Source organism: Thiocapsa sp. C2-2m (genome assembly GCF_041903745.1).
Classification (GTDB): Bacteria; Pseudomonadota; Gammaproteobacteria; order Chromatiales; family Chromatiaceae; genus Thiocapsa; species Thiocapsa roseilacustris.
In genome coordinates this window covers 114474-169014 of the sequence record NZ_JBBWVD010000011.1, presented here as the reverse complement: position 1 = coordinate 169014, position 54541 = coordinate 114474, and the positions used below count along the sequence as shown (strand labels likewise).

At 63.5% G+C, this 54541-nt stretch carries 57 protein-coding genes, 1 tRNA gene and 3 pseudogenes; 22 read left to right on the top strand and 39 right to left on the bottom strand.

The window, feature by feature from the left end:
* Positions 1 to 191: 191 nt before the first annotated feature.
* The 5 genes and pseudogenes from AADX97_RS10805 to AADX97_RS10785 form a co-directional block, all read right to left on the bottom strand.
* Positions 192 to 492 (bottom strand): annotated as a pseudogene (locus tag AADX97_RS10805) (transposase); the annotation flags it as partial.
* Positions 489 to 764: pseudogene (locus AADX97_RS10800) on the bottom strand (hypothetical protein); the annotation flags it as partial. The pseudogenes AADX97_RS10800 and AADX97_RS10805, both read right to left, overlap by 4 nt.
* An 88-nt stretch (positions 765 to 852) precedes the next feature.
* A complete protein-coding gene (locus AADX97_RS10795) occupies positions 853 to 1530 on the bottom strand; it encodes a uracil-DNA glycosylase family protein (protein ID WP_374236751.1) in 678 nt (225 codons plus the stop codon).
* Positions 1527 to 2111 carry a DinB family protein gene (locus AADX97_RS10790; protein ID WP_374236750.1) on the bottom strand — a complete coding sequence of 195 codons (585 nt, stop codon included), beginning with the start codon at positions 2109 to 2111 and terminating at the stop codon, positions 1527 to 1529. Before AADX97_RS10790 ends, AADX97_RS10795 begins: the two co-directional genes overlap by 4 nt.
* On the bottom strand, positions 2108 to 3781 hold the full coding sequence (locus AADX97_RS10785; protein ID WP_374236749.1) for a glutamine--tRNA ligase/YqeY domain fusion protein: 1674 nt from the start codon (positions 3779 to 3781) through the stop codon (positions 2108 to 2110). The genes AADX97_RS10790 and AADX97_RS10785 overlap by 4 nt, the downstream gene beginning before the upstream one ends.
* A gap of 534 nt (positions 3782 to 4315) precedes the next feature.
* Here AADX97_RS10785 and AADX97_RS10780 point away from each other — a divergent pair.
* Complete coding sequence (locus AADX97_RS10780) at positions 4316 to 4639, top strand: DUF1840 domain-containing protein (RefSeq protein ID WP_374236748.1); 324 nt, start codon at positions 4316 to 4318, stop codon at positions 4637 to 4639.
* Between the two features lie 23 nt (positions 4640 to 4662).
* Here AADX97_RS10780 and AADX97_RS10775 read toward each other — a convergent pair whose 3' ends face one another.
* From AADX97_RS10775 to AADX97_RS10745, 7 genes are all read right to left on the bottom strand, one after another.
* Positions 4663 to 5337: a heme-binding protein gene (locus tag AADX97_RS10775; RefSeq protein ID WP_374236747.1), complete on the bottom strand. Its 675-nt coding sequence runs from the start codon at positions 5335 to 5337 to the stop codon at positions 4663 to 4665.
* A gap of 277 nt (positions 5338 to 5614) precedes the next feature.
* Positions 5615 to 6700, bottom strand: a complete 1086-nt coding sequence (locus AADX97_RS10770; protein ID WP_374236746.1) for a hypothetical protein — start codon at positions 6698 to 6700, stop codon at positions 5615 to 5617.
* A 50-nt stretch (positions 6701 to 6750) separates the two neighbouring features.
* Positions 6751 to 7980: a glycoside hydrolase family 57 gene (locus AADX97_RS10765; RefSeq protein WP_374236745.1), complete on the bottom strand. Its 1230-nt coding sequence runs from the start codon at positions 7978 to 7980 to the stop codon at positions 6751 to 6753.
* Between the two features lie 103 nt (positions 7981 to 8083).
* Positions 8084 to 10174, bottom strand: coding sequence for a glycogen debranching protein GlgX (gene glgX, locus AADX97_RS10760; protein ID WP_374236744.1), 2091 nt, complete (start codon positions 10172 to 10174; stop codon positions 8084 to 8086).
* A 299-nt stretch (positions 10175 to 10473) separates the two neighbouring features.
* Positions 10474 to 11625 carry an MFS transporter gene (locus tag AADX97_RS10755; RefSeq protein WP_374236754.1) on the bottom strand — a complete coding sequence of 384 codons (1152 nt, stop codon included), beginning with the start codon at positions 11623 to 11625 and terminating at the stop codon, positions 10474 to 10476.
* 200 nt (positions 11626 to 11825) lie between these two features.
* Positions 11826 to 12917, bottom strand: a complete 1092-nt coding sequence (gene aroC / locus AADX97_RS10750; protein WP_374236743.1) for a chorismate synthase — start codon at positions 12915 to 12917, stop codon at positions 11826 to 11828.
* A 2-nt stretch (positions 12918 to 12919) separates the two neighbouring features.
* Positions 12920 to 14272 (bottom strand): TolC family outer membrane protein, encoded by a 1353-nt coding sequence (locus tag AADX97_RS10745; protein WP_374236742.1) that lies wholly within the window; start codon positions 14270 to 14272, stop codon positions 12920 to 12922.
* A gap of 169 nt (positions 14273 to 14441) precedes the next feature.
* On the opposite strand from AADX97_RS10745, the gene AADX97_RS10740 reads away from it, so the two are divergent.
* The gene (locus tag AADX97_RS10740; protein WP_374236741.1) at positions 14442 to 15419 is read left to right on the top strand and encodes a hydrolase; all 978 of its coding nucleotides are present in this window, start codon (positions 14442 to 14444) and stop codon (positions 15417 to 15419) included.
* A gap of 166 nt (positions 15420 to 15585) precedes the next feature.
* On the opposite strand, the gene AADX97_RS10735 is transcribed toward AADX97_RS10740, so the two are convergent.
* Positions 15586 to 16428, bottom strand: a complete 843-nt coding sequence (locus AADX97_RS10735; protein WP_374236740.1) for a hypothetical protein — start codon at positions 16426 to 16428, stop codon at positions 15586 to 15588.
* A 213-nt stretch (positions 16429 to 16641) separates the two neighbouring features.
* Positions 16642 to 18720: a molybdopterin-dependent oxidoreductase gene (locus tag AADX97_RS10730; RefSeq protein ID WP_374236739.1), complete on the bottom strand. Its 2079-nt coding sequence runs from the start codon at positions 18718 to 18720 to the stop codon at positions 16642 to 16644.
* A gap of 98 nt (positions 18721 to 18818) precedes the next feature.
* Between AADX97_RS10730 and AADX97_RS10725 the strand changes: the two genes are divergently transcribed.
* The 4 genes from AADX97_RS10725 to AADX97_RS10710 all read left to right on the top strand — a co-directional run bounded on the left by AADX97_RS10725 (position 18819) and on the right by AADX97_RS10710 (position 22350).
* A complete protein-coding gene (locus tag AADX97_RS10725; protein ID WP_374236738.1) occupies positions 18819 to 19571 on the top strand; it encodes an ATP-binding cassette domain-containing protein in 753 nt (250 codons plus the stop codon).
* An 11-nt stretch (positions 19572 to 19582) separates the two neighbouring features.
* Entirely contained in the window at positions 19583 to 21184 is a 1602-nt protein-coding gene (locus AADX97_RS10720) for a glycine betaine ABC transporter substrate-binding protein (protein WP_374236737.1), read from the top strand.
* A gap of 99 nt (positions 21185 to 21283) precedes the next feature.
* Positions 21284 to 21919 (top strand): Uma2 family endonuclease, encoded by a 636-nt coding sequence (locus tag AADX97_RS10715; protein ID WP_374236736.1) that lies wholly within the window; start codon positions 21284 to 21286, stop codon positions 21917 to 21919.
* Entirely contained in the window at positions 21916 to 22350 is a 435-nt protein-coding gene (locus AADX97_RS10710) for a nuclear transport factor 2 family protein (RefSeq protein ID WP_374236735.1), read from the top strand. The genes AADX97_RS10715 and AADX97_RS10710 overlap by 4 nt, the downstream gene beginning before the upstream one ends.
* 210 nt (positions 22351 to 22560) lie before the next feature.
* Here AADX97_RS10710 and AADX97_RS10705 read toward each other — a convergent pair whose 3' ends face one another.
* Positions 22561 to 23238 carry a DUF6064 family protein gene (locus AADX97_RS10705; RefSeq protein ID WP_374236734.1) on the bottom strand — a complete coding sequence of 226 codons (678 nt, stop codon included), beginning with the start codon at positions 23236 to 23238 and terminating at the stop codon, positions 22561 to 22563.
* Between the two features lie 8 nt (positions 23239 to 23246).
* A complete protein-coding gene (locus AADX97_RS10700; RefSeq protein ID WP_374236733.1) occupies positions 23247 to 24179 on the bottom strand; it encodes an aldo/keto reductase in 933 nt (310 codons plus the stop codon).
* A 228-nt stretch (positions 24180 to 24407) separates the two neighbouring features.
* Here AADX97_RS10700 and AADX97_RS10695 point away from each other — a divergent pair, with 228 nt between their 5' ends.
* Positions 24408 to 25685 (top strand): RNA-binding domain-containing protein, encoded by a 1278-nt coding sequence (locus AADX97_RS10695; RefSeq protein ID WP_374236732.1) that lies wholly within the window; start codon positions 24408 to 24410, stop codon positions 25683 to 25685.
* 47 nt (positions 25686 to 25732) lie between these two features.
* On the opposite strand, the gene AADX97_RS10690 is transcribed toward AADX97_RS10695, so the two are convergent.
* On the bottom strand, positions 25733 to 26878 hold the full coding sequence (locus AADX97_RS10690) for a Fic family protein (RefSeq protein ID WP_374236731.1): 1146 nt from the start codon (positions 26876 to 26878) through the stop codon (positions 25733 to 25735).
* A gap of 638 nt (positions 26879 to 27516) precedes the next feature.
* Positions 27517 to 27591 (bottom strand) — tRNA-Gly (locus tag AADX97_RS10685).
* Between the two features lie 133 nt (positions 27592 to 27724).
* Here AADX97_RS10685 and AADX97_RS10680 point away from each other — a divergent pair.
* Both AADX97_RS10680 and AADX97_RS10675 read left to right on the top strand, forming a co-directional pair.
* Positions 27725 to 27973: an AbrB/MazE/SpoVT family DNA-binding domain-containing protein gene (locus AADX97_RS10680; protein WP_374236729.1), complete on the top strand. Its 249-nt coding sequence runs from the start codon at positions 27725 to 27727 to the stop codon at positions 27971 to 27973.
* Positions 27973 to 28377: a putative toxin-antitoxin system toxin component, PIN family gene (locus AADX97_RS10675; RefSeq protein WP_374236727.1), complete on the top strand. Its 405-nt coding sequence runs from the start codon at positions 27973 to 27975 to the stop codon at positions 28375 to 28377. Before AADX97_RS10680 ends, AADX97_RS10675 begins: the two co-directional genes overlap by 1 nt.
* Before the next feature lie 172 nt (positions 28378 to 28549).
* Here AADX97_RS10675 and pgsA read toward each other — a convergent pair whose 3' ends face one another.
* The 3 genes from pgsA to AADX97_RS10660 all read right to left on the bottom strand — a co-directional run bounded on the left by pgsA (position 28550) and on the right by AADX97_RS10660 (position 31628).
* Entirely contained in the window at positions 28550 to 29125 is a 576-nt protein-coding gene (gene pgsA / locus AADX97_RS10670) for a CDP-diacylglycerol--glycerol-3-phosphate 3-phosphatidyltransferase (protein WP_374236726.1), read from the bottom strand.
* Between the two features lie 3 nt (positions 29126 to 29128).
* Entirely contained in the window at positions 29129 to 30943 is a 1815-nt protein-coding gene (gene uvrC, locus AADX97_RS10665) for an excinuclease ABC subunit UvrC (RefSeq protein WP_374236753.1), read from the bottom strand.
* A 550-nt stretch (positions 30944 to 31493) separates the two neighbouring features.
* On the bottom strand, positions 31494 to 31628 hold the full coding sequence (locus AADX97_RS10660) for a hypothetical protein (RefSeq protein ID WP_374236755.1): 135 nt from the start codon (positions 31626 to 31628) through the stop codon (positions 31494 to 31496).
* On the opposite strand from AADX97_RS10660, the gene AADX97_RS10655 reads away from it, so the two are divergent.
* A complete protein-coding gene (locus AADX97_RS10655; protein ID WP_374236752.1) occupies positions 31602 to 32132 on the top strand; it encodes an NnrS family protein in 531 nt (176 codons plus the stop codon). The genes AADX97_RS10660 and AADX97_RS10655 overlap by 27 nt on opposite strands.
* A 143-nt stretch (positions 32133 to 32275) precedes the next feature.
* Here AADX97_RS10655 and AADX97_RS10650 read toward each other — a convergent pair whose 3' ends face one another.
* Positions 32276 to 32440 (bottom strand): cytochrome c, encoded by a 165-nt coding sequence (locus AADX97_RS10650; RefSeq protein WP_374236724.1) that lies wholly within the window; start codon positions 32438 to 32440, stop codon positions 32276 to 32278.
* A gap of 175 nt (positions 32441 to 32615) precedes the next feature.
* Here AADX97_RS10650 and AADX97_RS10645 point away from each other — a divergent pair, with 175 nt between their 5' ends.
* Positions 32616 to 33137 carry a hypothetical protein gene (locus AADX97_RS10645; RefSeq protein WP_374236723.1) on the top strand — a complete coding sequence of 174 codons (522 nt, stop codon included), beginning with the start codon at positions 32616 to 32618 and terminating at the stop codon, positions 33135 to 33137.
* An 868-nt stretch (positions 33138 to 34005) separates the two neighbouring features.
* Here the strand turns inward: AADX97_RS10645 and AADX97_RS10640 are convergent.
* Together AADX97_RS10640 and AADX97_RS10635 are read right to left on the bottom strand one after the other, a co-directional pair.
* Positions 34006 to 34581, bottom strand: coding sequence for a hypothetical protein (locus AADX97_RS10640; protein ID WP_374236722.1), 576 nt, complete (start codon positions 34579 to 34581; stop codon positions 34006 to 34008).
* 382 nt (positions 34582 to 34963) lie between these two features.
* Entirely contained in the window at positions 34964 to 35131 is a 168-nt protein-coding gene (locus AADX97_RS10635; RefSeq protein WP_374236721.1) for a hypothetical protein, read from the bottom strand.
* Between the two features lie 56 nt (positions 35132 to 35187).
* On the opposite strand from AADX97_RS10635, the gene AADX97_RS10630 reads away from it, so the two are divergent.
* From AADX97_RS10630 to AADX97_RS10605, 6 genes are all read left to right on the top strand, one after another.
* Positions 35188 to 36180, top strand: coding sequence for an ImmA/IrrE family metallo-endopeptidase (locus tag AADX97_RS10630; RefSeq protein ID WP_374236720.1), 993 nt, complete (start codon positions 35188 to 35190; stop codon positions 36178 to 36180).
* On the top strand, positions 36173 to 37792 hold the full coding sequence (locus AADX97_RS10625; RefSeq protein WP_374236719.1) for a site-specific DNA-methyltransferase: 1620 nt from the start codon (positions 36173 to 36175) through the stop codon (positions 37790 to 37792). Before AADX97_RS10630 ends, AADX97_RS10625 begins: the two co-directional genes overlap by 8 nt.
* Complete coding sequence (locus tag AADX97_RS10620; protein ID WP_374236718.1) at positions 37789 to 38160, top strand: DUF1016 N-terminal domain-containing protein; 372 nt, start codon at positions 37789 to 37791, stop codon at positions 38158 to 38160. The genes AADX97_RS10625 and AADX97_RS10620 overlap by 4 nt, the downstream gene beginning before the upstream one ends.
* Before the next feature lie 192 nt (positions 38161 to 38352).
* Positions 38353 to 38646: a nucleotidyltransferase family protein gene (locus AADX97_RS10615; RefSeq protein WP_374236717.1), complete on the top strand. Its 294-nt coding sequence runs from the start codon at positions 38353 to 38355 to the stop codon at positions 38644 to 38646.
* Positions 38636 to 38989 (top strand): DUF86 domain-containing protein, encoded by a 354-nt coding sequence (locus AADX97_RS10610; RefSeq protein WP_374236716.1) that lies wholly within the window; start codon positions 38636 to 38638, stop codon positions 38987 to 38989. Before AADX97_RS10615 ends, AADX97_RS10610 begins: the two co-directional genes overlap by 11 nt.
* Before the next feature lie 25 nt (positions 38990 to 39014).
* Positions 39015 to 41702, top strand: coding sequence for a DEAD/DEAH box helicase (locus AADX97_RS10605; protein WP_374236714.1), 2688 nt, complete (start codon positions 39015 to 39017; stop codon positions 41700 to 41702).
* A gap of 265 nt (positions 41703 to 41967) precedes the next feature.
* Here the strand turns inward: AADX97_RS10605 and AADX97_RS10600 are convergent, their stop codons facing one another.
* From AADX97_RS10600 to AADX97_RS10545, 12 genes and pseudogenes are all read right to left on the bottom strand, one after another.
* Positions 41968 to 42315, bottom strand: a complete 348-nt coding sequence (locus AADX97_RS10600) for a hypothetical protein (protein ID WP_374236713.1) — start codon at positions 42313 to 42315, stop codon at positions 41968 to 41970.
* 41 nt (positions 42316 to 42356) lie between these two features.
* Entirely contained in the window at positions 42357 to 42806 is a 450-nt protein-coding gene (locus tag AADX97_RS10595) for a hypothetical protein (protein WP_374236712.1), read from the bottom strand.
* Positions 42787 to 43200 carry an SNF2-related protein gene (locus AADX97_RS10590; protein WP_374236711.1) on the bottom strand — a complete coding sequence of 138 codons (414 nt, stop codon included), beginning with the start codon at positions 43198 to 43200 and terminating at the stop codon, positions 42787 to 42789. Before AADX97_RS10590 ends, AADX97_RS10595 begins: the two co-directional genes overlap by 20 nt.
* Positions 43140 to 43466: a hypothetical protein gene (locus AADX97_RS10585; protein ID WP_374236710.1), complete on the bottom strand. Its 327-nt coding sequence runs from the start codon at positions 43464 to 43466 to the stop codon at positions 43140 to 43142. Before AADX97_RS10585 ends, AADX97_RS10590 begins: the two co-directional genes overlap by 61 nt.
* Before the next feature lie 21 nt (positions 43467 to 43487).
* Positions 43488 to 43910 (bottom strand): type II toxin-antitoxin system VapC family toxin, encoded by a 423-nt coding sequence (locus AADX97_RS10580; protein WP_374236709.1) that lies wholly within the window; start codon positions 43908 to 43910, stop codon positions 43488 to 43490.
* Positions 43907 to 44122 carry a type II toxin-antitoxin system Phd/YefM family antitoxin gene (locus AADX97_RS10575; RefSeq protein WP_374236708.1) on the bottom strand — a complete coding sequence of 72 codons (216 nt, stop codon included), beginning with the start codon at positions 44120 to 44122 and terminating at the stop codon, positions 43907 to 43909. Before AADX97_RS10575 ends, AADX97_RS10580 begins: the two co-directional genes overlap by 4 nt.
* Before the next feature lie 91 nt (positions 44123 to 44213).
* Positions 44214 to 44645 carry an IS200/IS605 family transposase gene (gene tnpA, locus AADX97_RS10570; RefSeq protein ID WP_374234571.1) on the bottom strand — a complete coding sequence of 144 codons (432 nt, stop codon included), beginning with the start codon at positions 44643 to 44645 and terminating at the stop codon, positions 44214 to 44216.
* A gap of 245 nt (positions 44646 to 44890) precedes the next feature.
* Entirely contained in the window at positions 44891 to 45115 is a 225-nt protein-coding gene (locus AADX97_RS10565) for an IS3 family transposase (protein ID WP_374238622.1), read from the bottom strand.
* A 185-nt stretch (positions 45116 to 45300) separates the two neighbouring features.
* A complete protein-coding gene (locus AADX97_RS10560) occupies positions 45301 to 45735 on the bottom strand; it encodes a PIN domain-containing protein (protein WP_374234678.1) in 435 nt (144 codons plus the stop codon).
* Positions 45716 to 45964: a type II toxin-antitoxin system VapB family antitoxin gene (locus AADX97_RS10555; RefSeq protein ID WP_374234572.1), complete on the bottom strand. Its 249-nt coding sequence runs from the start codon at positions 45962 to 45964 to the stop codon at positions 45716 to 45718. Before AADX97_RS10555 ends, AADX97_RS10560 begins: the two co-directional genes overlap by 20 nt.
* Positions 45965 to 46285: 321 nt before the next feature.
* Positions 46286 to 47185 carry a formylglycine-generating enzyme family protein gene (locus tag AADX97_RS10550; protein WP_374234573.1) on the bottom strand — a complete coding sequence of 300 codons (900 nt, stop codon included), beginning with the start codon at positions 47183 to 47185 and terminating at the stop codon, positions 46286 to 46288.
* Between the two features lie 171 nt (positions 47186 to 47356).
* Positions 47357 to 47458: pseudogene (locus AADX97_RS10545) on the bottom strand (formylglycine-generating enzyme family protein); the annotation flags it as partial.
* A 30-nt stretch (positions 47459 to 47488) separates the two neighbouring features.
* Between AADX97_RS10545 and AADX97_RS10540 the strand changes: the two are divergent.
* Complete coding sequence (locus tag AADX97_RS10540) at positions 47489 to 48124, top strand: hypothetical protein (RefSeq protein ID WP_374234574.1); 636 nt, start codon at positions 47489 to 47491, stop codon at positions 48122 to 48124.
* A gap of 7 nt (positions 48125 to 48131) precedes the next feature.
* On the opposite strand, the gene AADX97_RS10535 is transcribed toward AADX97_RS10540, so the two are convergent.
* Positions 48132 to 49112 carry a GNAT family N-acetyltransferase gene (locus AADX97_RS10535; protein WP_374234575.1) on the bottom strand — a complete coding sequence of 327 codons (981 nt, stop codon included), beginning with the start codon at positions 49110 to 49112 and terminating at the stop codon, positions 48132 to 48134.
* A 14-nt stretch (positions 49113 to 49126) separates the two neighbouring features.
* Positions 49127 to 49321: a hypothetical protein gene (locus AADX97_RS10530; RefSeq protein WP_374234576.1), complete on the bottom strand. Its 195-nt coding sequence runs from the start codon at positions 49319 to 49321 to the stop codon at positions 49127 to 49129.
* An 830-nt stretch (positions 49322 to 50151) separates the two neighbouring features.
* On the opposite strand from AADX97_RS10530, the gene moaB reads away from it, so the two are divergent.
* From moaB to AADX97_RS10510, 4 genes are all read left to right on the top strand, one after another.
* On the top strand, positions 50152 to 50682 hold the full coding sequence (gene moaB / locus AADX97_RS10525; protein WP_374234577.1) for a molybdenum cofactor biosynthesis protein B: 531 nt from the start codon (positions 50152 to 50154) through the stop codon (positions 50680 to 50682).
* Between the two features lie 2 nt (positions 50683 to 50684).
* On the top strand, positions 50685 to 51935 hold the full coding sequence (gene glp, locus AADX97_RS10520; RefSeq protein ID WP_374234578.1) for a gephyrin-like molybdotransferase Glp: 1251 nt from the start codon (positions 50685 to 50687) through the stop codon (positions 51933 to 51935).
* 201 nt (positions 51936 to 52136) lie between these two features.
* Complete coding sequence (gene moaD, locus AADX97_RS10515; protein ID WP_374234579.1) at positions 52137 to 52391, top strand: molybdopterin converting factor subunit 1; 255 nt, start codon at positions 52137 to 52139, stop codon at positions 52389 to 52391.
* Between the two features lie 407 nt (positions 52392 to 52798).
* The gene (locus tag AADX97_RS10510) at positions 52799 to 52990 is read left to right on the top strand and encodes a hypothetical protein (protein ID WP_374234580.1); all 192 of its coding nucleotides are present in this window, start codon (positions 52799 to 52801) and stop codon (positions 52988 to 52990) included.
* A gap of 379 nt (positions 52991 to 53369) precedes the next feature.
* On the opposite strand, the gene ilvC is transcribed toward AADX97_RS10510, so the two are convergent.
* Complete coding sequence (gene ilvC, locus AADX97_RS10505; RefSeq protein WP_374234679.1) at positions 53370 to 54386, bottom strand: ketol-acid reductoisomerase; 1017 nt, start codon at positions 54384 to 54386, stop codon at positions 53370 to 53372.
* Positions 54387 to 54541 lie beyond the last annotated feature (155 nt).

The window sequence follows — 54541 nt, the reverse complement described above, 5'->3', positions numbered from 1 at the left end:
CCCACCCGCCCCCGCAAGAGAAGAAGGAAAACGCTAAACCAACCGCTCCGCTGTTCCCCCCTCCCCTTGCCCGGTCGTTGTCAAGGAAGATGTCGCGTCAGCTAGGCCGTTTTTGGTGTGGGTTGTGGCTCCTGTTTAAGGGGTTTTCCTGGATTCAAAAGCACGACGGTGACGGGCTCCCAGTTGCGGAGCACCACGCCGAGGCGTTGCAGGGTCGCGAGCATGGTGACGCCCTTCATCGGCGTGCCGTTGTCCGAATGCAGCACCAGGGTATGGCAGGGTACGCCTTCGCCTTGATGCGCCGCGGTGAAGACCGCGGCGGCATGCTCGGCGCTTTCCTGTTCGAAGACCTCCCAACCGACGATCTTGCGACTGAAGACGTCCATGATCAGGTACAGATAAAAGAAGCTGCCCTTGAGCGTGTTGGCCAGATCGGTGGTCCCAGCTCCACACCTGGTTAGGTGCCGTCGCCTGCAGCGGCGCGGGACGCTGCCCTTCCAGGTGCGGCCCGTGACCAGTTGAAAGGGGCGGGTGCGGATCTCCTGTCCGGCCGGCAACACCGATGATGGTCGAGACACCCCAGCCCATGCGGCAGCACTCGAGCGCCTGTCGCATCACGTCGACGTTGCCGATGCACTCGGCGGTGCGGCGGGATAGATCTTGGCCAGGGCGATTTCGGGCACGACCGTATAGTCGGAGAAGGTCGAGCAGCCCATGTAATGGAAGACCGGCTTGCCCTTGTGCGAGAAGCGACCTGTCCCGTCCGATCGGCGGAAGGGGGCGCTGCGGGCGCGACGCACAATCGAGTGTTCCCACAGAAGACCGATCGCGATGACACGACCGAATTCTGCATCAGGCTACGCCGATCCGACCGACAGGTAATGTATGCCCCACGGGAGACGCGGCCCGAATGTCCTGCCACGCCGGGTGCGCGTCGATCAGTGACAGCGCTTTTTCCAGCAGGGTCTTACCCGGCTCCATCTTGAACCAGGTCGAGGCGCCCGATGGATGCGGGAGCGGGATGAGGTCGGCCTCCAAACCGCTCGGGGAGCGATAGGGCCATTGGGCTCCGACGACGTCGTTCAGACGCTTGGACGCCATGAACTGGACGATGGCGAGCTTGCCGACCGGGATGATCAATCGGGGCCGTGCCAGCTCGACCTCCGTTCGCCACCAGCCCGTGCAGCGCTCGACCTCGGCGGCATCGGGAACCCGGTCACCGCCTTTCGGGGCTTTGCCGGGGAAGCAGCGGCAGACCGCGCTCATGAGGGCACGGCTGCGAAAGCTCGGCTCGTCGATCCCGATGGACTCGAACCAACGAAAGAGTGTCTTGCCGGCGGTCCAACAAAACGGGATGCCTTGCAGGATCTCGCGGGTGCCCGGGGCCTGACCGACCATCATGACCGGCGAGACGACCGCCTGACCATGTACGGGCGGCCCCTGCATCCCGGGGCAGCGCCGGCAGTCGACGAGATCGAGATACAGTCGCGCGAGCGCATCGACGCCTTCTAGTCCCTCGCCCGAGCTCATGCCCGGAGACGCCGCAGGATCTTTTCGATCTGAGCGCGATGCGTGCGATTGTGGATCGCGGCCACGGCGTGCCACTGACGAGCATTGAGCGGACCGAACCAAGGATGCGGGTGACGCTCGCGCGAGCGCAGCGAGCCCAGCCGCTGGACCACGTCCGTGTAGCGTTCGACCGCCGCCCCCAACGCGTTGATCCGGTCCGGTCCGGCATCATCATGCGGCCGGACGTCCTCCAAAACGATCTCGGCACCGTGATTGTGATCGGTGCAGATCGCGTGGATCAGCACCATGACGGCGGTATTGACCATCACCAAGTGGTCAAGCGTCATGTAGACGGACCAGTCGCGGCTACTCTCCTCGATCCCCGGAAAGCGCGCGATCCGGATCCGAGCCCTCCCCTGCTCTTCCGAGAGACCTTGCGCGAGCGTTCTGGCCTGCAGGGCATCGCGTCGGAACGCCCGCAGGATCACTGCCGGGGACACGAACGAGGCGTAGAGACGCAGACCGAGATCCGCAGCGCGACGCTCGTGCCACGGGATCAGGGCGCGCAGCGGGTCGAGGTCGTCCGGTGCGCCGCCACTCATGATCGGCCCTTGCCCCAGGTGTCGCGCAGCCCGACGGTTAGATTGAAGACCGGCCGCTCGAGCGTCGCATCGGCATCGACGACAAAATAACCCTCGCGCTCGAACTGGAAGCGCTCGCCGGGCGCCGCGCCCTGCAAGGCGGGTTCGAGGACCGCGTCGGTCAGGATGCGCAAGGACTCGGGATTGATGTCGCCGCGGAAATCCGCTCCACCGCCACCCGGTATCGGAGTTCGGAACAGACGGTCGTACAACCTGATCTCGGCACGAACCCCGTGCTTGGCCGAGACCCAATGAATGACGCCTTTGACCTTGCGGCCCTGCGGATCGCGGCCGAGCGTGTCGAGATCCGCGCTTGCATGCAAGGCGACGACCGTACCGTCGTCATCCCTCACGACCTCGTCGCAGCGAATCACATAACCGTTGCGCAAGCGGACCTCGCCGCCGGGGACCAAACGCTTGAACCCCTTCGGCGGGATTTCCTCGAAGTCGGTCCGGTCGATATAGATCTCGCGACCGAACGGGACCGCGCGTTCGCCCATCGCGGCATCCTTAGGATGATTGCGCGCCGCGATCGACTCGGTGCGGCCCTCGGGATAGTTGACGATAACCACCTTCAAAGGTCGCAACACGGCCATCCGGCGCGGCGCCGTCGCATCCAGGTCTTCGCGGATCGTGCTTTCGAGCAGTGCCATCTCGACCAGGTTGTCGGATTTGGTGATCCCGACCCGCTCGCAGAAGTCGCGGATCGCACCCGGCGTATAGCCGCGGCGTCGCAGGCCGGCCACGGTCGGCATCCGCGGGTCGTCCCAGCCGTCGACATGACGCTCGCCGACCAGTTCGGTTAAGCGCCGCTTGCTCATGACCGTGTATTCGAGATTCAGCCGGCTGAACTCGATCTGACGCGGCTTGCAGGGTACCGAGACGTTGTTCACGCACCAGTCATAGAGCGGGCGATGGTCCTCGAACTCGAGCGTGCAGAGCGAGTGCGTGATGCCTTCCAGCGCGTCGGAGATGGGATGGGTATAGTCGTAGGTGGGATAGAGACACCAGGCGGAACCGGTCTGATGATGGACGACCCCGTGCTTGATGCGATAAAGCACCGGGTCTCGCAGGTTGATGTTCGGGGAGGCCATGTCGATGCGCGCGCGCAGGGTGCGGGCGCCGTCCGGGAACTCGCCGGCACGCATCCGCTTGAAGAGGTCGAGACTCTCCTCGACCGTGCGATCGCGGTAGGGACTGTCGCGGCCCGGCTCGGTGAGGGTCCCGCGGTAGTTGCGGGTCTCCTCGGCATTCAGGTCGCAGACGTAGGCCAGACCCTTTTCGATCAACTCGATGGCGAATCCGTAGAGTTGCTCGAAATAATCCGATGCGAAATAGACCCGATCGCCCCAGTCGAACCCGAGCCAACGCACATCCGCCTTGATGGAGTCGACGAACTCGACGTTCTCCTTGTGCGGGTTGGTATCGTCGAAGCGCAGATTGCAGGTGCCCCCGAACGCCTGCGCAAGTCCGAAGTTCAGGACGATGGACTTGGCGTGCCCGATATGCAGATAACCGTTCGGCTCCGGCGGGAAGCGCGTGACGATCCGCGCGTGCTTGCCGGCGGCAAGGTCGGCCTCGATGATCTGGCGGATAAAATTGGTGCGTGGCGTCTCGACGGTGTCGCTCATGATGCTCTTAAACCGCGCCCAGCGCGGTATGCGATGTTTTTGGATGGGATCGGCCCCGGCAGACTTGACGACCGCCGGAGCCGGCGCGGTTTAAGGCGAACTCCGGAAACCTTCATACCAGGGGCGTAGGTTGTGCCGAGCCGTGCGAGGCACAACCAAACGTAGGAGCAAGTTGTGCTTCCTATCGTCAGCACAACCTACGGGTATGGAAGTTTACAGAAATCGCCTAAGATATTAAAAGCTATATTATTTCCGCGCCCCCGCTAAGGGCAGTGGATGGACCGAACGTCGAGCTCACCCGAAAGTCAGCATCTCACACTGGACGCAGTTTAACCGAGATCGGCGGGTGGGCCGTGCGATCGCGGAATCGGCCCCGGGCACCGCATTCTAGCGCTTGGCGCCCGGATTGAAAGGGTCGCGGGAGGTTCGTAATCACGCCCGATGCCAACGAGTGAACGACGCACTCGCCGCAGCAAGTTGCGCTATCCTGAACGACCATCCGTCCAAGACAGGCTCAACCCGATCGAGGTTCTCATGCTGGTTACATTTCGAACCACGGCGTATGCCGACATCACCATGTTCGGGGACGTGGCCGTCACCCTCCTCAAACTGATGGGACACAGCGGTGCGGTCCCCGGGGCGCTCATGCCGGAGGACATCCCGGCGGCCCTGGCGAAACTCAAGGCCGCAGTGGATGAGCATGCGGAGGAGCCGCTCGACTCGACTTCGAGCGTTACTCAAGCTGCTCCGCAGGACGGCAAAGAGGGCCAGTACGTGAGTCTCGCCCATCGGGCGCTACCCTTGATCGAGCTGCTCACCGCAGCCGCTGCAGACGGTGCGTATGTGATGTGGAACTGATGCACGCCCGACGCGGTTGTGGATCAGGGTGTCACCCCGCTCTCCGCGACCTCGACCATGACCTCGTTGCGCCGCATGAACCACAGCGAGAAGGGTGAGTTGTAGCGCGCATAGACGGGCGCGGCGACTTGGTTCAGGCCGGCCTCCTTGACCGCGCGCAGGAGTTGGGTCTCGTTCTCGCGATAATTTTTCTCGCTCCAACCTCCCGAGTAGCGCCGCACGGCCATCAGCTTGCCGGGCTCTTCACGCAACCGCACCCGCGGGTCGACGGGCTCGGGCAGCTGATCCACCGTAAAGCGATCGGGCATGACGAAGCTGACCACGAAGCTGTCGCCATCGGTCCCGCTCGCCGGGCGCTGAACCACGGGTGCGGTCATCTCGATGCGCTCACCCTCCTGCACCGCCGGCCGCTGGCTGACCGGCGCCGTCATCTCGATCTTCGTGTTCGCCCGGTTGTCGCCGAAGATATAGCCGGCGAGGATGCGAAATGCCTGATTGCCGGCCTCGTCGAAGGGGCCCGCGACCTCGGTTTCAGCAACCGCATACGACGGATAACGACGAAGCTCGAAATCGGCAAAAGTCCGAACGATCGTGTAATCGGGTTCCTCGACGGCCATCGCTTCGGTCCCTCCGAACGACAAGAGAAAGGCGCAGACCAGGGTCGGCGTGTGCAGAGTGTTGGATCTTGATCCGATCATCAGAGGCGCCCATTGTTTCCGGTATCGACAGCGGCTTGGAACGAGAAGATGGAGGTGGGGACGTGAAGGTGAAAGGTGGAAGGTGGAAGGTGGAAGGGAAAATGACGAGCTCAACTCGGCACTCCCACCTCGACAAGCCGCTCGGCCTGTCTCAAGCGAATCCGGCGCCGCTTAAACCTAAAGGCTGGAGGCTGACAGCTGACAACTGAAACCGATCCCGGACCGCCAACGACACCGACAACACCATTCCGCACGGCCGCGCCCACCTCGCCTGCGCTCAGGCATCGCCCGGGCGATCGGGCAGGTCGGGCGGATTCAACTCGAATGCCCGTTGGATCAATTCCGGATCATCGACCCGAATGACGAGCTGAAACCGGCCTCCCGGTCCGACCCGGTAGGGCTTTCCGAAGAGGTCGATCATCGCGCCGGGTGCAGCACAGCCGTTGACGCGCAGCTCCGCCTCGATCAGCTCGGCGCCGCCGGGCGACGGCTGGCCGTAGCGCATCGGCGCAGTCGGCGATCGAGTGCCGTTAGGTTCGGCGCGCGGGGCCGGCTCGGGAGATACGCGTTCCTCCTCCCCTCCCCAGCCCCCTCCCGCAACCGGGGAGGGAGTGCGCTCGCACAAGGCTTTCGCGCCCCTCTCTTCCCTTGCGGGAGGGGGCCGGGGAGAGGTGATCGGAACGGGTGCCTCGGGAGCCGTCATACCTTCCCTGGGTATCGCCGAGACGGCGTCTGTCCACCTGGGTGCACCTGAATCGGACGCGAAAGACGGGCTCTCGTATTGCCGCATGGCATCGGCATCCGCGACAACGCGGGGCGCCTTGAGCACGGACATGGCGCGATTCTTGGCTAAAATATCGACGGCGCGGATTCCCGGCGCGGTCTCCACCGCGTCGACCGCGGGCAGCGGTGCAGAAGCAAGACGCGGTGGATGGGCTGCCGGCAGAGTCTGAACAGCGGTTGCGGTTCCTGCAAACGGAGGCGTCTCGGGCTGGACCTGCGGGCTTGCTGCCGGATGCGCGCGCTGCTCCAAGCGCACGTCGACCCGCGCGCCATGATCGATTGCGTTGGCCCGTGCCAGCATCACCCAACCGCCCGAGGCATCGCTCAGGCCCAACTCGGCGTCGTAACGCGCCGGCCCTGGATCAACCGAAAAGACCTGCTCCCCGTGGCCGCCCGGACCGCGCAGTTGCAGGGTCATTTCCTTCACCGGCGTTGCAACGTCGGCGTGCAGACGCCGCAGACGCAGGACGGGCACGGGCTTGGGGCCGTCGCGCCGGAATCCGGCCGCGGCCGGGATGACGTCGTCGCCCGAGAGGTGCCAGAAGGCGCAGAGTCCGCTGTCTCCTGCACTCGCCAGCACGAGAGACGTTCCGCGTTCGCGTAACGGGAACCGTCGAACGAGCGGATGCTTCACTCCGCGAGGCCGCCTAAACCAGGCTCGGTCGCGTCCGCCGGGGACGTCGATGTGAGCGCGATCTCCGCCTCGTCCAGTGCGAGCGATGCGTCATGGGTCCGTGCGCGCAGGTGGGGGATCCAGGAATCGCCCCAAAAGAGAAAGCAGCTGGTCTCGGCCTCGAGGATCAAACGACGGGCACGCGACAGGGATTCGCCGCACTGATCGGTCGCGTCGGCAGAGCCACGCAAAAGCTGCCAATAACGGGCACTGAGCCGTGCCACCTCCGCGACGGCTTCGCGTTGGTGCTCGCTGCCGGCCCACTGGGAGAGATCCTCCCCGGAGGTGGATCCGACATTCCAGGCACCGGTTTGGATCTGCGCATGGGCGGTCGGTGTCACCCGTCGAAGATAGTCCCCGAGGCGGACCGGGATGATCGGGCAGGTTCCGTCGCGAACCTGCTCCATGTAAGGCGCGAAGAAGTGGCCGAAGAATCCGGATGGCTCATGGGTCTGGCGAAACCAGCCGCCGTTCTCGCCGTCCGACCAGGTCGTCACCAGCCGTTTCTCGTCCGGCCGCGGCGAGCCTGCGGTCCGCCATAGGACCTCGTCGCGAAACCAACGTGGATTCAACCCACTCTCCTGGGCGTTGGAGACATCGCGATCGCGCGGGACAACGCTGATACAGACGCCCTCGTGGCACGCAATATAAGGGCGAAAGATGTCGCTGATGCCGTCCTCCGGGCGGACATGCACCCCGTCGACGACCACGTAGTCGTAACCGGCCTGCACCAGCGCGGGGATCATCGCCATCGTGAAGGCCATCTCCGGGGGCCAAAAGCCGCGCGGCGCGCGGCCGAAGACCTGCTCCATCTGCGCGCGCCCCAAGGCAAGCTGCTCAGACCAATCGGCATGCGGGATTAAGGGGAAGATGGGGTGGGAGTAGCCCATGCCGATCAGCTCGATGTTGTCGGCTTCGCGGTAGCGCTCGAGCATCTCCGGGATGTCGACGATGTGACGATACCGGTCGACGATCTCGGGATCGAGGAGCTGCTTGAGCAAAACACCTGAAAAACCGACATGTAGCCTTGCGACGTCGCGATACTGCAGGGCATAACGCGGCACGCGCTCGTAGCAGCGGATGATCTCCTCGGCCTCCCAAGGATTGGCATCGATCAGGAGGCGCAGGTTGCCGGGCGGCTGGTGCATGTGCAACCCGAGGGCGTGATAAATGTCGGTCCGAGTCATGAATCACCACAGTCAGGGGTGCCTGGATGGATCGCCGGCGCCGGGGAGTGATGGGTTTCGCTGCGCTCTACCCATCCTACGCCCTTGTGGGGCGCGTTCTCGCTCAGCGTCCCTCGAAGATCTGAATACTGCGAGGGCGTACCAGGACGGAGGCTGTTTCGAGCGCGATCTGATCATCGGGCAGGATCAGATCGGTCGGGCTGGCCCGTCCGGTGTCGAGCGCGGTGTGCCAACGACACTGCTCGATCGCCGGAATCTCGAAGCGCTTCGCCTCGGCATCCATGTTGATGAGCACGCAAAGCAAGTCATCGTCTTGCCGCGCGCGCGCCATGGTAAAGGCGAGAACCCGCGCATCCGGGTCGTCCCAGGGCGGATTGCCCGGCGCGGTCCCGTGCCAGACCACATCCGGAAGTTCGCTGCCGTTACGCGGCTGACCGGATAGGAAGTGGCGTCGACGCAGACTCGCATGACGCTTGCGCAAGGCGATCAATCCGCGCACGAACCGCAGCATGTCGCGATTGTGCTCGACCAACGACCAGTCGAACCAGCCCAGCGGGTTGTCTTGGCACCAGGTGTTGTTGTTGCCCTGCTGGGTGCGCAGCACCTCGTCGCCGGCCAAGAGCATCGGGATACCCTGGCTTATGAACATCAGGGTCAGGAGGTTTTTGGCCTGACGCCGGCGCAGCGCGAGGATCTCGGGACTCTCGGTCTCGCCCTCGACCCCGCAGTTCCAGCTTAGGTGATTGTCGGTGCCGTCGCGATTATCTTCGCGGTTGGCGCGATTGTATTTTCGCTCGTAGGAGACGAGGTCCCAGAGGGTGAATCCGTCGTGACAGGTCACGAAATTCACGCTGTTGATGGGCTGACGCAGGTTGGCCTGATAGAGGTCGCTGCTGCCCGCAATCCGGGTTGCGATCTCCGGAACCAGCCCCGGGTCGCCGCGCACGAAACGCCGTACGCTGTCGCGAAAGCAGCCGTTCCATTCCATCCAGCGATAGCCGGGAAAGCTGCCGACCTGATACAGGCCGGCGGCGTCCCATGCCTCGGCGATGATCTTGGAGGCGTTGAGCGTATCGGAGAGCTCGATCGCCCAAAGTACGGGCGGGTTGGCCATCGGCCGACCATCCGAGTCACGCGCCATGGCGCTGGCGAGATCGAAACGGAACCCGTCGACGCGCATCTCGCGGACCCAATACTCAAGGGCGTCGATGATGAAACGGGACACGACGGGGTGATTGGCGTTGACCGTATTGCCGCAGCCGGTGAAGTCCAGATAGATGCGCTTGTCCAGGCTGTCCAGGCAGTAGAAGGTCTCGTTGCTGAGTCCCTTGAAGCTCATGGTCGGGCCGCCGCTGCCGCCCTCGCTGGTGTGGTTGAAGACCACATCCAGGATGACGCCGATGCCGGCCTTGTGCAGGGCCTTGACCATGTCGCGGAACTCGCGCCGATGCGTGCCCTGCTCGGGGGTGACGCAGTAGCCGGGATGGGGCGAGAAGAAACCGAAGCTGCTGTAGCCCCAGAAATTGCGCAGCCCCGCCTCCCAGACGCCCGGCGGGACGTCCTGCTCGTCGAACGCCATGATCGGCATCAGCTCGACATGGGTAATGCCGAGATCCTGCAGATAGGGGATCTTCTCGATCAAACCGAGGAAGGTCCCGGGATGCTGCACGCCCGAGCTGGCATGGCGGGTAAAGCCGCCGACATGCAGCTCGTAGATGATCGTCTGCTCGGTCGGGCGGCGAATCGGCGTGTCGCCTTCCCAGTCGTACTCTTCGGCGAGAACCAGGGCGCGGGGCGAGTCATGCGGCCTGACCCCGTTGTTCAGGCGATTCCAGCGATCCCAATGCGACAGATTGACCGCGCGCGCCCAGGGGTCCAACAACTCGGTCCCGGCATCGAAACGCCAACCGTGCGCACGGGGCTCGAACGGACCTTCCATGCGCCAGGTGTAGTGCGTTCCCGGCGGCAGGTCCACGACCAGAACGTGCCAGTAGAAGAAGGTGTGGTTGACCTCCGGATCCAGCCGGATGATCTGGAAGGGCTCCGCGCTGTCCGCGCTGCGATAGAGCAGCAGCTCGGCCCCGCAGGCATGGCGGCTGAACACGGAAAAGTTGACCCCGTCGTCTTCGACGCTCGCCCCGTTGGGGTAGCGTCGACCCGGGAGGATCTGAAAAGGACCTTGATCGACTGACATGGCTGTGATGGCTGAGATCAAACCGAGCGAGCTCGGTAGGGTTGGCGGCGTCGGCGGACCCGCGAAAGGGCATAGAATAACACGCGACCCGTTAACCCGGATCCGTGATGAGTCCCGGAATGCACGCTGATTGGACCTCGGGATGGGTAAGACCGAGCCAGCATCGTGACCAGTACAGCGCGGCAGATCTGTCGAAACCGTTCGTTGTCGTTGTCGTTGTCGTCATCGACTATCGATACGACTACGACTACGACAACGACAATGATCTCGGACGGTCTCGGAATCTCTGCGCCACTCCACTAACGGCCGGCAACCTTCATCGGGGGACGATCCACCCAGCGCCAGGCGGCGAGCAGCCCAAGCGCCGCGGCACCGGATGCGAACCCGAAGGTGACCCCAGCGCCCTCGGCGCTCCAGAGCAAACCTCCGATCAGACTGCCGAGCGCCCCGCCCGCGCCGAAGCTCAGGCTGTTGTAGAGCGCCTGTCCGCGCCCCTGGGTGCGTCCGCGGAAATACTGGTGGACGAGATGGATCGCGGCGGCATGGAAGGTCCCGAAGGTGGCGGCGTGCATAAGTTGGGCAAAGATCGCAACCGGCGGGATCGCAACGAAGGTCCCGATGAGAAGCCACCGTACGACCGCGATCGCCAGGCTCCAGATCAGGACATGACGCGCACCGAAACGCTCCAGCAAGTTGCGCATCGCGAGAAACACCAGCACCTCGGCCACGACGCCGAGCGCCCAAAGTGCTCCGATCGCGGAGGTCGAGTACCCCACCGCCGCGAGATGAATCGAGTAGAAGGCGTAATAAATCCCGTGACTCGCCTGCATGAGAAAGCAGGCGGCGAGGAACGCCATCACGTCCGGACGCGCCAGGATCACGCGCAACGACGGGGTGGCCTGATCCCCGGTGACGGGCGCGCTGTCCGGGACGGTCAGGGTCGAGAGCCAGATGCCGACGAAGAGGATCAGCACCCAGATCGGCACCACGCTCATCGGTGCGGACTCCAACTGCACGCCTAGGATCGCCACGACCAGGATGAATCCGACCGAGCCCCATAGGCGGATCAGGGCATAGCCGGCGGGCCGATGCCGCAGATGATTGAAGGTGACCGCCTCCATCTGCGGAAGCGATGCGTTCCAGAAGAAGCTGAACAGGACCATGGCTGCGGCGATGGTCCAGAAGCCGTCGGCCGGGAAGACACCGAGAAAGGTCACCGCCGAGACCAGCGAGGCGAGACGCACGATCGGCATGCGCCGGCCGGTGATGTCGACGATATGACCCCAAAGCATCGGTGCCACGATCTTGGTGCCCACCAGGATCGCCATGAGCTGGCCGATCGCCAAGGCGTCGAACCCCTTCGATTGCAGATAGGGCCCCCAAAAGGGCACCAGTGCGCCGAGCGCGGCGAAATAGAGGAAGTAGTAGCCGGAGAGTCGCCAGTAAGGCATCGCATCTGGCCAAGCGCTGAACCGCGTCCGGTGTGACATGCTTTCTCTGCGCCTTGGATCGACCTTGCGCTGCCCCATCAAGGTCATCGTCGACGCGGTTCAGTTCATTGGATTCTTGACCGCACCACGTCACGCAGAGGTCGTGGCCGGGAATGACGCGAGACAGGTACCGAACCGCCTCCTGTCGCCGCGGAACCGGCTCAGGCGGCGATAGGCGGGGTGGGCGGCACCACGCCGGCGTTTTGGCCGCGGTGCCTCAGCAGGTGATCCATCAGGACCAATGCGAGCATGGCCTCGGCGATGGGTGTGGCCCGAATGCCGACGCAAGGGTCGTGTCGGCCTTTGGTGACCACCTCCGTCGCGTCACCGGCGGTGTCGATGGTACGACCCGGCAGCCGAATGCTGGAGGTCGGCTTCAACGCGATGCGCACCAGCACATCCTGACCCGAGGAGATCCCGCCGAGAATGCCGCCGGCGTGGTTGGAGAGAAACCCCTCCGGGGTCATCTCGTCGCGGTGCTCGGTGCCCTTCTGCTCGACGCAGGCGAAGCCGGCGCCGATCTCGACACCCTTCACGGCGTTGATGCTCATCATGGCGTGGGCGATGTCCGCATCGAGCCGATCGAACACCGGCTCGCCGAGACCCGTCGGCATGCCGCTCGCCACCACTGTGATGGCCGCGCCGATGGAGTTGCCTTCTTTGCGCAGGTCGTCCATGTACTCCTCGAGACGAGGCACAGTCTCGGCACAGGGGCAGAAGAAGGGATTGCGCTCGACCTGATCCCAGTCGAGGCTCGCGGGACGGATCGGGCCGAGTTGCGACAGATAGCCGCGTACCGAGATGCCGGCGTGCTCGGCTAGATACTTCTTGGCGATCGCCCCGGCCGCCACCCGCACGGCCGTCTCGCGCGCCGAGGAGCGCCCGCCGCCGCGATAGTCGCGTAGACCGTATTTCTGATCGTAGGTATAGTCGGCGTGCCCGGGGCGATAGCGCGCGGCGATCTCGGAGTAATCCTTGGAGCGCTGGTCCTCGTTGCGAATCAGCAGACCGATCGGCGCGCCCGTGGTGCGGCCCTCGAACACACCCGAGAGGATCTCCACCGTATCGGACTCGCGCCGCTGGGTGGTGTGACGCGACTGCCCGGGCTTGCGCCGATCCAGATCACGCTGCAGATCCGCCGCTGCAAGTGCGAGCCCCGGCGGACAGCCGTCGACGACACCGCCGATGGCCGGACCGTGACTCTCGCCGAAGCTGGTAAAAACGAAGACGCGCCCGAAGCTGTTGCCGGACATAATCAGTAGGCCGGGGGCTGAACGGTTTCCGTGGGGTCGAGCCAGGCATTGCCCCTGGAGAGGATGTCGCGCGTCAGGGTACTGGTCGCCTGGTGCAGACGCACGCCGTTGAGGATGTAGTCGTAGCGCGAGCTCAGATAATCAAATTCGGCTTGAAACAACTGACGCTGGGCATTTAGAACGTCGACCTGTGTGCGGGTTCCGACCTCTTGGCCGGCCTCCGTGGATTCAAGCGATGAGCGCGCCGAAACGACCGCCGCCTGCCGTGCCTGGACGTCGGCAATGCTCGACATGACGCCGCGAAAGGCATCCTTCACCTGTTGGTCGACACGTCGCCGCGTGGCATCGAGCTGGTCCTGCGTCGCACGGAAGGTGAAACCGGCCTGACGCGTCCGTGACGCGACCGCGCCGCCTTGGTAGATGGGCACGTTGACGGTCAATCCGACGAAGCCTGTATCCGAGTCGGTGTTGAACTCCGCCCCCGATCGCGCGATGTCGTAGCCGGCCTGCAGATTCAGCGAGGGATAAAAACCCGAACGCTCGATCTCGATGGATTTCTTAGCGGCACCGACCGCCTCGCTCGCAGCGATGATGCCGTAGTTCCCGCGCATGGCCGATTCAGCCCAGACATCGATGTTGTTCGGGTCCGGCGGAGCAAGCGGCAGCTTATCGCCCAGACGCGCGAGCGGTACGCGGATCGGGCCGACGATCCTGCGCAGCGCCTCCCAAGCATTGTCGAGTAGGTTCTGCGCCGAGATCAGGTTGGCACGCGATTGATCGTAGGCGGCCTGACTATCGTTGACATCCGTAATGGCGACCAGTCCGACCTCGAAGCGCTGCCGCGATTGCTCGAGCTGGCGCTCGTTTGCCCGTACCAGCGCGGCCTGCACAGTCACGGCGTCGGCCGCACGCAAGACCTGGAAATAGGCATCCGTCGTATCGACCATCAAGGCAATCTGGGCGTCGCGATACTGCGCCTCGGCCTGCGCGATGATGTTGTCCGTCTGACTCAAGGTCATCCAGTTGGCCCGGTTGTAGACCGATTGGCTCACCACGGCTTGGACACCCTGGGTGCTGAAGGTATCGTTCCTGCTGAAACTTGTTCCGAAACTGCTGGTTCCGCTCGACTTGACGTTTTGATAGTCCGCCGTGCCGACGACGCTCAAATTCGGCAAGAGTAGGGCTTGAGCTTGAGGTTTCACCTCGCGGGTCGCGAAGAGGTTTTGTTCGGCCTCGCGAATCGTCGGGTCGCTCTGGACCGCCAGGTCGTAGATCTGCAGGAGATCTTCGGCTTGGCTCGCCGATGCCAGACCGTAGAGCAATGCGGCGATCAGGGTCGAAAGGCGTGTTCGCATATTGGATTCCTTGGTCGGGCTCGCGGGGTCAGGTGATACCCTGAAGGACGCCAGTATAGGGGACAACAGGGCCGGCTCTCAATCTACGGACCCTCCAGCAACCCAGCCTACGATTGTCGCTCCATCGAATTCGAGTGGATGTTCTGGATCAGCGGAGATAACTCGGGAAATGGGTACGATGACACGCAGCACCTTCCGACCGGCTTGGTGGCTACCCGGCGCTCATCTGCAAACGCTTTGGCCAAGTCTGTCGCGGCCGCGTCCGCGGCCCGATCTCGCGAGACGACGCATCGAGCTGGCCGACGGCGATTTCATCGATCTGGCGATCGGCCGTGGCGCAGGGCCGCGAGTCCTGGTGATCCACGGGCTGGAAGGCGGACTCGAATCGCACTATGCCGCGACCCTGGTTGCCCGCCTGGAGCGTGAGGGCTACCAACCCATCTTCATGTTCCTGCGCGGCTGCTCCGAGGAGCCGAATCGGCTCGACCGTGCCTACCATTCGGGTGCCACTGAAGACCTGTCGGAGGTCCTCGGCATCCTCGGTGCAGACCCCGAGGGTGCACCGGCCGCGGCGATCGGGTTTTCGCTCGGCGCGAACCTGCTGCTGAAGTACCTCGGCGAGACCGAGCAGCCCGCCGTCGGATCGGCTATCGCGGTGTCGGTCCCCTTTGTCTTGCGCGATGCCATGCTCAGACTGGATATCGGTTTATCCAAGATTTATCGGGGCTATCTGCTTGGAAAGCTCAGGATCAGTCTGCGGCGGAAGTTCGCGGGGAGGCGCTTCCCGCTCGATGTCGACCTTGACGCCATCCGAGACTTCAACGCCTTCGACGACCGTATCACCGCACCCCTGAACGGGTTCAAGGGCGTCTTCGATTACTACAGCCGGGCGAGCTGCCGGCAGTATCTGCCGTCCATCCGCACCCCGACACTCATCATCCAAGCCGCCGACGATCCCTTCATGTTCCCGACCACCATCCCTTGGGAGCATGAGCTCGGCCCCGGTCTCACCCTGGAGCTCGCCGATCACGGTGGCCATGTCGGGTTTATCGACGGCCCCTGGCCGTGGCGTGCGCATTACTGGCTCGAGGACCGGATCGTCCGGGGTCTGAGTGAGACAGGGCCGCGCGAGGTCGGCCGTTATTAGAGGCTATAGATTCCCCGAGGTGGGGCAACTTAGGTGATTTCCGCGAAGCATCATCCCCGGAAGAACTGAAAGGGCAGAAGGTTTCCGGAGTTCGCCTTAGCTCGCCCACACGCCCCGACGGCCCCGACGTGCATGCGCCGTCGGGATCTTCACTCCCGAAACTCGCCTAAGCCGGGGTACGTCCGGTCAGCCTCTGCAAGACTTCCAGCCCGGCATCCTTGTCCGAGCAGCGCAGGATCGCCGACCGATCGGCCGTGCGGGTGTCGAGATCGATCCGGACGCCCTGCCCCGCCGCGGCCACGCGCTGCGCATCGTCGATTCGAACCTCGCCGAAGACCGAGATCACGAAACCGCCCGGAATCGGCGGCGGCGGTGCGAAATCGGCCTCATCGACCAGCGCGACCCAGGCCGGGATGAAATCGGGACCATAGAAGTCAAAGAACCCGTTCGAGCCCCGCAAATGCACCTCGATCGGTCGCCCGCCGATCATCTCGAGGTTGCACAGACCGCTGTAACCCTTCAGATGGCCGGCAACCCAATCCGCAATCACCGGCTCCAGGTCCGGGAGAGTGGCACCGACATCCCAGTAGATCGGTCGCTCCCGGTTCTTCTCGTCCGAGCCGCGCGTATGGGCAAACCAGACCGCACGCCCGTCCTGCGCCAGACAATCACTGCTGGTGTGCGGACCCTCAAGGCGCTCGCACCAGAAGCTGCCCGGCTCGCTCGGCACGGCGTCGGCCGGAACCGCACGCGCCCGCACCGCCATACCGGCAAGGTTGACGATGGGCTTGACGAAGACAAGCGCATCGGGCGCGATCCCGCAGTCGCGCGGGTCGACACCGCAAGGTGCGGCACGCAGACCCGCGTCGAGCGCGAGCGAGAGTTTGTCGTAGACCTGTCGATGCGCCGGATTGAGCCGCCAAGCGGCGGCATCGTTCACCCCGACATCGCGCCTGGGCGAAGGTCTAAACAGGTGCTCGCGTTCAGGTAGGACGCCGATGAAGGGCACGGTTCGGGGACCTCGGGTTCGGGGTTCGGGGTTCGGGGTTCGGGTTAGCCTCCTGCCTCCTGCCTCCTGCCTCCTGCCTCCTGCGACCAGCTATCAGCTATCAGCTATCAGCTATCAGCTATCAGCCATTCGAGATCAAAAAACCCTTCAACGCACAAAGGCTAACGCCTCCAGCCCATCATGCTCCCGGCTGGAGGCTGGAGGCTGGGGGCTCTACCTCACCCGCTCCACCTGACACAACAGCGACTTGAACGGCGGAAACCCGCTGATGGGATCCAGGTGGCGGTCGTCGGTTAGCTCGTTGATGTTGGCGTCGTTTCGGCCATGGGTGCAGTGCACCACACCCGGCTTGATCCGGTCGGTCACCTTGGCGAGGAAGCGCACCGCCCCGCGCGGGGAGCTGATCGTGACTGGATCACCGTTCTCGATGCCGCGCGGTGCGGCGTCGTCCGGATGGATCTCGGCCAAGGGATGGGGAATCGCGCGACGCATCCGCTCGATGTAGTTGTGCTGGGAATGGGTGTCGAACTTGGTGCGTGCCCCGCTGGTCAGGACCAGCGGATAATCGACCGCAAGCGCGGGTGTGGAGATCGGGCTCTCGGGCGGCTCGCGATAGATCGGCAGTCCGTCGTGACCGGCCTCGCGCAGCTCGACCGAGTCGAACTCGACCTTGCCTGACCGCGTGCGAAAACCGCGCAGCCGATAGAGTCGATCGGCGTCCATGAACCCGTTCTCCACCAGATCCTCGATCGCCTCGGCGTAGACGACGACGCCGTCCGGGTTGTCGTAGACCTCCCGGCGGATCTCCTCCGGGATGCCCTCGGCCGCCTCGGCCCAGGAGGCCGCCAGATCGCCGTTCCAGAACTGCTCGGCCATGCCGAGTCGCACGCCGAGCTGCAGGAAGATCTCGCCGTCCGGCCGTGCCTCGCCCTTGGGCGCGACGATCGGCCGGCGATAGCGCAGCTCGCCTTGATAGGCGCAGCCGGGATAGGCGATCAGCGCGGGACGCTCCAGACTGGTCGCCGCCGGGAGCACGAAGTCGGCCATGCGCGTCGCCGGGTTGTGGAAGAAGTCGGTCGCGACGAAAAAGTCGAGCGCACCGAGCGCGCGCTCCATCCGCTTGGAATTGGGCCACATGGAGGTGTTGATGCCCATCGCCAGCAGGGCGCGGATGGGTTGCGGGCGCCCGTCCAGGATGCAGTCGGGCAGCAGCATGCTCTGGGCCGCCGGCCAATACCGCGTCCAGACCGGATAGACCTCGTCGCCGACGCGCGGCGGGAGATGGGTGCGGCAGTAGTCGAACAGCTCGATCGGTTTGGGCGCGGCCTTGTCGTTGAAGAAACGGTTGCCGCCTTCGCGGTCCAGGTTGCCGGTCACCGCCGAGAGCAGGATGACCGCCCGGTGGTTCTGGAAGCCGTTGCTGTGCTGTACCGTCGCGGTGGGGGAGAGTGTGATCTGGGCCGGCGGGGTGGTCGCGAAGAGCTCGACGGCGGTGCGCAGATCCTGCTCCGCGATGCCGCAGATCTCGGCGACACGCGCGGGCGTGAAGTCGCGGACATAGTCTCGAAAGCCCTCGACACCGTTGGCCCACTCGTCCAGAAAGGCTTGGTCCTGCCAGCCGTTTTCAAAGATCAGATGATGGAAGCCGAGCGCCAAGGCCCCGTCGGTCCCCGGACGGATCGCCAGATGGACGTCAGCCTCCTCGGCGAGCGGCGTGCGTCGCGGATCGACCACGATGAGGGTCTTGCCCGGCCGGCGCAGCACCAGCGGATGGGTGTCGAAGGGCGGGATCGAGCCGCGCGGGTTGGTCGACCAGATCAGATGACAGCGCGTCTTCGGTGAGACCACCGTGGACGTGGTTTTGATCTTGTAGCCGAAGGTCACCTTCTCGGCCACCATGGTGGCGGAGAAGCAGCAACCGCTCTCGGTCAGGTAGTTCGGCGAGCCGAAGGCATGTGCCAGACGCTGCAACTGGGGCCGCGCCTCCTTGGTGTAGCCGGCGAAGAAGCCCACGGCGGGCGCGCCGTGCTCGGCCTTCGCGGCGCTCAGACGCTCGGCGATGGTGTCGAGTGCTTCGTCCCAGGAGACGCGCTCGAACGCGCCGCTCCCGCGCGGCCCGACGCGTTTGAGCGGATAGAGGATGCGCTCGGGATGATTGCGCCGGTCCAACTGCACATAGCAGCGCGGACAATCAGGGCCTTGGACGCGGATCGGCTCGCCGTCGTCGTCGAGCTCGACCTGAATCCCGCAGTTGGCATCACACTCGTAACAGGTACTGGTTTTCCACGACATGCGGCGAGAATCCTGAAGCTCCTTGTAGCGATGCACTGGAATTCGAGCCGATAGGCACGAATTCAAGCCGTTCATGCACAGTCGACGGGAATCAACCGATGCTGCGATTCGACGGGGTCTTCAAGGAATACGGCGGCACGCTCGCGCTTGCGGGTGTCGACCTGGATGTGTCGGAGGCGCAGACGACGGTTCTGATCGGCCCGAGCGGTTGCGGCAAATCCACACTGCTGCGCCTCGCCGCCGGCCTGATCCGGCCCGACCGCGGCCAGGTTTGGTTCGAGGGCGCTCGGCTGGACACCGGGAACCTGCGCCCCGCCCGGCTGCGCATGGGCTACATGATCCAGGACGGCGGACTGTTTCCGCATCTGAGTGTCCGCGACAACGTCACCCTGATGGCGCGCCGGCTGGACTGGCCGCGCCAGCGTCGCGAGCAGCGTCTCGCCGAACTTGCGGACCTGGTGCAACTCCCGACGGCGATGCTGGCACGCTATCCGATTGAGCTCTCCGGCGGCCAGCGACAGCGCGTCGCCCTAATGCGCGCACTCATGCTCGACCCCGATCTGTTGCTGCTCGACGAGCCGCTCGGGGCGCTTGACCCCATGATCCGCTTCGAGCTGCAACGCGAGCTCAAGGCAATCTTCGCCCGACTCGGCAAGACGGTGCTGATGGTGACGCATGACCTGGCCGAGGCGGTCTTCTTCGGGCATCGGATCGTCCTGCTGCGCGCCGGTCGCATCGTCCAGCAGGCCGAGCCGCGGGTGCTTCTCGACAGTCCCGCCGAGCCCTTCGTCGCGCAGTTCGTGGCGGCGCAACGCGAGCCGCAGCGGGTTTTGCTGGGAGCGGGAGGATGAGGCGCGGCATCTTGAGAAGAGCCTCCAGCCGCCGGCTTCCGGCCGCCGGCTTTGCGCTTGCGACGCTCGTCGCATTGCTGCTCGCGGTCGGACTCGCCGCTTGGTCAGCCGAGCCGTCCGCGGAGGAATCGACGCCCCGCCCGGTCGTCATCGGCTCGAAGAAATTCACCGAGTCGGTCATCCTGGGCGAGACGCTTCGCTTGCTTGCACTTGACGCCGGTCATCCGGCGCGCCATCGCGCCGAGCTGGGCGGGACGCGCATCCTCTGGGGCGCGCTGCTGAGCGGCGAGATCGACATCTATCCGGACTACAGCGGCACGCTGGTCCGCGAGATCCTGGCCGGCGAGGACGTGTCCTCGCCCGAATTGCTGGAGGCGGCGCTCGCGGCCCGCGGGGTCCGATCATCGGCCTCGCTCGGCTTCGAGAACACCTACGCCATCGCGGTTCCCGAATCCCTGGCGGAGCAGCTCGGCCTGGAACGCATCTCCGACCTGCGCGAGCATCCGGATCTGCGCCTCGGCTTCAGCAGCGAGTTTCTGGATCGCGCGGACGGCTGGCCGGGCTTGAGACAGCGCTACCGACTCCCGCAGGCCCGCGTGCAGGGTCTCGATCATGACCTGGTCTACCGGGGCATCGCCGCCGGGCATCTGGACGTAACGGTGGTCTACACCACCGATGCCGAGATCGCCCGCTACGGGCTGCGCATGCTCGAGGACGATCTTGGCTATTTCGAGGACTACCAAGCGATCCTGCTCTACCGCGCGGAGCTGGCCGAGGCGGCGCCGGGCGTCGTCGCCGCCTTTCGTCGTCTCGAAGGCGCGATCGACGCGCCCACCATGGCGGGCATGAACGGGGCGGTGAAGCTGGAGGGCGACTCCGAGCAGACGGTCGCCGCACGCCTCTTGTCCGCGGGCCTCGGGCTCGAGGTCACGGTCTCGGGCCAAGGCTTCTGGAGCCAACTGGGCCAGCGCACCCTCGAGCATCTGGGTCTGGTCGGGGTCTCGCTCGCTGCCGCCATCCTGTTCGCCGTGCCGCTCGGGGTGCTGGCTGCACAGCAGGCGCGCCTCGGTCATCTGATCCTCGGCATCACCGGGATGATCCAAACCATCCCCTCGCTCGCACTCTTCGTCTTTCTCATCCCGTGGCTCGGGATCGGTTGGCTGCCGACGGTGGTCGCGCTCTTTCTCTACAGCCTGCTCCCGATCGTGCGCAATACCCACGCCGGCCTGATGGACATCCCGGTGCCGATCCGCGAATCGGCCGATGTCCTCGGGTTGACCCGCTGGGCACGCCTGCGCCTGATCGAGCTGCCGCTGGCCGCTAATACCATCCTGGCCGGGATCAAGACCTCGGCCGTGCTCAATGTCGGCACCGCCACCGTCGCGGCACTCATCGGCGCCGGCGGTTACGGACAACCGATCCTCACCGGGATTCGCCTGGACGACACAGCACTCATCATGCAGGGCGCCGTCCCGGCCGCACTCCTCGCGCTCGGGCTCCAAGGGCTTTTCGAGTTCGCGGAGCGTTGGGTGGTGCCGCGCGGGTTGCGCCTGAAACCGACTGATGGGGTCAGGGCGGACGCGGATCCCGCCCAAGAGAGACCCCGGGCCTGAGCGTGCGAGTCTCCTTGCCGCGGCACAGGCAGGCAGCTAATCTTCAAATCGATAGCGGCTTAAGCACAGCATGCAATCTCACCGAGAGCGACCACAGCCATGATGCCAGCCAATCACCCGTCGGCCGTCTGCGACACCGACCATGTCGACCAGCGTGTCTTCCTGCGCGACGTCACCTGGGACGACTTCGAGGCGGTCCTCTCCGCCCGGGGCGACGACGGCGGCGTCCGCATCACCTATTGCAACGGCGAGCTGGAGCTGATGACACCTTCCGTCGATCACGAATCACTCAAGAAGCGACTCGCCCGTCTGCTCGAGACCTATGCAGAGGTCAGGAACATCGAGCTTGAAGGCTACGGCTCCTGGACCTTGAAGGAAAAGGCCAAGCGGCTCGGCGCCGAGGCCGACGAGTGTTATCTGGTGGGTCCGATCCGCCCTGCACCGAAGGTCCCGGATATCGCGATCGAGGTGATCTGGACCAGCGGCGGCGTCGACAAGCTCGCGGTCTATCGCGGACTCGGCGTGCCCGAGGTCTGGTTTTGGGAGGACGGCACACTGCGCTTTTTCGTCCTGCAGGACGAGACCTTTCTCGCCGCGACGCGCAGCCGCGCGCTGCCCGAGCTGGATCCCGCGCTGATCGTGCGCTGCATGGGCGAGCCGAACCAAACACGCGCGATCCGGGCGTTGCGCACCGCGCTGCTCGGCACCCCGGCGGCGCCGGATTCCGGCCGATGAGCCGATTCCGGACTCCGAACGAGGTCGAGGCCGCCTTCTACACCGCCTTCCAGACCCTCGACATCGCCCTGATGGGAGCGGTCTGGGCGGAGCGGCCAAACCCCGTTTGCGTCCACCCCGGCGGCGATCTCCTGCAGGGTCGCAGCGAAGTCCTGAACAGTTGGCGCGAGGTGATGACCGGGGCCGAGCGCCCCGAGCTGCACTACCGCGTGATCCAACGCACGGCAACCGACGGGCTTGCCGTGCATCTGGTCGAGGAGTTGATCCGCCCGAGCCGTTCGCGCGAGGAGCCCAACCGGATCCTGGCGACGAACGTCTATCGTCAAACGGGCGAGGGCTGGCGGATGACGGCGCATCACGCCTCCTTGCCGCTCATGCGCAAGCGACCCGAGACGGCGACGTCCGAGACTCCGAAGCCGCGGATGCATTGAACCGTCGGGCCGGGATCCGCAGGTCGCGCCCCGTCCGTGCGAGTCCAAATAAGCGGTTAGGCGATTTCCGCAAAATTCCATACCCGTGGTTGTGCTGACGATAGGAAGCACAACGTCCGCCGCGGTTGGTTGTGCCTCGCACGGCTCGGCACAACCTACGCCGCTGAATTCATTTGCCCCACGCCGGTAGATCCTTTCCCGAAACTCACCTTACGCGTCTTTGAGCCGGCTTCGCCCGAAGACCCACGGCCAAACAACGACACCCAAATAGAGCGCCGCGGCAAGCGGCATGACCGGCCAGGTCGGAACGCTCAGGACCCAGAGGGTCGCCCCGCTGATCAGGCACCAGACGAGCGGGATGATGGACAGGAGCCAGCGCAGCGGATGACGGATCATCAGCAGCAGACCCAGCGTTGCAAGCGCCGTCGGATCCGGCGCGCTGCCGAAGACCTCCAATCCGTACCAGGGGCGACCGGACACGAGTCCGAGTAGGGGTTGCAGGGCGAGTGCGAAGATGAGGATCCAGAGCCCCGGACCGGGATCCCGATCCGGGGCTTCCGGCGAGCCAGTCAGCGGGCGCCACCCGAGCACGACCGCCATGAGCACGCCCTGCAGCACGAAGCCGATCCCGAAAGAGATCCCCGGCCAGCTCAAGGGCGCGTACCAGTGGATCTGAAAGACCCAGCCGACCCAAACCCAGCAGACCGCGGTCAGGAGAAACGGTGCCCGAAGCACCCGACCCTCCACCCGACGCGCCGTGAACAGTGCCGTCAGACCCATCGCCAGCCCGATGATCGGCGCCGGCCAGACCCCGATGTTGTAGCGCTCGAACAGCCTGAAATAGGTCTCGCGCGAGAATGGAATCAGGTCGACGAGCGAATAGCTCAAGAGGTCCATCAGAGCGCGGCGACGTCGGCGGCCATCCGACGTCGCAGCGCCGCATCCGGCATGGCACCGCGCGCGGCCGCCATGTTCTCCTCCATGTGATCCACCCGGCTGGTCGCCGGAATGGCACAGGTCACCGCCGGGTGTGAGACGATGAACTTGAGCAGAATCTGCGACCAGTCGGTGCAGTCGATCTCCCGCGCCCAACCCGGCAGGGGGTGACGCTTGACGCGATCGATCAGCGAGCCGCCCTGAAAGGGCCGATTGGCGATCACCGCGATCCCCCGCTCCGCCGCCAGCGGAAGCAAGAGGGCCTCGACCTCGCGATCCTCGATGTTGTAGGTCAACTGCACGAAATCGATGGGTTGCGTTTCCATGATCCGGGCAAGCTCCGGGTGACGACGACCGTGCGAGGTGGTGATGCCGACATAGCGCACCTTTCGGTCGGCCTTCATCGCCGACAGGGTCTCCAGATGGCCCCTCCAGTTCACCAGATTGTGGACCTGCAGCAGATCCAGACGCTGCAGGCCCCAGAGGCGCTCCGATGCCGCGATCTGCTCGAGACCTTCCGCGGTCGAGGAGGTCCAGACCTTGGTCGCCGAGAACAAACCCTTGGGGCGATCCAGTCTCGCCAAGCAGCCGCCGACGACCGCCTCGGCCGTGCCGTACATGGGCGAGGAGTCGAGCATGCCGCCGCCTGCCGCGAAGAAGGCACGCAGAACATCGGTGCGCGCATCGCGCGCCACCGGGTCGTCGCCGACGTTGAAGGTGATCCAGGTTCCCATGCCGATGACCGGCAAAGGTTCGCCGGTTGAGGGGATCGGTTTGACCAGGGGTTGACCGTCCTCCGCCCGGCTGTTGCCCGGCAGCGTCAGGAAGGACAGAGGCGCGACCGCGAGGGCCGCAAGAAAGGCACGCCGACTCGATACGCAAGATCGATCCATAGACATACTCCAGGTACCGTCCGCCGAGCGGACTCGAGCATCCCGGAATTTGACCGTGATCGCGGGGATGGTTGCATGGAGGCCATCGATAAGGGTGCCGTTCTTGGGGCGCGCACGTAGACTACTTACTGCACAGCCGCGGAGCGAGGCTCGATCATATCACCCCGAAAGAGCACCATCTTTCGGGTCCTTCATGCCCTTCATGGTTCGCAACAACAAGGCATCGGTATGACCAAAACCGAACTGCTCGAATTGATCAAAAACGGCGAGAGCTCCGGCGTTGAGTTCAAGCGCGACGACGTGCGCCCGGAGCAGCTCGCAAAGGAGATCGTGGCGCTGGCCAACTTTCAGGGCGGCGTGATTCTCCTCGGAGTCGAGGACGACGGAACCGTCACCGGCATCCAGCGTGAGCATCTTGAGGAATGGGTGATGGATACGGTCTTCGGGCGCTACGTCCATCCGATGATCCTGCCGTTCTTCGAGACTGTGCAGATGGACGGCGGTCGCCGGGTGGCCGTGATCTCGCTCACGCAGGGTACGGCCAAGCCCTACGTGGTGCGCGACAGGGACCGGGAGGAGATTTTCGTGCGCGCAGGGAGTACGTCGCGCAAGGCATCGCGCGAGCAGCAGGCGCGGCTCTTCGCACTCGGAGGCATGCTCCATGCGGAGCTGCTGCCGGTGTCCGGCACGGGGATTCAAGACCTCGACCAGGAGCGACTGCACGATTACCTGGCCTGGGTGCTCAATGATCCCGAGGTGCCGGCGGATCCGGCCACCTGGACGAAACGCCTCATGGGCCTGGGATTCATGACGGAGCGGCCGGGCGGCGAACCGGTGTGCACCATCGCCGGCACCCTGCTCTTCGGGCGTCGGCCCCGCTGGGCGCTGCGTCAGGCCGGGGTGCGCTGGATGGCCTTTCCCGGAGACACGATGGACTATGCCTCAAGCGACGATCACATCCTGGACGAGCCCCTGGTGGGACTCTGGCGCACCCGCGACGGCAGCCGCGTCTTGGAGCGCGGAGGACTCCTGGAGTCCCTCATGGAGCGGATGCGGCCCTTCGTGTCGGCGGAATCCGCGGAGCTCGCGGACGGGGTGCGCCGCGAGCGACGCTGGCATTATCCAGCGGCGGCCCTGCGCGAGGCACTGGTGAACGCCCTCGCCCATCGGGACTGGACGCGCATCGAGGATGTGGAGGTCGTAGCCTATGCGGATCGCCTGGAGGTCCGCAGTCCGGGCGCCCTGCAGAACTCCATGACCGTGGAGAAGATGCTGGCCGGACAGCGCTCGCCCCGCAACCCTCTGATCGTCGACGTGCTGCGCGACTACGGCTACGTGGATGCGCGCGGCATGGGGGTGCGGAGCAAGATCGTCCCGCTGTTACGGCAACACAACGGCGTGGATCCGGAGTTCGAGGCGACCGAGGACTCTCTGCTGGTTCGGTTCTGGCGGGATGCGGCGGCCCAACGGACGGCATCCCGGGATCGTGATCGCTGCGAGGCGTGAGCACGGCAGAGTCGGTCGTAGCGGGGTTCCTGCGGCGGCTGATGGCCCTATCGCTCGCCCGAGCCCAACGCCGGTTGCGGAGCCTGGCTCGTCGCGAGATTCAGGGCATAACGCGTATGCTTGCGCTCCCCGGTCCGCACGAGCGCGCCCTTGGCGACCAGGTCCTGGAGGTCGCGGGTCGCGGTGGCACGCGAGGTGCGGGCGATGGCGATGTATTTTTCGGCACTCAAGCCCCCGACGAAGCCCTCCGGACCCGCCCGGAAAAGACGCGTGAGCACCTTCTCCTGACGCGCATGCAACCGGCCCCGCAGGCGGTCGTAGAGCTTGGCCTTGCCGATGAGAAAGACGACCCGCGCGCGCGTGTAGTCCAGCGCATCCAGGACGGTATGAGAGAAATAGTTCAGCCAATCGTCGATGCGATTGACCTTGTTCGCCCGCTCCAGTGCGCCGTAATACGCCTTCTTGTGACGCTCGATGGTGTGGGACAGCGCGATCAGGGTAGGTTGCCCGAGACCCTGCGCCAGGACCTTTTCAGCAATGGCACGCGCAATCCGGCCATTGCCGTCCTCGAACGGGTGAATCGTGACGAAATACAGGTGGGCAATGCCCGCGCGCGTCAGGGACGGCAGCGGGCGCTCTCCGGTTGGGGCGCTGCGGTCGAGCCAGGCGACGAAGTGGTCCATCTCCCCGGGCACCCGCTGGGCGGGAGGCGCCTCGAAATGGACCCTTGGAGCATAGATGGCGCCGGACACCACCTGCATCGGCTCTTCCAAGGTGCGATAGCGCCCGAAATCACGCAGGTCCCGCCGTTCCGCCATCAGCATCCGATGCCAGGCCCACAGCATCTCGTGGGTCATTGGGGCCTGGAAGTGCCGATAGAGATCGACCATCAGCTCCGCCATCCCCGCCTCGGCCGGGGAGACGCGACGCGGGTCTCGGGCCAGGCCGAACTCGCGCAAGAGGGAGGATTGGAGACTGTCGCGGTCCAGATACTCGCCCTCGATGCGGGCGGTCATCAATGCCTCGTCGCCGATCAAGTCGACCGTCAGCGCCTGTTGCTCCGAGTCGTCCAGATGCGCAAAGGCGCCGAACAGGAGCCCGGACTCGTGCAGCAGGCGCGCCTCCAGGGCCGCGAGCCGCGCGCTGTCATAGGCGAAATCGGGCCAGTCGGAGTGTTGCCAGTTCCAGACCATGATGCATAGGGGGAGCGGTTATCGCTCACATAAGTGACGTTTTCTGAGCGAAAGGAGAGAATACTAGCCCTTCGCGCGGGGCGGCGCCACAGGAGCGGCGACTGGGCGGCAATTCCCGCCGTGCACGCCCGCGGAATCGATCGAAACCGACGCGGACGGCGCGGACGCGTGTGGATGGCGCACGGGCATCAGCAGGCAGCTCGCGTGCAGCCCGAGTATGGAAGGCGACCGGGAACAAGGCCGCCAGCTTGTCCCACTCGGTGTCGAGCATGCGGGACATTGAAGGCAAAAATTCGGCCGCCGCCGCTCAGGTAACGGTTGGGGCTGGCGGACTCTGGAAGCTTGTCAACGCCTTTCGTCGGCGGTTCTTGTGCGCGGGGGAGCAGGCGCAGGAGCCAACACTCGGCGAGCTGGGCGAGGGTGAAGTCTAAGTCGTCGGCGATTATCTTGGAGATCGACTTAAGCCCCAAGTGAACCGCTCCAGAAGGCGAGACGGACCAGGGTTACCCGGTCGAATTCGCGCGAGGCGACGAAGGCGGTAACGGAGAGTGTGGGCACGGGAATGCTCCACAGTGCGAAACGATCAGAACTGTGACTGATCGCCGTGGCGGAGCACTTCCGGAGCAGATTCAAGAATTTGGAGCGGGAAACGAGATTCGAACTCGCGACCCCAACCTTGGCAAGGTTGTGCTCTACCACTGAGCTATTCCCGCTTTGGAGCCGTGCATTTTAATGTCTTTCTCGATGCTGTCAACCCCTCGATTGCATCAACACCCCGGCCTTGTGGCCTGGTCTCAGTTGCCGTGCTATTCTGAATTTCCGAAATTCAGAACTGCAGAGAATCCAATGCGTGAAATCCTGACGGTTTCGAGTCGCGGCCAAATCACACTGCCCGCCGGGATGCGCAAACACCTCGGCATCACGCCGGGCGGCGCCGTGATCATCGAGGAGTGCGAGGGCGAATTGAGGCTGAAGCCGGCTGCGGTGCTGGAGCTCGAGCACTACAACGATGCACAGATCGCCACGTGGGATCGCGCCGACGTGCTCTCCACCGAAGAGCGCAGGCGCATCCTCGAGCGCCTGCAAAAGGCCTGATGCGCCTGTTCCTGGACGCCAATGTCCTGTTTACGGCGGCGCACAATCCAGCGGGCAAGGCCGCTTTTGTCCTCGAGCTGGGTCAAGCGGGTTTGCTGCAACTCGCAACCAGCGCCTATGCCCTGGAAGAGGCACGACGGAACCTCGCACGCAAATACCCCGAGTGCTTGGCTGAGTTTGAAACGCAGCTTACCGAGATTCGTATCCTTGTCGATTCCGACCATGGGGTCTGCCCGGATGGGCTGGCGGAGAAAGACTGCCCAATCTGTCGCGCTGCCCACGCCTGCAAGGCCGATATCCTCTTGACGGGTGATATCCGGGATTTTGGGTTTCTGATGAATGTGCCGGACAAGACCGAGGGACTGCTCATTCAGACGGTTGCTGATTTCCTGGACAGCCTCTGAATCACGGGTGGTCGACTTCGATCGCGATGATGCGCCGAATGTCGACCTTTTCATGATGAACAACTCGACAAGTGAATATCCCTAGGCCACCGTTGCCGTTGTCGTTGTCGACAACGACTAGGTGCCCCGCACAACTTTCTCCTGTCGTCCCGAACCCGAACCCGAACCGGCCTCAATCGCGCCCCTCGACATCGACCTGACCGGACAGGCTCGGCCAAGCCGCGCGCAGATAGAGCACCATCGACCAAAGCGTCAGGACGGCGGCGACGTAGAGCAAAACGACACCCAACCCGTAGACCCAGGGTCCGAAGACGGTATCGCGCAGGATCATGAGCACGATCGAGATCATCTGGGCCGTGGTCTTGATCTTGCCGGTCATGGAGACGGCGACCTTGGCACGCGCGCCGATCTCGGCCATCCATTCGCGCAGTGCCGAGACCGTGATCTCGCGTCCGATGATCACGATCGCCGGGAGCGCCAAGAGGGTGCGCGGGTCGTATTGGACCAGCAACACCAGCGCGACCGCGACCATCAGCTTGTCGGCGACCGGATCGAGGAAGGCGCCGAGCGGCGAGGTCTGCTCCCAGAGCCGCGCGAGATAACCGTCCAACCAGTCCGTCAAGGCTGCGGCGCCGAAGATCGCCGCAGCCACATAGGGCGCCCAAGGTGCCTCGACATAGAAGACGACGACGAACACCGGGATCAAGACAATCCTGAGCATCGTCAGAAGGTTGGGGATATTCCACATACGTCAGGGCCCCGCGGCCTCCTCGTGAAAGGCATCGTAGATCTGTTGTGCCAACTGTCGGCCGATGCCGTCGACGCAGGCAATGTCCTCGACCCCTGCACGGGCCAGGCCGCGGATGCCGCCGAACTGCTTCAGAAGACGTTGGCGGCGACGCGGCCCGATCCCGGCGAGCCCTTCCAGCGTAGACGTGGTGCGTGCCTTGGCACGGCGCTGGCGATGACCGGTGATGGCGAAGCGATGGGCCTCGTCGCGGATCTGCTCAACCAGATGCATGGCGGGGGAATCGCTCGGCAGTATAAGCGGCGACTCGACGTCCAACAACCAAAGCAGCTCGGTGCCCGGACGCCGATCCGGCCCCTTCGAAATCCCCACCAGCTGCACGCCGGCGATGCCGAGCTCTTGGAGCGCATCGCCGACCGAGCGGATCTGTCCCCGTCCGCCGTCGATGAAGAGGATGTCCGGGATCGGATACTCGCCCTGCTTGACCCGGGTGTAGCGCCGGGTCAGGGCCTGATGCAGGGCCGCATAGTCGTCGCCCGGGGTGATGCCCTCGATGTTGAAGCGGCGGTAATCCGACTTGCGCGGCCCCTCGCCGTCGAAGACCACGCAGGAGGCGACGGTGCGCTCGCCTTGGGTGTGACTGATGTCGAAGCACTCCATGCGCTGGGGCCGCTCGGGAAGATCCAGCGCATCGCGCAGCGCCTCGATGCGGCGCCCATACCCGGCCTGGCTGCCGAGCCTGGATTTTAGCGCGACCTCGGCGTTGCCGCGGGCCATCTCGAGCCAGCGGGCACGCTCGGCGCGCACCCGCCACTTGATGTGCACACGCCGCTCGGCGCGTTGCGAGAGCGCCGTCTCCAGGAGCGCGCGCTCCTCCGGCTCGACGCTGACGACCAGCTCGGGCGGGATCTGCTTGTCGGCATAGAACTGGGCCAAGAACCCGGCCAGGAGGGTTGCGTCGTCCGTGTCGTCGGGGGCCTTCGGAAAGAACGCCTTGTTGCCGAGGTTGCGCCCGGCGCGGATGAAGAAGACCTGCACGCAGCTCGTCCCGCCCTCCTGAGCACAGGCAATGATGTCGAGGTCGCCGCCCTCCCCGCTCACGTACTGGCGCTGCTGGATCCGACTCAGGGTCGCGATCTGATCGCGCAGAACGGCGGCGCGCTCGAATTCGAGCGCTGCGGCGGCCTGCTCCATGCCGCGACCCAGATCCGCGATCACCTCTTCGGCGCGCCCGTCGAGGAACTGGATGGTGTGGGCGACGTCCTCGGCGTACGCCTCGGGGCTGACGAGTTCGACACAGGGGCCGCTACAGCGTTTGATCTGATACTGCAGACAGGGTCGGGAGCGGTTGTTGAAGAAGCTGTCTTCGCACTGGCGCACCGGGAACAGCTTCTGCAGAAGCTGGAGCGTCTCGCGCACGGCCCAGGCGCTCGGATAGGGGCCGAAGAGGCGCCCTTTGGATTGACGCGGCCCCCGATAAAACGCGAGTCTCGGAAAGTCGTCCTGCGTGCTGAGATAGATGAAGGGATAGCTCTTGTCGTCGCGCAGCAGGACGTTGAAGCGCGGGCGCAGTGATTTGATGAGGTTGCTCTCGAGCAACAGCGCCTCGCCCTCGGTGCGGGTCACCGTCACCTCGATGTCGGCGATCTGACTCACCATCACCTGCAGGCGGCGCGTCAGGGCCCGGCTGAAATAGCTCGACACCCGGCGTTTGAGGTTCTTCGCCTTGCCGACATAGAGGACGGTGGCCTCGGCATCGAGCATGCGATAGACGCCGGGGTTTTGGGGGATGCGCTCGAGGAGGGCTCGCGCGGGCATCTCGGGTTCGGGCCGAGGCTCCTCGGGAGCTTGATCGGGAGTGGTGTCGTTCATGTGCGGATTAGAGCGCAAACGACCGCTGCCGATCCAGAGCGGACACCCGGACGCAGTCGGGGTTGCTTCAGCCACGGGGCTGAGCACCTATCGGATTCTAAGGCGAATTCCGGAAACCTTCATGCCAAGGGCGTAGGTTGTGCCGAGCCGTGCGAGGCACAACCAACCGTGGGCGCAAGTTGTGCTTCCTATCGTCAGCACAACCTACGGGTATGGAAGTTTACGGAAATCGCCTAAAGTCTCTCACGGAGACACGGAGACGCGGAAACACGGAGCGCACGCCGGAAAGATCTCGGATTCTCCGTGCCCTTCGCGTCTCCGTGAGAGTCATCTCGAGCTGAAACCGGGGTGCCGGCGTCAACTGATCGCTGGCAAGCGGCTGGGGGCGGCGCCTTGATTCACGTCAAGGCCATGTATCCACGCCGTCGTTAGCGTCAACGAGCAGTCTCGGGCTCGCCTCCACCAACCAGCGGAAGACACCCCTATGCGCATCGAGTCAGGCACCAACAGGAAACGGGGCGTCGCTGTCCTTGCGCTCGGCTTCCGGCCGTTTTTTCTGGCCGCAGGGATCGCCGCCGTGCTGTCTGTCCTGGTCTGGCTCGGGATGATGGCGCGGGTCGCGGTCGGTCATACGGGTCGTGCGATGCAGGCAAGCGGACTGACCATCGTCGCCTTCGTCCTGATCAACTGCGCAGCCGCACTGCGCGGTTTAGCGCCCTTGGTCTACCCGGCCGGCTATCACGCTTGGCTGATGAGCGCCGGGATCTGCTGGATCCTCGCGTTCGGGCTCTTTCTCGGGGTTCATGCGCCGATGCTGGTCGCGCCCCGGCCGGACGGGCGCCCGGGCCGACGCGGCCTCGGGGGCATCGCTTGGGAGCGACTCAAAAATGACCGAACATGGTGGGTAGAGCGTCAGCGGAACCTATCCAGCCTGCGCCAAGGGCATCGGACCCAAACCCGGCAACGCGGCGGTTTGGAGGATGGGTTTCGCAGACGCTCTACCCATCCTACGCGGTCATCATGTGTTCACCTTGCTTCTGAATCGTCACGAATCACTCGGGCGTCGTGTCGGACCGGGCCTTGCTTGACTGACCACGGGTCGTTTTCTTCAACTGAGGCGCCGGACGGAGCTTAGGAACGATTCAAGAACAACATGAACATGACATCGCGCACCCGCTCTCGCATCAGGGCGCTGATGGTCTTCTTCTCGCGCAAGATGCGTCGGCCGAACGGCATTTGGATGTCCTCGGACTCGAATCCGGAGCAGGTCTTCGACGATCAATCGTCGAGGATCGAGATGTAGGCGAAGATGTCACGCAGCTCCTCGGCGGTGAAGGCCGCGAGCAGCTCCTCGTCATCCGGATCCGACGGGTCACGCACACGCGTCTTGTCGATGTACTTGTCGACCTGCCGCTGCAGATAGGCTGTGTACTGACCGGCCAAAATATCAAACCGAGCAGGAAATCGAGATCCCGATGGCTCGCGTCGAACCGTCGCCGAAGCGCCCGACGGGAGCGTCCCACGGCATCCCCTGCTCCGGCCGTCTTTACGCGCTCCCGAACGCGGGCCATTCTGTCGGCATCGCATTCAACACAGACGGGTGGCAGCGAGGCTATCGATGGACACGGATGAACCCCGTTTCGAGCAGACGGGACATGAGAGGAGCGACGACGACGATCGACTCTGGCCGAGCGGCGACTATGCCCGTCAGGTCGAGCGACTGCGCGAGGCCGTGGGCGGGACCGTCTATCTCGTCGAGCTCGAGCCGACCGAGATCCAGCTTGGGATTCGCCAGACCGGACAGCCCTTCATTCTGCTCGACGTCCTGGAGTTTCCTCGACCTGATCCGGCTCGGGGTCTCGCACCGCACCTGATCCTGCTCGACGACGGTCGCGGCGTGAATCTCGGACGCATCGCCCGAATCAGCCTGGAGCGGCCCTTCAGTCCGACACCCGAGCAGATCCTCTACCAGGATCGTCGGGCTACTCGAGAGCTCTTGTTCGCGGAGCGGCGCCTCTCCCCGGCCTTGATCGCCGAACGCTCGAAACAGCTCCTCGGACAGGTGCTCGGGATGGACGGCACGGCGCCCCGCCCTGTGCACGCACCGCTGATCGGGCATCAACCGAAACCCGCCGATTGATTTGCCTCAAGGAGATCTGCGGATAACGCCGGTTTGCGGAGACCGAATTCGCGGGTCTGCTGCGCGCCGGCGTCGTCATCTCGCTACGCTACAACGTCATCTGCGGCTACAGCCCGGCCGAACAGGAGCGCACCTACAACGCTGTTGCGGAGCGCATCGCCCGCGGAGAGATCACCGGGCTGAATTCCACGCTGTCCGCGATGACCGGCATCTATCCAAACGATGCGGCCTACGAACAAAGCGGCTTCGCGATCACCCGCCAGACGAGGGTCAGTCGCCGTATTGAGTTCGGGCGCGCACGACGATGACGACGAGCTCATCGTCCTGGATGCTGTATAAGGATACGATCCTGGTAGCTCAATCGGGCCGAATCGTAGCCCTTGAGCGGTCCGGCCAAGGACTTTCCGGAGTGCGGATCGACCGCGATGCGATAACGGGCGATGCCCATGAGCTTTGCACGCAACTTCGCACTGAGCTTGGAGCACCGCGTCGCCGTTGCGATGACGGACATGATGGATCTCATGGCGCTCGTTGGTGTCGCGTAGCAGGTCGAAGAGGGTGGCGCGAGCGTCCGTGGTGGTCATCGGGGGGAGCGCTGTACAGGTTTTGGTACCGGGAAACTAGCTAGGTCGCTCCTTGGGGCGTGTCAAGGTCCGGGAAGCTCGAACACAGGGCGGAACCGATCTCGCCAGGATTTTCTGTTTTCCCGTGTAATCAACACCGGGACGAGAGACTTCGCCTAGCTGTATTTCGCGCTCACGACCGGCGTGGGCAAGCCCCGGCTCATGTTGGTCAACGATGCGCCGATGCGTTTCGTAGGGTCTTGGCGATCGACAGAGGGCTCTGACTCCTTTCGAGCTCGCTGTTTCTAGGGCTCGCCGAGCACCGAAATCCCATGCGGGAAAGCGATTTCATCCGCTTCCCGTCGGGCGACGAACACGGCAATCTCCTGGACGCGGTCACGCGACGGGCCGTTAAGGTTTCTGCCGTACCTCGAGTTGTAGTGCCCGCAGTAGTCAGCCGCAAGCTTGTAGCCGAAGCGGGGGTCGTCCTGATGCCGGAGGCAGATCCCGAACGCATCTTCGATCAGCATCAGCGCGTGCGAGTTGACCAGGCGAACCCGGCCCCAATTGAGACTTCGGTAGTCGGGTTGGAATGCCTCGAGCCGTGCCCGAAGCTCCCGCATCGCCCGTGGGTTCAGATCGCCGCGCGCCGGCAGGTCCGCAAGCAGTGCGCGCACTTGCGCCAATAACGAGGCCTCCGGCTCGGATACCGGTGCTTCCCCGGTTGTCGCCTGCTCGGCAATCCAGAGTGCGAAGGCGGTCAGTCGTCCGGGCTTGTCGAACCACTTCTTCAGCACGGACAGCCGGACAAGCTCCGCGAAGCCTTCGCGATCGATCTCCTCGACGATGGAGGCGAGTTTCCGATGAATCGTGAGTGCCATAGGCCATTGGATCGGTCGATGCCGGTGAGGTGGATTGTCGAGGCCAAAGAGGTGATGGATCAACCGCAACCGAGCGGTCGAGCACGGCGGCTTTGGTGTGTGCGACCCGAAGACTCCGATGAGGTGAGCGCGTTTCCGCGCCGCTGGTCAAGGAGCTCAGTCAAGCATCCCATGCCGGCCAGGTCGATCACTTCGCGCCGTAGGGTGAACAAGCGTAGCGCAGTCCACCAGCGCCCGCGCGGGGTTCGGTGGACTTCGCTCTCGCTCGTCCACCCTACCGGCCTACGCCAAACATCCCGGTAAGATCAGCCGTGTCGAGCTGCTGATCGGTCGCTCCGGCTGGCTCACACTCTGCACCTTCAGCGTGGAATCCTTGGAGCAATCAGAGGATCATCTGATCTTCGCCGCCGTGACGGATCAGGGCGAGACGCTTGATCCCGAGACTGCTGCCCGTCTGATGACGTTGCCCGGCAAGGTCTCGCCACTCGCACCCGACGCTGGACCGGGTGCGCGGCAGGAACAGCTCGCTGTGCAGATTGCCGAACAACATGGCACGATTGAACGCGGCATCTCCGAGCGCAACGCGCGCATCGATGGAAGATACGAATGCGATATGAGCCTGTCACCGGCGTGCAGCCGGAGATTTTTCGTTGGGCGAGGGTCTCGGTCGGGTTGAGCGTCACCGACGTGGCAGCCCTGCTCAAACGCGATCCCGAAGAGGTTGCGGCATGGGAGGCCGGCACCAAGGCACCGACCTACCCGCAACTGGAGACGTTGGCGTATCAGGTTTACAAACGTCCGCTGGCGGTCTTCTTTCTTCCGAGCCCGCCGGAGGAGCAGCTACCGCAGCGCGAATTCCGAACCCTCCCGGACGCGGACATGCAGACCCTCGCGCGGGATACTTACCTGCATATCCGGCGCGCTCATGCCTATCAGCTTGCCTTAAGGGATCTCTACGACGGCCACAACCCCGCCGAGCATCTCATCTGGAAGAGCATGTCCCTGTCCACCTCGCAGCCAGTCGCAGAGCAAGCGGAGCGCATTCGCCAACACCTTGGAATCACGCTCGAGAAGCAAATCCGCTGGGCCAGCGATGATTCGGCACTCAAGGGGTGGCGCAAGGCGATCGAGGATGCGGGTGTCTTCGTGTTCAAAGCGGCATTCAAGCAGAAGGAGATTTCCGGCTTCTGTCTGGCCGATGACGTCCTGCCGCTGATTTATTTGAACAACAGCACCACCAAGACGCGCCAGATCTTTAGTCTGCTGCATGAGCTCGCGCACCTCCTCTTGAGCATGAATGGATTGAGCAAGCTGGATACGGGTTACATCGACGCGTTACCCAAGAGAGAACAACGGATTGAGCGTTTCTGCAATGCCATTGCGGCCGAGGTATTGATCCCGACCCGGGATTTCGCGGCTCAGACGAGGCATTTGCCTGCTGACCTGGACCCGATGACGGATGTGCGCTTCTCCGAGCTTGCAGCCCGTTATGGCGTGAGTCGGGAAGCCATACTCCGGCGGTTTCTCGACGAAGGGCGAGTCGGCAAGTCGCCCTTGAGGCTTTCATCCATCAGCAAGGGTGGTCGTTCTGATGGCTGATCCGAGAAAACTGGAGTTGACCTGGATCGGTAAGGAGAACCGACCGCGCCTGGAGCCGCGGATTCTACTGGAGGATCCGGCGCGGTCTTACCACTCCAAGCATCGCGTGACGGATCAGGACCTCTTCGACAACCGGCTGATCTTCGGCGACAACCTGCTGGCTCTCAAGGCACTGGAGGCGGAGTTCGCGGGCAAGGTGAAGTGTGTCTTCATCGACCCGCCTTACAACACCGGTAGTGCCTTCACCCATTACGATGACGGGGTGGAACATTCCATTTGGCTCTCGTTGATGCGGGATCGGCTTGAGATCATTCGACGGTTGTTGTCGGAGGATGGCTCGTTCTGGGTCACGATTGATGACAACGAAGCGCACTACCTAAAGGTGCTTTGCGATGAGTTATTTGGGCGCGCAAGCTTCATTGCTAATATTATTTGGGAGAAAGCTGATTCTCCCAGAAACTCCGCGCGCCAATTCTCAACTGATCACGACCATTTATTAGTGTTTTCAAGGAACCCTGACTGGACACCTCGGCGCTTAGCACGCACCAGTGAGTCTAATTCCATATACAGCAATCCTGATGATGACCCGCGGGGCGCATGGTTGCCCGGCGATCCATATGCCAATAAACCCTATTCTCGAGGTCAGTACTCTATCACAGGCCCTACGGGTCGCAGTTTCTCTCCTCCTCCAGGCCGTTTCTGGCGAATCTCGGAAGACAAACTTAAGGAGTTGGATTTAGACGGCCGGATTTGGTGGGGACCAAAACGAAATGCGCGACCCAGCATTAAAAGATATCTTTCTGAGGTTGGCGACCTTGTGCCTCGGACTATGTGGTCGAAGAATGATGTCGGAAGCAATCGCACTTCAAAGAACGAGATGAGGGCGTTGTTTCCGGGTGATGAGTCCTTCGGAACACCCAAGCCTGAGCGTCTCATTGAGCGCGTTTTGAGCATTGCCACCAATCCTGGCGATCTTGTCCTCGACTCCTTCGCCGGCTCGGGAACCACCGGTGCAGTCGCCCACAAGATGGGCCGCCGCTGGATCATGGTGGAGCTTGGCGAGCACTGCCACACCCACATCATCCCGCGTCTGAAGAAGGTCATCGACAGCGAAGACCCCGGCGGCATCAGCAAGGCAGCCGACTGGAAAGGCGGTGGCGGTTTCCGCTACTACCGGATTGCGCCTTCGCTGCTGGAGAAGGACACCTGGGGCAACTGGGTGATCAACCGCGACTACAACGCCGCCATGCTCGCCGAGGCCCTGTGCAAGCTGGAGGGCTTTATCTACGCTCCGTCGGACACGCTGTACTGGCAGCACGGCTACTCCACCGAGAGTGACTTCATCTACATCACCACTGCCAACCTGAGCCATGAGCAGCTTGAGCAACTGAGCGACGAGGTCGGACCCGAGCGTAGCCTCCTGGTGCTTTGCACCGCCTTCCGCGCCCGAGCTGACCTCTACTCCAATCTCACGGTCAAAAAGATTCCCCGACAGGTCCTCTCGCGCTGCGAGTGGGGCCGCGACGATTACTCGCTTCGGGTCGAGAATCTTCCGAGCGCACCCTTGCCACGGGGTCAGATGGACTTGTTCGGCGAGGAGGAAGCGCCGTGAGCCGCAAGAGGGGTGCGCAGATGTCCGAAGCGGCGGCGATTGTCAGCCCCCTGCTGACCCGGATTCGCGAAATTTGGAGGACGGCCCGCATCCAGGCTGCAAGGTCGGTCAGCTCCGCTTTGTTGCAGGCGAATTGGCTGATCGGCCAGCAAATCGTCGAAACGGAGCAAGTTGGCTTCGCCCGAGCCGAGTACGGCGGCGAATTGCTTAAGACATTGTCCAAACAACTGATCAAGGTGCTCGTCAGCGGTTTTTCGGTCCGGGCGTTGCAGTCTACGTGGGCCTTCTATGTCGCTTACCCGTCACTGATGAGCGGATTCAACACGCGGCGCGTGTTGAATCCGGCGCCGGCCTGGCTGACGGTATAGCGCAACGACGACGATCCTGAGGGACGAAGAGCCATGATCCGCAGCACCCTCGAAGCGCCTCACCAGAGGAGAAGCCAGCGAAGGAATCGTTTCAAGTCGATTTTGATGACCTGGATCGGGAGTTGGCGCGTGCGTGAGTGGATTGCCGCAGCCGGGGCACCTATCCGACGACTTTGAAAAGGAGGGTCAGACATGAATAGAGCGCAGGTATTGGAGAAATTGAACCAGCATCTGGATGAAATGCAACGGCGCTTTGCTGTTAAGCACCTGTCCCTGTTCGGCTCTGCGGCACGCGATCAACTCCACGAGGGCAGCGATATCGATGTGCTGGTGGAATTCGAAGGACCACCCACTTTCGACGGGTACATCGGCTTGAAGGACTTCCTGGAGGCACTGTTTGTCACTAAGGTAGACTTGGCCACCCCGGATGCCATCAAACCAAGGATGCGCCCGCTGATCGAAAAGGATTTGATCCATGTCGCGTGATTGGACCTTCTTCCTTGACGATATCCTCGACGCCGCGGAAAAGGTTCTCCGTTATACCCAAGGCATGACCTTCGAGGAATTTCGCGACAACGAGATGGTTGTCGATGCCGTCCTCCGTAATCTGGAGATTATCGGCGAGGCGGCGAAATCCCTGCCCGCGGAGGCCAAGGCGATGATGCCGGACGTTGAATGGTCGAAGGCGACAGGGTTTCGCAACGTGGTCGCCCATCACTATTTCGGTTTGAGCCTGTATGTCGTCTGGGATGTCGTACTGCACAAGGTCCCGGATATTGAGTCATCTGCGCGTAGTCTGCGTACGAAACTGAACGGCGGCGACCAGTGACGACATCAAACAGGGATGCTCTCAAATGAATCGCCACGTCAATGCCATCGCCGGCCGGCTAAGCCTGCGCCCGCCCCAGCGCCGAGCGCTGGAGATCCTGCATCGGATCATGGACATCACGCCGCCCGGCAAGGCGCCCGACGTCGCCGCCGTGCTGGACATCATCCGCGGGGAGTTCCCTTCGGTCTCGGATTTCGAGCGGGATTTCCCTTCGCTGTGTTTCGCGCTCGCGACCGGCGTGGGCAAGACCCGGCTCATGGGTGCCTTCATCAGCTACCTGCATCAGGCCCACGGCATCGACAACTTCTTCGTGCTGGCGCCTAACCTGACCATCTACAATAAGCTGATCACGGACTTTACGCCGAACACGCCGAAGTATGTCTTCCGGGGTATCGCCGAGTTCGCGACCAACACGCCCATGGTCATCACCGGCGACAACTACGAGCAACAGAACGTTACCGGGGGCGGCCTGTTCGGGATGGTGCGGATCAACATCTTCAACATCTCCAAGATCAACTCGGAGGTACGCGGAGGCAAAGCGCCACGCATCAAGCGGCTGTCGGAGTACATCGGCACCAGCTACTTCGACTATCTGGCCGGACTGCCGGATCTGGTGCTCCTGATGGACGAGTCGCACCGCTACCGCGCGAGCGCGGGGATTCGGGCGATCAACGAGCTTCGTCCTATCCTCGGGCTTGAGCTGACGGCCACGCCCTATGTCGAGACCAGCCGGGGCGCCGTCGCCTTCAAGAACGTGATCCTCGACTACCCGCTGGCTCGCGCGATGGCCGACGGCTTCGTGAAGGAGCCGGCGGTTGTCACACGCAAGGACTTCGACCCCAGCGGCATGTCCGCCTCCGAGATCGAGCGCCTCAAGCTCGAAGACGGGGTGCGCTTGCACGAGGGTGTCAAGGTCGAGCTGGAGACCTATGCGCGCGCATCCGACAAGCCCATCGTCAAGCCCTTCGTATTGGTCATCGCCCGCGACACCACCCATGCGGGCGAGCTGCTGGCGCTGATCCAATCCGATGCCTTCTTCGAGGGGCGTTACAAGGACAAGGTCATTCAGGTGGATTCGAGCAAGAGCGGGGCCGAGGAAGAGGCCATGATCACGCGCTTGCTCAAGGTCGAGCACACCGAGGAGCCGACCGAGATCGTGATCCACGTGAACATGCTCAAGGAGGGTTGGGACGTCACCAACCTCTACACCATCGTGCCCCTGCGCGCGGCCAATGCGCGCGTCCTGATCGAGCAGTCCATCGGGCGCGGTTTGCGCCTGCCTTACGGCGTGCGCACCGGTGTGACCGCCGTGGATCGCCTGAACATCGTCGCCCATGACCGTTTTCAGGAGATCGTGGACGAGGCCAAGCGGCCGGGGTCGGCGATACAGCTCCGGACGGTCGTGCTGGACATGGACCAGCTCGGGCAGAAGACCGCCACGGTCGTCTCCCAGTCCCAGTTGGCGAGCCGACTTGGTTTCAAGCCCGCGACACCGACCAGCGGCACCCTGGTCGCCGGCGACGACCAACCCCCAGCCTTCGATAAACCCGAGGAACAGGCCATTGCTCAACTGGCCTACGCCGCGATCAAGCGGCTGAGTAGCGACGCGCAAACCGTGCCGACGGTCGAGCATCTGAGGGCACCCGAGGTCCAGGCCGCGATTGTTCAGGCGGTAGAGGAGCAGCGCACCCCGGTGCAGTTGGGTCTCGAGGGACTCGCCGAGGAGCCGGACATTGCTGCCGTCGTCGCCAAGACCGTCGACCTGGTCGCACGGCAGACCATCGATATCCCGCGCATCCTGGTCGTTCCCAAAGGCGATGTCCGCTCGGGATTCAAACCCTTCACGCTGGAGCTGGCGACCTTGCGATACGCGCCGGTCTCCGACGAGTTATGGGTCCAGCACCTGCGCACCGGGCAACGCGACGTCGTGACACTGGGGCAGGGAGGTTTCGAGGAAGCCCGGTTGGAGGACTACCTGGTCAGCGGCCTCATCGACTTTGACGACATCTCCTACGATGACCACGCCGACCTTCTCTATGATCTGGCCGGGCAGACCGTCCAACACTTTCTGAGCTATCTCGCCGAAGACGATACACGCAAGGTCCTGCGCTGCTACCAGCAGCCCATCGCCAACTTCATTCATGCCCAGATGCAACAGCATTGGTTCGAGGAGACCGACGGGGGTTACGAGGTCAAGATCAGCAAGGGCTTCAGCGAGCTGAAACCGAGCGCCTACAGCACCTCGGTCAAGGAGCCGCCCGCGAACTACCGCGTCTCGCCCGCGGATAAGAGCAACATGGGCCGTTACCTGTTTGGCGGCTTTGAACGCTGCCTCTATCCGGTCCAGAAGTTCGAGTCCGACGCCGAACGCAAGCTGGCCGTGATCCTGGAACGTGAGGCGGCCAAGTGGTTCAGGCCGGCCCGCGGACAGTTCCAGATCTATTACCGCGACGGTGCCGACCATCGCGAGTACCAGCCCGACTTCGTCGCCGAAACGAGCGCAGCCGTCTACATGCTGGAGCCGAAGATGCGCAAAGAGATGGCGGATCCCTCGGTGCTCGCCAAGAAAGAGGCTGCGGTCGGTTGGTGCGCCAATGCCTCCGTCCACGCGCTCTCACATGGCGGGAAACCCTGGCGGTACCTGCTGATCCCACACGACGCCATCGCGGAAAACATGACCCTCAGCGGCCTTGCCAGCCAGTACGGAGGGTAGCGGATGGCGGCTCCGCCAACGCATGCGCGCTTCGCCGCGACCTACTTCGCGGCAAGCCGTTGGATTTCCGGTCGTGGCTTCTGCCGTGCCTGCCAGACGTCGTAAGCCATTTGCTGGCTCAACCAGAGCTCGGCGCGACCGCCTTGCTCGCTGCCGAGCCATGCAGCGGAAAGTCGTTCGCGCTTCAACGAGCAACAAGTCACGACCCGAAACGGCCCGTGGAATCCTAGGCTACTGTGTCGCAAATCGATCCGATACCGGACACCTACTGACTGTCCACGTTCTCCGGCCAGAATAAGGCCAAGTCGATCAGCAATGGCTTGCGAAAGGGTAGTCTTAGAGAATCGACAGCTTCACGAGCATACTGCCGCGCATCGTCAAGCCAGCAGCGCAACCGCTCCTGAGACATGCTTGTCGGAACAGCATCCAGGTCTGTCACCGAGCCTTTGCGTTGATTGAGGAGGTCCAACACCTCCTCGTCGCGGATAAGCGCCAAGTCACCGGCGCTATTGGCCGTGACGCCGGCAATGACCTGACGGACCTGTCCGCTCTGGCTCGTGACCGCATCCATGAAAAAGAACGGAACCAGATCCGGCAGGTCTTTACGTGGCACATCGGCGAGTTGGGAGAGGTCGAAGCTCTGGCAATGACCGACTAGGTCCGACAGAGTGGAGATGGCGTCGTGGCCGCCTCGGTGGACACCAGAAAGCGGATACGCCCCTGATTGAATGCCGCGGCAGTCGTCTCCCGGTTCCCCGTCAGCACCGTCTCCTGACCAGATGGCAGACCGGAGGCATAGGCGTTACCGGCCATAATGAAGCGGGTGAGGGTTTGGTAGAAGTCCGCTTCCGCCGCGCTATAGGAATATGTCTCGGGATAATTGACGACGGGCTGGAACAGGCGCTTGCCGGCCATATCCGTCACCTTCTGTTTGAAGTTGCGGATCAGGAAGGGACGCAGCAACGGCAATTGCTCGGACTCCGGCCGGCGCGGACTGAATAGCTCCGGCTGCAACAGGGCCATCAGGGACCAAAAGCCATAGGGCTTGCCGCCGTGCGGGGTTCCCGTAAAAAATAGGCAGGACTCAACCCGATCCTCGGTCACCAACCGCTCTACAAACCGGCATCCCAGCGTCCAGCATGTCCCAACGCGGCGCGTCCAACAGACGCTCGTGACGGCCCTTGCGATCAGTGCGCAAAGTCGGCAGTGACGCGACGACCTGATTGTGGGTGCTCCAGAAACCGGCCTTGGGCGTATCCACCTCAGGACGGTACATGGACATCCGGATATCGAACAGGGTCCGCAGCCGGTACTGCCATTGTTCGACCAAAGACGCGGGGGTGAGTATCAGGAGTCGCCGGACCTTAACGCTGGAGAGCAGGGGCCAGAGGATCAGGCCCGCCTCGATGGTTTTACCCAAACCCACGTCGTCGGCGATCAAGAGCCGAATCGGCCACTGCTGCAAGGCGCGATGACAGACCCAGAGTTGATGGGGCAAGAGATCGATACGCGAGCGCGAGAACACCCCCAGGCATCGTTGAGCGAGCGGATTGCCGCCGCCTGGGCCTTGAGTGTCACATCCAGTGTCGGCGACCAATGGCCCAGCCGGACCGCCTCGGCGAGCGCAATGCGCCGGGTGAGCGCCGCCGTCTCGCAGGACTCGATCCGGTCGCCGAAGCGGACGATGACGGTCTCGCCCTGGTCTAGGATGACCGTGCCCGTGCCGAAGCTGGGGTGTTGAACCTGTAGATCTTTATCAAACATGCTGCCTCACTCCTGTCTCGATCAACCGACGGGGAGTAGCGGGACACCGCACGCCGGGGCGGCATCCGCAAGCCGACGGTCCAAGGTCGCCAGGTCTATGGAGAGTCGTTTCGCCAGCGCCAGATGCAGCGCGTCGCCAGCTCTCAGTCCTCCTGGCATCTCGATCAGCACCGCCGCCGACCTGAAATCGGCTGGCTCGATCTCGATCAATGTCAAATTGAACAAAGCGAAGCAGTGGAACGTCGCTAGCGCCTGCTGCCGGATTGTGTGATCAATTGCGCCCGTCCGCTCTTTGATGGCCCCTACGCTCGCCATCTCCGTCAACGTCCAAGCCGAAATGACCAGTCCGCGAGAGCGCACCGCCTTGACTTGGCCGAAGACCAAGGCCGCGTTGGGCTCGCGGAAAAAGATCGCACCTAGCACCGAGGTATCGAGATAGATCACAGAAGGTCTTGCTCACGCAACTGCGCGACCGTTGCGCCCGGCGCCGGAGGTCCGGATGCCACCCAAGCCTCCAGCTCATCCCAATTGCAGGCTGTCCCTGGTTCGGGAACCAGTCGCGCGATTGGCCGCCCACAGCGGGTGATGACGACTTCCTCTCCCGCCTCCACCTCCGCGAGTAGGGACGAGAGGTGGGAGTAACCATCCCCCGGCAAAGCCGGGGGCTTTGAATTCGTGAGCCGCTCAAAGCGGCAAAGGGGTCGCTAACGCGGCCCCACGGTTCTTGGGCCGCCTAAAGGCGGCAAATCAGCGCCACAGTTTGAGCTGATCCAGGCGCTGGTCTTCGCTCTCTTGGTGCTGGATGTACTCTCGGATCGTCGCTTCATCCCGACCGACGGTCGAGACAAAGTATCCCCGAGCCCAGAAGTGCTGCCCCGTAAAGTTGCGCTGGCGCTCGCCGTAGACGCGCGCCAGATGGATCGCGCTTTTGCCCTTGATGAAGCCGATCACCTGGCACACGGCATACTTCGGCGGAATCGAAATGAGCATGTGAACATGATCCGACATCAGATGCCCCTCTTCGATCCGGCTTTCCTTTTGCCGGGCTAACCGGTGAAAGACTTCCCCGAGGTGTGACCGCAGTTGCCCATAGAGCACGCGGCGGCGATATTTCGGGATGAAAACAACATGATATTTGCACTCCCATTTGGAGTGACTTAGGCTCTCGAAATCGTCCATCGGGACTCTCCACAAGCGTGTGCTTGGCGGCTCACGCTGCGGAGTGTCCCCGATGGACTCCCGGAAATGTCAAACTGCTACTGTCACCCCGGCAAAGCCGGGGGATTACCCGTTTTATTTAGCATTGGCGACGGTTGCTATTTTCATCGATGTGTTCTCTGTTTTCTCGTTTCTATAGCAGTGGTTTAACGCCATTGATATCGCACTGAGCTTCCCTCGGTTTTTCGTCTTCCAAGGGCAGGGGTTCATGCGACCTGTTCTTCTCCCTCCCGAGTGTTGATCCAGTCGTTCAGAAACAGTGCCGGGGAAGTGTAACCGAGGGTGGAATGCAGACGCTTGCGATTGTAGAACACCTCGACGTACTCGAAGGCGGTGGCCTTCATGGCGTCGCGGGTGGCGAAGCGCTCTGCGAAGACCCGCTCGTTCTTGAAGCTGTTGAACCCGCTCTCGGTCGGGGGCGATGGGGTCAGGTCTTGTAATGCAATATTTTGGCGTTCGGTGCAGCAGCCCCGGTCGGACGCTCCGCGCTGGCATGGCGCCGGGTCTGAGGGTCGAAATCGAGGACTGGCAGGCTCGGCCGAGCTTGCTGTGCGACCAGCTGGTACTGGTGTCGGCTATCCGCCTCACGGCGACGCACGGGCGGTTCCTGTCCGGGTCAGCGGAAATCCGATGGATTCAAGAGTTCAAGCTCGGCGATCGCCCGGAAGTCGGCGATGTTCCGGGTCGCCAGGGCGCTGCGGTTCACGATCGAGATGGCAGCGATCATGCCGTCAGGTACGCTCAGAGGACGGCCTCGCCTGCTCGCTTCGCCCATGATCTTTCCGTATGCGAGGGCGGCGGCTTCGGTGAACGGATAGATTCGGTCGGCGAATCGGGTGCGCCAGTCCTCCAGCCCTCGGTTCCGTCGCGCTGCACGCTGGTCCGTGCGGATCTTGTGGATGCCGAAGGCGATTTCCGCGATGGTCACGGTGGGAAAGGCGACTCGGCGTCGAAACGGATCAGCCAATCGAGGACGTGTTTGTCGGGCGTCTTGCGCAGCGTTTCCGACACCACGTTGGTGTCTGCGAAGATCACAGGTCGATGCCCGTATGGGGTTTGCGTTCCTCGCGGATCAGTGCATCTAGATCGACATCGGTCGCGCAATCCCGCGCCAGCCTCTCATAGAAGGCCCGTGCAGGCTCGTGTCCGAGCTGCCGTGCCTGGTACATCTCCAGCGCCCGTTCGACCACTTCGGCCACCGAGCGGCGTTCGTAGCGCGCCAGCCGATGGGCCAGTTCTCGTGCCTTGGCGCTGCGCACGGAGAGTTGCGGTTCAGCCATCGATCGGCTCCGGTCGTCTCGAGCTCCGAGGAAGGCTCCAGCTTAGGGCCGAGCCTTCCTGCTGGCAAGATGGCAACAAGAAGCGGAAACCGGGGACGGACTACGGTTGTTTCTGATTGACTCGGGAAACTGCGTTCTGTGCTTCTTCAGTCTCAAGAAACCGTGTTCTGTCCCTGATTAGCTCTCCAGTCAGCCGCCCGTGTGGTCGGAGTCATGAACAAACCCGCTCCGCGCGACGGCAGCGCTGTGGCGCGCCCCTCCCCGCTCCGCGGGGCGCGCCACAGCGCAGCCGCACGCTCCGCGGCCCGAGCCGGCTTGAACTCACGACACCTGAACTCGGGCAGGACGGAAACCGAGGAGGTCGTAACGATCATCGGGGGGGAGCCCGGCGCGGCACGCCGAACGGCAGTCGCGGGCGCCGCTGCCCCAGGAGCCGCCGCGAACGACACGGGCGGCGCCGGCTGCATCGACAGGCCCAACGGGGTCGACCCTCCAATCGGCGTCGTAGTCGCGTACGCCATCGTCACACCACTCCCAGACGTTGCCGATCATGTCGTAGAGCCCCCAAGCGTTCGGCTGCTTCTTCCCGACCGGGCGTGTGCCGGACCTGGGATTCGGATATTGCATTTGGCGCCACAAGGCCGAGTCCCAGCCGTCATCCAGGTCGAAATCCACGCCGCTATTGCCGCCGTACCAGGCAATGGGATCGAGCGGCGGGGCATTGTTTTCGCCCTTGATGTCGATCGGACCGCTGTAGATCGCGGTATCCGGTCCGGCCCGGCAGGCGTGCTCCCACTGCGCCTCCGTCGGCAACACCAGATCCAGGCCGGGGATGCGTGCGTTGATACGGGCCAGAAAGTCTTGGGCATGGTTCCAACTGACTTGCTCGACCGGGCGATCCGGGCTCTTGAAGCGGCTCGGATTCTCGCCCATCACGATCGCCCACAGGGCCTGGGTGCAAGGGGTGTCAAACAGCCAGAAGCCTCGGGAGATGTAAACGTCATGCTGCGGACCTTCGTTGTCGAAGCGCCCAGGTTCACCCACGGGCGAGCCCATACGAAAGGCGCCGGCCGGGATCCACCGCAGACGCTGGACCAGGTCGCCGAGCGTAAAGCCGATGAAGATGCCGAACCGGTCCTCGCCCCATTCCGTTGCAAAGGCGGGCGGACAGCCGTGGATCAGTGGGTGCCAACCGGAATCGATGTGCAGGGCTTGGCCCATTTGGCGATTCAACCGCGACGGGGCGCCCTGCCGGCGAGGGTTCGCCCGGCTTCTGCGCGGGCTACTGACACGCCGGAGGGCTTTGGGTTTCGGCCAGCGAAAAACGCGGCCCCGGAGGACGGTCTGTTCAGGTGCGGAGCATCCGCTCCGTGCGTGAGCTCGGGCAGGACGGAAACCGAGGTTGTTGTTGCGGTTGTCGGGGTGGTTCCTGTTGCGGTACGCCGAACGGCAGTTGCGGGCGTTGTTGTTCCAGGATCCGCCGCGAACGACACGGTTGGCGTCGGTCCGACCGTCTTCCGAGCCATGACGTTACAACGCCGCCAACTCGGGGGCAACCGGAACCCGCCGAAGCTGCTCCCGTCGCCATGCGGCCGCGTCGGCATGGAGGGTGATCCCGAGAGCGGCGCTGTAGCCGGCCTGAAGCCTAAGAGCGCCGATTTCGCCGGTAACGAAGGCGTCTTCCCAGTCGCGGCGGCACGCACCGTAACGCCGCTTGCGGCGACGCGAGAGAAGGAGTCGATCGGGCAGAACGCGGTAGCCGCAGAGCATCAGGCCATGTTGACTGCGCCCGATCTGGATCGGGTCCTTCATCTCCAGGGACAGGGTATCGGCCGCCTAAGCGCACGCCGCCTCGCGGGCGCCGCGCACCTCCTCGCGGCTGTCACCCCACCAAACCAGATCGTCCATGTAGCGCACGAGGCCGCGAACCTTGCAGTGCTCGAGGAGCAGACGATCCAGGCCAGCCAGGTAGACGTTGGCGAAGTTGACTCACCCATGAAGACCCTTCTTCTTCCCCTTATCCTTCTCGTTGTCGCGCTCGCGCTGTCCGCCTGCTCGACCAATCGTCCGGGTCCCATTGCGAGCGCCGTCACGCCGTCGGACGGACCCACGGTTTACGGAAAGCTTTCGGTCTCGTTGGATCACGCCTCGACGCGGTGACGGAGCTTCAAAGCTCGTCCCACGCTGGATAGATCAACCCGGGAATCCGCGGTGTATCGACGCGGAAGCGGCAGTGGCGGGTATAGGCTTCGAAGACGGTGATCTTGTCGGCCAGCCCCTCCGGCATGCCGACATCGCACCAGCGATGGCGCTGCTCCCATTCGTTCGGACCGCGGATCAGCGGCCATCCCCGGACGGCGAGGCAGAGGGCGAAGGTCGATGCGACGCTGCCACGAGGTTCGACGAACGCGTCGTCGGCAGATTCGGACTCGCGCCGGTCCTCCCAGATCAGACGGTCACCGTCGCGCCCGGCAGAGATCAAACACGCCGGGGCCGCGCCGATTGAGTCGTCGCGATGCAGCAGGAAATCCAGTCCTTGTGCGCGCTCGCGGACCGCGTAGACGGGGTCGGCACGGTAGCGCACCAGGCTCAGCGAGCGCTTCCAGTTGGCGACCCAGAAGCCCCGATGCAGGTAGAAGCGCAGCGCACTCTGCCAGGTCCAATCGGTCTCGAGCCGGATGCCGCCCAGACCTAAACGGCCGGCGATCTCGTCCAACGCGTCCATGACCCGACCAGCATGGCCTTGACGCCGCTCCTCCCGAAACAGGTAGAGGCTCGCGACCCACATGAAGTAATCGCCCCACCCCGGATCGCGGAGCGCGACGGCAAGGGTGCCCAGACAGCGGCCATCGAGCATGATCCAGTAGGGCAGATAATCACTCAGGTCGGCGGGATCCCCGATCCTTTCGCCCGTCGCCAGGCTCAATCGGCTCCAGTCTTCGATCGCCTCGTCCGAGAGCGACCAAGGGTCCGGGATGCCGCCGAGACGATACTCGGCAAAGGTCGCAAGCTCGCAGGCACGCCACAATCGGCGCTCATCGGGGCTGGAGGTTGCGACCGGCAGGAGCAAAGGCTGATTGGCCAGCGCCGCGCGAAGGCCCTCGCGCAAGTCGTCGGACGGGTCTCGGGGGTCGGGAGATGTCGCCATGTCGAGCGCTCCCCTCAACTGCCAGTCGCACCGGTCGCGCCGTCGTCTCGGGTCTTATGCGGGTGGGCAGCACCTGCCGCCTCGGCCTTTCGCGCTTCGTCCTCCCGTTTCATCCGACGCAACAACCACAGCTCCCGAAGCAGGAAACCCATGATGGCGCCCGCGGTCAGGAGCGCCTTGCAGAGCATCAAGGTTCCGGTGCTGATCATGGCGGAGTCATCCGAATTGGCGGCAATGAAAGAAACGACGTTCAGCGCCGATAAAGGCAACTGCGGTCGTACCGAGATGCCTGACGATCCGCGGGAGTTCAAGTGCGCCTGTCGAGGAGACGCCGCTGCCCGCTGCCTCCGCCCGCGGCCTGGGTACGTCGGATTCATCCGGCTCCCGGGGACGGGCGACTTCAGTCGCCCGAGCGCGCCCGCGCGGCGGACTGAAGTCCGCCTCCCCGGGGTGCCGACTGAAGTCGGCGTACCCGGGCGTGCGGCCGGAGTTTCGCGTCCGGTTGGGGAACCCGAGAGGCCTGGACGAAAGGATGACCAAAGCCCCGCCCACCTAGGCGCTCGATGGCTCGCTCTCGACGTAGCAATACACCAGAAAGTCTTCACAAGGCTCGGCCAGCGGGGCATTTGGGTGAAGGTCGCGCGACTCATTTCCCGCGGTCTGTCTGGAATCGCGACTGCGGCCGTCATCCGGATACAATGCACGACGACCGCAACAGAGCGCTCAGGAACGATCCAAGATCAATATGAACATGTAGGTTGGGCAAAGCGCAGCGTGCCCAACTGCTCCCAGTGATGCCGGCGCGGGTTGGGCACGCTGCGCTTTGCCCAACCTACGGCTGATGCGCCTTTGTTCCGGTTCGTCACTCCGGCCATCGCGGCACGTGGCATGCGTGACACCGCAGAGCGGCTGTCACGAGCTCGTGAAGTTTTGGGGTGGCAGATCTTTTGGGCGAGGCCGCTGATGCCGTTCACGCCTCTGTACACCTTGTTTTTGAGCCGTCACTCACCGCGGCACGCCTCAGCCACAGGACAATGCCATGCCCGAGCACTTCACAGACCAAGACTTTCTGCCCCTGCGGATCGCCGTCCTGACCGTCTCGGACAGTCGTAAAGAGGACAACGACACCTCGGGGCGCCTGCTGACGGAGCGCGCCGAGGGGGCCGGACACCGCGTCATGGCCAAACGCATCGTCCCGGACGACATCTACCGGATGCGCGCGGCCTTCTCCGAGTGGATCGCCGACCCGGAGATTCAGGTCATCCTGAGCACCGGAGGCACCGGCGTGACCGGGCGGGACAGTACCCCGGAGGCTGTAACCCCCTTGCTCGACAAGCCGCTGGAGGGTTTCGGCGAGCTGTTCCGGAGCTTTTCGCTTCAGGAGATCGGCACCTCGACCCTGCAATCACGCGCGCTCGGAGGACTTGCCAACGGGACCTTTATCTTCTGCCTGCCGGGCTCCAGCGGGGCTTGCCGCACCGCCTGGGATCGCATCCTGCTGGCGCAGTTGGACAGCCGCACCCGCCCGTGCAACTTCGCGCAGCTCATTCCGCGTTTGCTGGAGCATTGAGCATGACCACCGATCCTTGCGGCTGTGACGCGCCCGGGCGCGCGGCGCTGACCAAAGAGCAGGCGCTCGAACGCCTGCTCGCGCGTGTCAAGCCCGTCGACGGGACCGAAACCGTCTCGATCGCCGAGGGACTCGGACGCGTCCTGGCCGAACCGGTTCTGAGCGCGATCAACGTCCCCGCTTGGGACAACAGCGCGATGGACGGCTATGCGATCCGCCATACGGACTTGGCCACCGGCGGAGGGCGACTGCGCGTGACTCAGCGGATCCCCGCCGGCTCGACCGGGAGCGCGCTCGAACCCGGCACGGCAGCGCGGATCTTCACGGGTGCGCCGGTGCCGGAAGGCTGCGACACCGTGGTCGTCCAGGAAATCTGCGAGGCCGATGGGGACTGGGTCCAGGTTCCGCTTGCGTGCAAGACAGACGCAAACATCCGCCGTCTCGGCGAGGACATCCGGGCCGGCGCCGAGGTCATCGCCGCGGGTACCCGTCTTGCGCCCCAGCATCTGGGACTGGCCGCCTCGGTCGGCGCCGCGCGGATCCGCGTGCGCCGGCGTCTGCGCGTCGCCGTCTTCTCCAGCGGTGACGAGCTGGTGATGCCGGGCGAGCCGCTCGGCCCCGGACAGATCTACAACTCCAACCGCTTCCTGCTCTTCGGGTTGCTGCAGCAGCTCGGCTGCGAAGTGGTGGATCTGGGGATCGTGGAAGACACCCTGTCGGCTACCGAGCAGGCGTTGCTGCAGGGCGCGGCACAGGCCGATCTGATCGTCGGCAGCGGCGGCGTCTCGGTCGGCGAAGAGGATCACATCAAAGCCGCACTCGAGCGGGTCGGCACGCTTGAGCTCTGGACCATTGCAATCCGCCCCGGCAAGCCGCTGGCCTTCGGTCGGATCGGCACGACGCCCTTCATCGGCAATCCGGGCAACCCGGTCTCACTGTTTGTCACCTTCTGTCTGTTCGGCATCCCGGTGATCAGACGGCAGCAGGGTATCACCGGGGATCTGCGTCCCCTGAGTCTTCGGTTCCGTGCGAGTTTCGACTGGCCGCGCCCCGATAAACGCAGAGAGTTTCACCGGGCGCGCATTCAAATCGGCGATGACGGCGCGCAGGAGCTTGCGGTGTTCCCCAGCCGCTCATCCGCCGTGCTCTCCTCGGTCGCCTGGGCGGACGGTCTGGTGGAGATTCCCGAGAACCAGGTCATCCACAAAGGCGACCTTGTGGACTTCATCCCGTTCCAAGGCATATTCGGCTGAGCCGCGTCCGGTCGAGCATGGATGTGATGGGGGCAGAATCGACCTTGCCTTGGTCAAATGCCTTGGGGAGGCTCAGTTTAGAGTTCCTGTTTTTATCATCCTAAACCGCGTCAGCTCCGGCATGCATGGTTTCAGCCGTCGCCGATCCAATCCAATAACCGCGCATGCCGCTCCAGACGCGGTTTAGCATCGGAGGGGAATATGATCGATATCCTGTATTTCGCTCGGCTCAGAGAGAGCCTCGGACTGGCGCGGGAACAAATGGATGTCTCCCAAGACATCGATTCCGTGGCGGGTCTGCTGGCACACCTGCGCACCCGCGGCGAGCCCTGGTCAACGACTTTGGGCGAAGGCGAATCGGTTCTGACGGCAGTGAATCAAGAGATTGCTCGGCCGGACACAAGGATCAAAGACGGCGACGAGGTCGGTTTCTTCCCGCCGGTCACCGGCGGATAGAGCGCGCTGGCCATCAACATGAAGTGATCGATCGGGCAAAGCACAGCGTGTCCGACTGCTCCCTGTGATGCCGGCGCATCCGCTATCCCGCCTGGGTCCGTCGGCTCAGAGAGCATCCGCACAAGTGCCTGGTGCATCGCGAGCTGCACTCGGGCGCCATCCTTCATGATGATAGGCATCGGTTGGAGGTCGCGCTCGACAGGGAAGTCCCCATCGAAAACGTGACCTCGGTCGCGATTGTATTCCTCTCGCTGACATAGGCTTTAGTCACGGAGACAGGAACAGCGGAGTCGGATTCGATCGCCCCATCTACGGGACAACTCCTACCGCTCGACCTGCCGATCGCGACCGAGAGCAAACGACGAAAGGACGTCCTTGCGATCGCGTCGCTCGATAGGAGCAGTATCATGACGTATACATATCAGTTGTTCGGTGCGATGACGGGGTGGTCGTTTCTCTATGGATGCATGCTCGGAATGGCGTCGCCCGCGACCTATCTCCCGAGACAGGCCCGGATGGATCCCGTGGGCAGCGACGATGCATTGGCGATGAGCGGTCGAGCCCGTGCACTTGAGCTTTCAGAGAAAGCACGGGGTTAATTCATTCGTGAAGCGAAGCGAGTGCCTATTATAAACGCTGCAAGAGACGGTCTCTCGACATGCAGGGCATCATCAGCAACGGGTATAAAAAAGGCCATGCATTTTGGGTGCATGGCCTTTAAGGAAATTCACTGAAATACACATCCCGACCGCGTATGGCTGTATTGCATGTACGGGCGACTGAAGTCGCCCCTACATTTTGGTCGATGCTTCCCGGAAATCACCTCATACCTCTCGGGATCCGAACACGATCGGATCACGCGAGGGAGCAGGGTAATCGTCAATAGGCGCCAGCTTATCGGCCTTCCGGTCGCTAAGTCACTGGTAACGTGATCGTTTCTAGCCACTAACCACTAACCACTAACCACTATACAACCGATCAGTTGCGTGACTTGTCGACCAGTTTCTTCTCGCGGATCCAGGGCATCATGTCGCGCAGACGCTCGCCGACCTCTTCGATCTGGTGCTCTTCGCCGAGACGACGCATGGCCTTCATCGACGCCGCGCCGGCTTGGTTTTCGAGGATGAATTCCTTGGCGAACTGGCCGTTTTGGATCTCGCCAAGGATGCGCTTCATCTCCGCTTTGGTCTCGTCGGTGATGATGCGTGGACCGCGCGTCAGGTCACCGTACTCGGCCGTGTTGGAGATCGAGTAACGCATGTTGGCGATGCCGCCCTCGTAGATGAGGTCGACGATCAGCTTGACCTCATGGAGACACTCGAAGTAGGCCATCTCGGGCGCATAACCGGCCTCGACGAGGGTCTCGAAACCGGCCTTGATCAGCGAGGTCAACCCGCCGCAAAGGACGACCTGCTCGCCGAACAGATCCGTCTCGCACTCTTCACGGAAGTTGGTCTCGATGATGCCGGCACGCCCGCCGCCATTGGCCGATGCATAAGCCAATGCGATGTCGCGGGCCTGGCCGGTCGCATCCTGATGGACCGCGATCAGGCTGGGCACGCCGCCGCCCTGGGTGTAGGTCGAGCGCACCAGATGGCCCGGCCCCTTTGGCGCGATCATGATGACGTCGAGATCTTCGCGGGGCGTGATCTGGCCGAAGTGCACATTGAAGCCATGGGCGAAGGCAAGCGCCGCGCCCTGCTTGATGTTGGGTGCGATCTGCTCGCGATAGAGGGCGGCCTGGTGCTCGTCCGGAGCCAGGATCATGACCACGTCCGCACCCTTCACCGCCTCTTCGATCGAGCGGACGTCAAGCCCGGCATTGGCCGCCTTGGCGGCAGAGGCCGAGCCCTGGCGAAGTCCGACGATCACGGACACACCCGATTCCTTCAGATTGTTGGCATGGGCATGACCCTGCGAGCCGTAACCGATGATCGCAACCTGTTTGCCCTGGATGAGGGAGAGGTCGGCGTCTTTGTCGTAATACACGTTGATGGTCATTGAGTAGAATCCTTCAAATGGAGAAGTATGAGGCGAATCGGGAGGCGAGAAGTCTTCAAGCACTCACTCAGACCCGACCCGGGACTATGAACCGCAACCGCGCAAGCCGCTCAATCCAGGAAAATGATTGAATACTTAAACCGCGTCCG

Bases quoted from the DNA above. Each gene is read 5' to 3' on its own strand.
- AADX97_RS10795 (WP_374236751.1), bottom strand. From the start codon at position 1,530: ATGAGCTCGGGCGAGGGACTAGAAGGCGTCGATGCGCTCGCGCGACTG.
- AADX97_RS10790 (WP_374236750.1), bottom strand. From the start codon at position 2,111: ATGAGTGGCGGCGCACCGGACGACCTCGACCCGCTGCGCGCCCTGATC.
- AADX97_RS10785 (WP_374236749.1), bottom strand. From the start codon at position 3,781: ATGAGCGACACCGTCGAGACGCCACGCACCAATTTTATCCGCCAGATC.
- AADX97_RS10780 (WP_374236748.1), top strand. From the start codon at position 4,316: ATGCTGGTTACATTTCGAACCACGGCGTATGCCGACATCACCATGTTC.
- AADX97_RS10775 (WP_374236747.1), bottom strand. From the start codon at position 5,337: ATGATCGGATCAAGATCCAACACTCTGCACACGCCGACCCTGGTCTGC.
- AADX97_RS10765 (WP_374236745.1), bottom strand. From the start codon at position 7,980: ATGACTCGGACCGACATTTATCACGCCCTCGGGTTGCACATGCACCAG.
- glgX (WP_374236744.1), bottom strand. From the start codon at position 10,174: ATGTCAGTCGATCAAGGTCCTTTTCAGATCCTCCCGGGTCGACGCTAC.
- AADX97_RS10755 (WP_374236754.1), bottom strand. From the start codon at position 11,625: ATGCCTTACTGGCGACTCTCCGGCTACTACTTCCTCTATTTCGCCGCG.
- aroC (WP_374236743.1), bottom strand. From the start codon at position 12,917: ATGTCCGGCAACAGCTTCGGGCGCGTCTTCGTTTTTACCAGCTTCGGC.
- AADX97_RS10745 (WP_374236742.1), bottom strand. From the start codon at position 14,272: ATGCGAACACGCCTTTCGACCCTGATCGCCGCATTGCTCTACGGTCTG.
- AADX97_RS10740 (WP_374236741.1), top strand. From the start codon at position 14,442: ATGGGTACGATGACACGCAGCACCTTCCGACCGGCTTGGTGGCTACCC.
- AADX97_RS10730 (WP_374236739.1), bottom strand. From the start codon at position 18,720: ATGTCGTGGAAAACCAGTACCTGTTACGAGTGTGATGCCAACTGCGGG.
- AADX97_RS10725 (WP_374236738.1), top strand. From the start codon at position 18,819: ATGCTGCGATTCGACGGGGTCTTCAAGGAATACGGCGGCACGCTCGCG.
- AADX97_RS10715 (WP_374236736.1), top strand. From the start codon at position 21,284: ATGATGCCAGCCAATCACCCGTCGGCCGTCTGCGACACCGACCATGTC.
- AADX97_RS10710 (WP_374236735.1), top strand. From the start codon at position 21,916: ATGAGCCGATTCCGGACTCCGAACGAGGTCGAGGCCGCCTTCTACACC.
- AADX97_RS10700 (WP_374236733.1), bottom strand. From the start codon at position 24,179: ATGGATCGATCTTGCGTATCGAGTCGGCGTGCCTTTCTTGCGGCCCTC.
- AADX97_RS10695 (WP_374236732.1), top strand. From the start codon at position 24,408: ATGACCAAAACCGAACTGCTCGAATTGATCAAAAACGGCGAGAGCTCC.
- AADX97_RS10690 (WP_374236731.1), bottom strand. From the start codon at position 26,878: ATGGTCTGGAACTGGCAACACTCCGACTGGCCCGATTTCGCCTATGAC.
- AADX97_RS10680 (WP_374236729.1), top strand. From the start codon at position 27,725: ATGCGTGAAATCCTGACGGTTTCGAGTCGCGGCCAAATCACACTGCCC.
- AADX97_RS10675 (WP_374236727.1), top strand. From the start codon at position 27,973: ATGCGCCTGTTCCTGGACGCCAATGTCCTGTTTACGGCGGCGCACAAT.
- pgsA (WP_374236726.1), bottom strand. From the start codon at position 29,125: ATGTGGAATATCCCCAACCTTCTGACGATGCTCAGGATTGTCTTGATC.
- uvrC (WP_374236753.1), bottom strand. From the start codon at position 30,943: ATGCCCGCGCGAGCCCTCCTCGAGCGCATCCCCCAAAACCCCGGCGTC.
- AADX97_RS10655 (WP_374236752.1), top strand. From the start codon at position 31,602: ATGATGGCGCGGGTCGCGGTCGGTCATACGGGTCGTGCGATGCAGGCA.
- AADX97_RS10660 (WP_374236755.1), bottom strand. From the start codon at position 31,628: ATGACCGACCGCGACCCGCGCCATCATCCCGAGCCAGACCAGGACAGA.
- AADX97_RS10645 (WP_374236723.1), top strand. From the start codon at position 32,616: ATGGACACGGATGAACCCCGTTTCGAGCAGACGGGACATGAGAGGAGC.
- AADX97_RS10640 (WP_374236722.1), bottom strand. From the start codon at position 34,581: ATGGCACTCACGATTCATCGGAAACTCGCCTCCATCGTCGAGGAGATC.
- AADX97_RS10635 (WP_374236721.1), bottom strand. From the start codon at position 35,131: ATGTTGTTCGGCAATCTGCACAGCGAGCTGTTCCTGCCGCGCACCCGG.
- AADX97_RS10630 (WP_374236720.1), top strand. From the start codon at position 35,188: ATGCGATATGAGCCTGTCACCGGCGTGCAGCCGGAGATTTTTCGTTGG.
- AADX97_RS10625 (WP_374236719.1), top strand. From the start codon at position 36,173: ATGGCTGATCCGAGAAAACTGGAGTTGACCTGGATCGGTAAGGAGAAC.
- AADX97_RS10615 (WP_374236717.1), top strand. From the start codon at position 38,353: ATGAATAGAGCGCAGGTATTGGAGAAATTGAACCAGCATCTGGATGAA.
- AADX97_RS10610 (WP_374236716.1), top strand. From the start codon at position 38,636: ATGTCGCGTGATTGGACCTTCTTCCTTGACGATATCCTCGACGCCGCG.
- AADX97_RS10605 (WP_374236714.1), top strand. From the start codon at position 39,015: ATGAATCGCCACGTCAATGCCATCGCCGGCCGGCTAAGCCTGCGCCCG.
- AADX97_RS10585 (WP_374236710.1), bottom strand. From the start codon at position 43,466: ATGTTTGATAAAGATCTACAGGTTCAACACCCCAGCTTCGGCACGGGC.
- tnpA (WP_374234571.1), bottom strand. From the start codon at position 44,645: ATGGACGATTTCGAGAGCCTAAGTCACTCCAAATGGGAGTGCAAATAT.
- AADX97_RS10555 (WP_374234572.1), bottom strand. From the start codon at position 45,964: ATGGCTGAACCGCAACTCTCCGTGCGCAGCGCCAAGGCACGAGAACTG.
- AADX97_RS10550 (WP_374234573.1), bottom strand. From the start codon at position 47,185: ATGGGCCAAGCCCTGCACATCGATTCCGGTTGGCACCCACTGATCCAC.
- AADX97_RS10540 (WP_374234574.1), top strand. From the start codon at position 47,489: ATGACGTTACAACGCCGCCAACTCGGGGGCAACCGGAACCCGCCGAAG.
- AADX97_RS10535 (WP_374234575.1), bottom strand. From the start codon at position 49,112: ATGGCGACATCTCCCGACCCCCGAGACCCGTCCGACGACTTGCGCGAG.
- AADX97_RS10530 (WP_374234576.1), bottom strand. From the start codon at position 49,321: ATGATCAGCACCGGAACCTTGATGCTCTGCAAGGCGCTCCTGACCGCG.
- moaB (WP_374234577.1), top strand. From the start codon at position 50,152: ATGCCCGAGCACTTCACAGACCAAGACTTTCTGCCCCTGCGGATCGCC.
- glp (WP_374234578.1), top strand. From the start codon at position 50,685: ATGACCACCGATCCTTGCGGCTGTGACGCGCCCGGGCGCGCGGCGCTG.
- moaD (WP_374234579.1), top strand. From the start codon at position 52,137: ATGATCGATATCCTGTATTTCGCTCGGCTCAGAGAGAGCCTCGGACTG.
- AADX97_RS10510 (WP_374234580.1), top strand. From the start codon at position 52,799: ATGACGTATACATATCAGTTGTTCGGTGCGATGACGGGGTGGTCGTTT.